Source organism: Herbaspirillum sp. WGmk3 (assembly GCF_023952535.1).
Taxonomy (GTDB): Bacteria; Pseudomonadota; Gammaproteobacteria; order Burkholderiales; family Burkholderiaceae_D; genus Herbaspirillum; species Herbaspirillum huttiense.
The window spans coordinates 1242132-1298186 of sequence record NZ_JAKYWT010000002.1; the positions used below are offsets into that span (position 1 = coordinate 1242132).

57 protein-coding genes and 1 pseudogene (2 of these 58 running past the window's edge) are annotated in these 56055 nt (G+C 62.4%); 26 read left to right on the plus strand and 32 right to left on the minus strand.

Annotated elements, in window-relative coordinates:
- Window positions 1–1017, minus strand: the 5' portion of a protein-coding gene (locus MKD49_RS11500; protein WP_371925465.1) for a PLP-dependent aminotransferase family protein. The gene continues 486 nt to the left of window position 1, outside the view; only the first 1017 of its 1503 coding nucleotides appear in the window; its start codon is at window positions 1015–1017; its stop codon lies beyond the left edge, outside the window.
- A 202-nt stretch (window positions 1018–1219) separates the two neighbouring features.
- Between MKD49_RS11500 and MKD49_RS11505 the strand changes: the two genes are divergently transcribed.
- From MKD49_RS11505 to MKD49_RS11515, 3 genes are all read left to right on the plus strand, one after another.
- Complete coding sequence (locus tag MKD49_RS11505) at window positions 1220–1573, plus strand: hypothetical protein (protein WP_252696324.1); 354 nt, start codon at window positions 1220–1222, stop codon at window positions 1571–1573.
- A 179-nt stretch (window positions 1574–1752) separates the two neighbouring features.
- Complete coding sequence (locus tag MKD49_RS11510; protein ID WP_252696325.1) at window positions 1753–3252, plus strand: sensor domain-containing diguanylate cyclase; 1500 nt, start codon at window positions 1753–1755, stop codon at window positions 3250–3252.
- A 4-nt stretch (window positions 3253–3256) separates the two neighbouring features.
- On the plus strand, window positions 3257–3967 hold the full coding sequence (locus tag MKD49_RS11515) for an alpha/beta fold hydrolase (RefSeq protein WP_252696326.1): 711 nt from the start codon (window positions 3257–3259) through the stop codon (window positions 3965–3967).
- A 26-nt stretch (window positions 3968–3993) separates the two neighbouring features.
- Here the strand turns inward: MKD49_RS11515 and MKD49_RS11520 are convergent, their stop codons facing one another.
- The 8 genes from MKD49_RS11520 to MKD49_RS11555 all read right to left on the minus strand — a co-directional run bounded on the left by MKD49_RS11520 (window position 3994) and on the right by MKD49_RS11555 (window position 11445).
- Window positions 3994–4485, minus strand: a complete 492-nt coding sequence (locus MKD49_RS11520) for a hypothetical protein (protein ID WP_252696327.1) — start codon at window positions 4483–4485, stop codon at window positions 3994–3996.
- Window positions 4486–4670: 185 nt separating this feature from the next.
- A complete protein-coding gene (gene pssA / locus MKD49_RS11525; RefSeq protein ID WP_121039133.1) occupies window positions 4671–5531 on the minus strand; it encodes a CDP-diacylglycerol--serine O-phosphatidyltransferase in 861 nt (286 codons plus the stop codon).
- A 118-nt stretch (window positions 5532–5649) separates the two neighbouring features.
- Window positions 5650–6294 (minus strand): phosphatidylserine decarboxylase, encoded by a 645-nt coding sequence (locus MKD49_RS11530; RefSeq protein ID WP_013233751.1) that lies wholly within the window; start codon window positions 6292–6294, stop codon window positions 5650–5652.
- Window positions 6295–6471: 177 nt separating this feature from the next.
- Window positions 6472–7002, minus strand: a complete 531-nt coding sequence (locus MKD49_RS11535) for a vesicle formation protein (RefSeq protein ID WP_121039130.1) — start codon at window positions 7000–7002, stop codon at window positions 6472–6474.
- 121 nt (window positions 7003–7123) lie between these two features.
- Entirely contained in the window at window positions 7124–7918 is a 795-nt protein-coding gene (locus MKD49_RS11540) for an SIMPL domain-containing protein (protein ID WP_252696328.1), read from the minus strand.
- Between the two features lie 221 nt (window positions 7919–8139).
- Window positions 8140–9156, minus strand: a complete 1017-nt coding sequence (gene ilvC, locus MKD49_RS11545) for a ketol-acid reductoisomerase (RefSeq protein WP_034334512.1) — start codon at window positions 9154–9156, stop codon at window positions 8140–8142.
- Window positions 9157–9233: 77 nt separating this feature from the next.
- Window positions 9234–9725 (minus strand): acetolactate synthase small subunit, encoded by a 492-nt coding sequence (gene ilvN / locus MKD49_RS11550; RefSeq protein ID WP_008327594.1) that lies wholly within the window; start codon window positions 9723–9725, stop codon window positions 9234–9236.
- Between the two features lies 1 nt (window position 9726).
- A complete protein-coding gene (locus tag MKD49_RS11555; protein ID WP_121039121.1) occupies window positions 9727–11445 on the minus strand; it encodes an acetolactate synthase 3 catalytic subunit in 1719 nt (572 codons plus the stop codon).
- Between the two features lie 544 nt (window positions 11446–11989).
- Here MKD49_RS11555 and MKD49_RS11560 point away from each other — a divergent pair.
- The 5 genes from MKD49_RS11560 (at window position 11990) to MKD49_RS11580 (ending at window position 15660) form a co-directional block, all read left to right on the plus strand.
- Window positions 11990–12568, plus strand: coding sequence for an RNA polymerase sigma factor (locus MKD49_RS11560; protein WP_039786760.1), 579 nt, complete (start codon window positions 11990–11992; stop codon window positions 12566–12568).
- Window positions 12565–12972, plus strand: coding sequence for a DUF3619 family protein (locus MKD49_RS11565; RefSeq protein ID WP_121039118.1), 408 nt, complete (start codon window positions 12565–12567; stop codon window positions 12970–12972). The genes MKD49_RS11560 and MKD49_RS11565 overlap by 4 nt, the downstream gene beginning before the upstream one ends.
- A 4-nt stretch (window positions 12973–12976) precedes the next feature.
- Complete coding sequence (locus MKD49_RS11570) at window positions 12977–13849, plus strand: DUF3106 domain-containing protein (protein WP_121039115.1); 873 nt, start codon at window positions 12977–12979, stop codon at window positions 13847–13849.
- A gap of 260 nt (window positions 13850–14109) precedes the next feature.
- Window positions 14110–14634: an RDD family protein gene (locus MKD49_RS11575; protein WP_252696329.1), complete on the plus strand. Its 525-nt coding sequence runs from the start codon at window positions 14110–14112 to the stop codon at window positions 14632–14634.
- A 96-nt stretch (window positions 14635–14730) separates the two neighbouring features.
- Window positions 14731–15660: a triacylglycerol lipase gene (locus tag MKD49_RS11580; RefSeq protein WP_034334485.1), complete on the plus strand. Its 930-nt coding sequence runs from the start codon at window positions 14731–14733 to the stop codon at window positions 15658–15660.
- 108 nt (window positions 15661–15768) lie between these two features.
- Here the strand turns inward: MKD49_RS11580 and MKD49_RS11585 are convergent, their stop codons facing one another.
- Window positions 15769–16116, minus strand: coding sequence for a hypothetical protein (locus MKD49_RS11585; protein ID WP_034334487.1), 348 nt, complete (start codon window positions 16114–16116; stop codon window positions 15769–15771).
- A 124-nt stretch (window positions 16117–16240) separates the two neighbouring features.
- Window positions 16241–17086, minus strand: a complete 846-nt coding sequence (locus MKD49_RS11590; RefSeq protein WP_252696330.1) for a ferritin-like domain-containing protein — start codon at window positions 17084–17086, stop codon at window positions 16241–16243.
- A gap of 163 nt (window positions 17087–17249) precedes the next feature.
- Between MKD49_RS11590 and MKD49_RS11595 the strand changes: the two genes are divergently transcribed.
- The 4 genes from MKD49_RS11595 (at window position 17250) to MKD49_RS11610 (ending at window position 19348) form a co-directional block, all read left to right on the plus strand.
- Window positions 17250–17774: a gamma carbonic anhydrase family protein gene (locus MKD49_RS11595; protein ID WP_252696331.1), complete on the plus strand. Its 525-nt coding sequence runs from the start codon at window positions 17250–17252 to the stop codon at window positions 17772–17774.
- A 20-nt stretch (window positions 17775–17794) separates the two neighbouring features.
- Window positions 17795–18724: an Hsp33 family molecular chaperone HslO gene (gene hslO, locus MKD49_RS11600; protein WP_121039106.1), complete on the plus strand. Its 930-nt coding sequence runs from the start codon at window positions 17795–17797 to the stop codon at window positions 18722–18724.
- Between the two features lie 105 nt (window positions 18725–18829).
- Entirely contained in the window at window positions 18830–19030 is a 201-nt protein-coding gene (locus MKD49_RS11605; RefSeq protein WP_252696332.1) for a hypothetical protein, read from the plus strand.
- 9 nt (window positions 19031–19039) lie between these two features.
- Window positions 19040–19348: a type II toxin-antitoxin system RelE/ParE family toxin gene (locus MKD49_RS11610; protein ID WP_252696333.1), complete on the plus strand. Its 309-nt coding sequence runs from the start codon at window positions 19040–19042 to the stop codon at window positions 19346–19348.
- 8 nt (window positions 19349–19356) lie between these two features.
- Here the strand turns inward: MKD49_RS11610 and MKD49_RS11615 are convergent, their stop codons facing one another.
- Complete coding sequence (locus MKD49_RS11615) at window positions 19357–20079, minus strand: pseudouridine synthase (protein WP_252696334.1); 723 nt, start codon at window positions 20077–20079, stop codon at window positions 19357–19359.
- A 1-nt stretch (window position 20080) separates the two neighbouring features.
- The gene (locus MKD49_RS11620) at window positions 20081–20908 is read right to left on the minus strand and encodes an RNA methyltransferase (protein ID WP_034350140.1); all 828 of its coding nucleotides are present in this window, start codon (window positions 20906–20908) and stop codon (window positions 20081–20083) included.
- 318 nt (window positions 20909–21226) lie between these two features.
- Between MKD49_RS11620 and MKD49_RS11625 the strand changes: the two genes are divergently transcribed.
- From MKD49_RS11625 to MKD49_RS11645, 5 genes are all read left to right on the plus strand, one after another.
- Window positions 21227–22024 (plus strand): inositol monophosphatase family protein, encoded by a 798-nt coding sequence (locus tag MKD49_RS11625; RefSeq protein WP_252696335.1) that lies wholly within the window; start codon window positions 21227–21229, stop codon window positions 22022–22024.
- A 95-nt stretch (window positions 22025–22119) separates the two neighbouring features.
- The gene (locus tag MKD49_RS11630; RefSeq protein ID WP_121039097.1) at window positions 22120–22644 is read left to right on the plus strand and encodes a VOC family protein; all 525 of its coding nucleotides are present in this window, start codon (window positions 22120–22122) and stop codon (window positions 22642–22644) included.
- A 30-nt stretch (window positions 22645–22674) separates the two neighbouring features.
- Window positions 22675–23430 (plus strand): alpha/beta fold hydrolase, encoded by a 756-nt coding sequence (locus MKD49_RS11635; protein ID WP_252696336.1) that lies wholly within the window; start codon window positions 22675–22677, stop codon window positions 23428–23430.
- 172 nt (window positions 23431–23602) lie between these two features.
- Window positions 23603–25138 (plus strand): DEAD/DEAH box helicase, encoded by a 1536-nt coding sequence (locus MKD49_RS11640; protein ID WP_252696337.1) that lies wholly within the window; start codon window positions 23603–23605, stop codon window positions 25136–25138.
- Between the two features lie 62 nt (window positions 25139–25200).
- Complete coding sequence (locus MKD49_RS11645) at window positions 25201–25686, plus strand: GNAT family N-acetyltransferase (protein WP_252696338.1); 486 nt, start codon at window positions 25201–25203, stop codon at window positions 25684–25686.
- A gap of 99 nt (window positions 25687–25785) precedes the next feature.
- Here MKD49_RS11645 and MKD49_RS11650 read toward each other — a convergent pair.
- Window positions 25786–25947: pseudogene (locus MKD49_RS11650) on the minus strand (arginase family protein); the annotation flags it as partial.
- A 287-nt stretch (window positions 25948–26234) separates the two neighbouring features.
- On the opposite strand from MKD49_RS11650, the gene MKD49_RS11655 reads away from it, so the two are divergent.
- Genes MKD49_RS11655 through MKD49_RS11670 form a run of 4 tightly spaced genes read left to right on the plus strand, consistent with a single transcriptional unit; the run spans window position 26235 to window position 33338 of the window.
- Entirely contained in the window at window positions 26235–29033 is a 2799-nt protein-coding gene (locus tag MKD49_RS11655) for a type VI secretion system Vgr family protein (protein WP_252696339.1), read from the plus strand.
- Between the two features lie 19 nt (window positions 29034–29052).
- Entirely contained in the window at window positions 29053–31377 is a 2325-nt protein-coding gene (locus tag MKD49_RS11660) for a DUF3274 domain-containing protein (RefSeq protein WP_252696340.1), read from the plus strand.
- Entirely contained in the window at window positions 31374–33047 is a 1674-nt protein-coding gene (locus MKD49_RS11665; protein WP_252696341.1) for a DUF2875 family protein, read from the plus strand. Before MKD49_RS11660 ends, MKD49_RS11665 begins: the two co-directional genes overlap by 4 nt.
- Window positions 33048–33071: 24 nt before the next feature.
- Window positions 33072–33338, plus strand: coding sequence for a PAAR domain-containing protein (locus MKD49_RS11670; RefSeq protein ID WP_034329955.1), 267 nt, complete (start codon window positions 33072–33074; stop codon window positions 33336–33338).
- 237 nt (window positions 33339–33575) lie between these two features.
- Here the strand turns inward: MKD49_RS11670 and MKD49_RS11675 are convergent, their stop codons facing one another.
- The 6 genes from MKD49_RS11675 to MKD49_RS11700 form a co-directional block, all read right to left on the minus strand.
- A complete protein-coding gene (locus MKD49_RS11675; RefSeq protein WP_034329957.1) occupies window positions 33576–34709 on the minus strand; it encodes an ABC transporter ATP-binding protein in 1134 nt (377 codons plus the stop codon).
- Window positions 34706–35356 carry an ABC transporter permease gene (locus MKD49_RS11680; RefSeq protein ID WP_252696342.1) on the minus strand — a complete coding sequence of 217 codons (651 nt, stop codon included), beginning with the start codon at window positions 35354–35356 and terminating at the stop codon, window positions 34706–34708. Before MKD49_RS11680 ends, MKD49_RS11675 begins: the two co-directional genes overlap by 4 nt.
- 10 nt (window positions 35357–35366) lie before the next feature.
- Complete coding sequence (locus tag MKD49_RS11685; protein WP_039786789.1) at window positions 35367–36281, minus strand: glycine betaine ABC transporter substrate-binding protein; 915 nt, start codon at window positions 36279–36281, stop codon at window positions 35367–35369.
- Window positions 36282–36353: 72 nt separating this feature from the next.
- Window positions 36354–37067: an ABC transporter permease gene (locus tag MKD49_RS11690; RefSeq protein ID WP_252696343.1), complete on the minus strand. Its 714-nt coding sequence runs from the start codon at window positions 37065–37067 to the stop codon at window positions 36354–36356.
- 604 nt (window positions 37068–37671) lie between these two features.
- Complete coding sequence (locus tag MKD49_RS11695) at window positions 37672–38388, minus strand: DUF4197 domain-containing protein (RefSeq protein ID WP_252696344.1); 717 nt, start codon at window positions 38386–38388, stop codon at window positions 37672–37674.
- A 58-nt stretch (window positions 38389–38446) separates the two neighbouring features.
- Window positions 38447–39781 (minus strand): MFS transporter, encoded by a 1335-nt coding sequence (locus tag MKD49_RS11700; protein ID WP_051156462.1) that lies wholly within the window; start codon window positions 39779–39781, stop codon window positions 38447–38449.
- A 346-nt stretch (window positions 39782–40127) separates the two neighbouring features.
- On the opposite strand from MKD49_RS11700, the gene MKD49_RS11705 reads away from it, so the two are divergent.
- Window positions 40128–40535, plus strand: a complete 408-nt coding sequence (locus tag MKD49_RS11705) for a TM2 domain-containing protein (RefSeq protein ID WP_134135054.1) — start codon at window positions 40128–40130, stop codon at window positions 40533–40535.
- A gap of 28 nt (window positions 40536–40563) precedes the next feature.
- Here MKD49_RS11705 and MKD49_RS11710 read toward each other — a convergent pair whose 3' ends face one another.
- The 9 genes from MKD49_RS11710 to MKD49_RS11750 form a co-directional block, all read right to left on the minus strand.
- The gene (locus MKD49_RS11710) at window positions 40564–40740 is read right to left on the minus strand and encodes a DUF1289 domain-containing protein (protein ID WP_088754304.1); all 177 of its coding nucleotides are present in this window, start codon (window positions 40738–40740) and stop codon (window positions 40564–40566) included.
- 282 nt (window positions 40741–41022) lie between these two features.
- Window positions 41023–42399: a hemolysin family protein gene (locus MKD49_RS11715; protein WP_134135052.1), complete on the minus strand. Its 1377-nt coding sequence runs from the start codon at window positions 42397–42399 to the stop codon at window positions 41023–41025.
- Window positions 42400–42548: 149 nt separating this feature from the next.
- Window positions 42549–44054 (minus strand): sulfite reductase flavoprotein subunit alpha, encoded by a 1506-nt coding sequence (locus tag MKD49_RS11720; protein ID WP_252696345.1) that lies wholly within the window; start codon window positions 44052–44054, stop codon window positions 42549–42551.
- A gap of 8 nt (window positions 44055–44062) precedes the next feature.
- Window positions 44063–45070: an FAD:protein FMN transferase gene (locus tag MKD49_RS11725; RefSeq protein ID WP_252696346.1), complete on the minus strand. Its 1008-nt coding sequence runs from the start codon at window positions 45068–45070 to the stop codon at window positions 44063–44065.
- A gap of 85 nt (window positions 45071–45155) precedes the next feature.
- On the minus strand, window positions 45156–45986 hold the full coding sequence (locus tag MKD49_RS11730; protein ID WP_134135048.1) for a DUF4198 domain-containing protein: 831 nt from the start codon (window positions 45984–45986) through the stop codon (window positions 45156–45158).
- A 53-nt stretch (window positions 45987–46039) separates the two neighbouring features.
- Window positions 46040–46585: a DUF2271 domain-containing protein gene (locus tag MKD49_RS11735; RefSeq protein WP_252696347.1), complete on the minus strand. Its 546-nt coding sequence runs from the start codon at window positions 46583–46585 to the stop codon at window positions 46040–46042.
- A 73-nt stretch (window positions 46586–46658) separates the two neighbouring features.
- Window positions 46659–47327 (minus strand): PepSY-associated TM helix domain-containing protein, encoded by a 669-nt coding sequence (locus MKD49_RS11740; protein WP_204725269.1) that lies wholly within the window; start codon window positions 47325–47327, stop codon window positions 46659–46661.
- 153 nt (window positions 47328–47480) lie between these two features.
- Window positions 47481–48425 (minus strand): alpha/beta hydrolase, encoded by a 945-nt coding sequence (locus tag MKD49_RS11745; RefSeq protein WP_252696348.1) that lies wholly within the window; start codon window positions 48423–48425, stop codon window positions 47481–47483.
- Window positions 48425–50524 carry a TonB-dependent receptor domain-containing protein gene (locus tag MKD49_RS11750; RefSeq protein WP_252696349.1) on the minus strand — a complete coding sequence of 700 codons (2100 nt, stop codon included), beginning with the start codon at window positions 50522–50524 and terminating at the stop codon, window positions 48425–48427. The genes MKD49_RS11745 and MKD49_RS11750 overlap by 1 nt, the downstream gene beginning before the upstream one ends.
- Between MKD49_RS11750 and MKD49_RS11755 the strand changes: the two genes are divergently transcribed.
- From MKD49_RS11755 to MKD49_RS11765, 3 genes are all read left to right on the plus strand, one after another.
- Window positions 50523–50660 (plus strand): hypothetical protein, encoded by a 138-nt coding sequence (locus MKD49_RS11755; RefSeq protein WP_166675051.1) that lies wholly within the window; start codon window positions 50523–50525, stop codon window positions 50658–50660. The genes MKD49_RS11750 and MKD49_RS11755 overlap by 2 nt on opposite strands.
- Before the next feature lie 129 nt (window positions 50661–50789).
- Window positions 50790–51533 (plus strand): response regulator, encoded by a 744-nt coding sequence (locus MKD49_RS11760; protein ID WP_121039046.1) that lies wholly within the window; start codon window positions 50790–50792, stop codon window positions 51531–51533.
- 17 nt (window positions 51534–51550) lie between these two features.
- Complete coding sequence (locus tag MKD49_RS11765; protein WP_252696350.1) at window positions 51551–52897, plus strand: ATP-binding protein; 1347 nt, start codon at window positions 51551–51553, stop codon at window positions 52895–52897.
- A 20-nt stretch (window positions 52898–52917) separates the two neighbouring features.
- On the opposite strand, the gene MKD49_RS11770 is transcribed toward MKD49_RS11765, so the two are convergent.
- Window positions 52918–53589, minus strand: coding sequence for a glutathione S-transferase family protein (locus MKD49_RS11770; RefSeq protein ID WP_121039040.1), 672 nt, complete (start codon window positions 53587–53589; stop codon window positions 52918–52920).
- 58 nt (window positions 53590–53647) lie between these two features.
- Between MKD49_RS11770 and MKD49_RS11775 the strand changes: the two genes are divergently transcribed.
- Entirely contained in the window at window positions 53648–55090 is a 1443-nt protein-coding gene (locus MKD49_RS11775; RefSeq protein ID WP_121039037.1) for a PLP-dependent aminotransferase family protein, read from the plus strand.
- Between the two features lie 53 nt (window positions 55091–55143).
- Here MKD49_RS11775 and MKD49_RS11780 read toward each other — a convergent pair whose 3' ends face one another.
- Entirely contained in the window at window positions 55144–55428 is a 285-nt protein-coding gene (locus MKD49_RS11780) for a helix-turn-helix domain-containing protein (protein WP_227022609.1), read from the minus strand.
- A gap of 11 nt (window positions 55429–55439) precedes the next feature.
- Window positions 55440–56055, minus strand: the end of a protein-coding gene (locus MKD49_RS11785) for an FdhF/YdeP family oxidoreductase (RefSeq protein WP_252696351.1). It continues 1712 nt past the right edge of the window; only the last 616 of its 2328 coding nucleotides appear in the window; the start codon falls outside the window, past its right edge; the stop codon is at window positions 55440–55442.

Genomic DNA, 56055 nt, shown 5'->3' on the forward strand with positions numbered 1-56055 from the left:
CGACGCGCAATAGATCACATTGCCGCTGCGGTCGCGGCTCTTGAGGCTGGAGGGCGGCACGTTGCCGTCGGCCAGCTCGGTATAGGCGTCGTCTTCGATCAGGGGCAGGCGCAATTCTTCACACAGGCGTACCAGCTTGTCCTTGTGCTCGTCGGGCATGATGCAGCCCAGCGGATTCTGCAGATTGGGCACCACCACCACGCCCTTGATGTTGCCGTAGGTGCGCACGGCCAGTTCCAGCGCTTCTACCGAGATGCCGGTGTGCGGGCTGGTCGGAATTTCCAGCGCCTTCATGCCGAGGTTTTCCAGTGCCTGCAGCAGGCCGAAGTAGGTCGGCGACTCCACCGCGATCGTGTCGCCCGGCCCCGCCACCGCGCGCAGGGCCAGGTTGAGCGCCTCGATGCAGCCGTGGGTGACGACCACTTCTTCATGATCGATGCGCATGCCGTGATGCAATGCGCGCCGCGCCACCGCCTGGCGGAAGGTGGCATTGCCGTTGTGCGGCATGGCGCTGGTGAGCAGTTCGGGGCGCTCGCGCAGGGCCCGCATGGCGGCCTGCTTCAGGGTTTCCACCGCATAGAGCTCGGGCGCACAGGTCATCCCGGAGAGGTCGATGCGGGGCGCGCCGCTCTGGCGCAGGGCGATGTACTTGGAGACCTTTTCGTGGATGCCCGCATATTGCTCGGGATCGATGGCCATCAGGCTCTTGGGCTCCTGCACCGGCCGGATCGCCGAGCGGCGCGGCTGGCGCACGAAGTAGCCGGAACGCGGACGCGCTTCCAGCCAGCCGCCCTCTTCCATATGGCGCAGCGTCTGCAAGGACGTCGACAAACTCACCTGGTGCTGGCGCATCAGGTCGCGCACCGAGGGCATGCGGTCGCCGGCCACCAGGGTGCCGGACTGGATGGCTCCTTGATAATGCTCGGCCAGACGACGGTACAGGGGCTGGCGTCCGTTGTCGGGGGCGGCGGCAAGGGCGGCCGATGCAGTGGCCGGCGGCGGTGCCGCGGGCTTCATGTCGGGTAGGTGCGGGCGGGTATCCATAACAGTCATCATCTTCGTGAGGACGAAACCAGAACAGATACAGAGTAGGCGAAAAGCAGGGGTAACAGAACAAAAAGCTGCAGCCTGTTACGCAGCAGAGTGAATTTTCCTGTGCCTGTTGTCGCCGCGCCGCCCTCCCTAGACTGCAGGCTGGCCCATCTACAAGGAGAACACCATGCCCGCACCGCTGACCGCCCGCACCACCACCCAGGTCCTGCCACTGGCCGCCGGCCAGCATCTGCAACTCTGGCTGCCGGCCGGCAGCCAGCTGCTGTGCCAGGCGCCGCAAGTGCGCGTGACCGAATCGGCGCAATGGCAGGCGGACCGTCTGGTGAGCCGCCAGACCCGGCTGAGCGACGGAGAAAGGATGGTGCTGGCGCACGAGGGCTGGATCGGTGTGCTGGCCACGCACGAGGGTGAACTGCTGTGCCTGCGTCCGATAGCGCAGGCATGGTATGCGCCCTTGGTGGTCTGGCTGCGCACGCTGCGGAGCGGGCGGACCGCGCCGGAATGGGGTCCTGGCCATTGAGCAATCAGGCCACGGGCCATCGGATGGATTGATGAAAATTAACTTTTAGTTAACAATTTCGCATCATTCGCGCTTTTCGAGCAATAAAATTGCGCAAAACGGGGTGAACGGGCGATGGAAGAGCTGCAGGAGTTTCCGTAAAAATATTACACTTCATCATCAGCAAAAGATGAAGTGTCATGCAGAACGAATCCTCCTTCGCCCGCTCCGTTCCGGCTTCCATCCCGGCCCTTTCCGAACAAGAGACCTTCGACCTCACGCCCGTTTCCTTATGGAAAGAGGACTACAGTGGCCTGAAGCGCCTGTTCGACCAGTGGCGCGCCGACGGCGTGACCGACCTGCGCAGCTATCTGACCGTGGACCCCAGCCGCGCCCAGGCCTGTGCCATGCAGATCCGCGTGGTCGACGTCAACCGGCGCACCCTGGAATGGTATGAAGCGCGCGACCTGGCGCACCTGGTGGCCAACCTGGACAAGATCTTCCGGGATGACATGCTCGACACCTTCATCGATGAGATGGTGCAGCTGTGGAATGGCGGCACTACCTTCTCCAGCTATACCGTCAACTACACCCTGGGCGGCAAGCGGCTGGACATCCAGCTCTCCGGGCGCATCATGCCCGGCAGCGAAGAGAGCTGGGATTACGTGCTGCTGGCCATCGAGAACGTCACCGAGCGCGAGACGGCCCGCAAGAAGCTCTCCCGCAGCGAAAACTACGCGCGCGGCCTCTTCGAATATTCACCCATTTCCTTGTGGGTGGAAGATTTCAGCGCGGTCAAGCGCCTCTTCGACGACCTGCACCGCATCGGCATCACCGATTTCCGCACCTTCACGGATGTGCATCCGGAATTCGTGGAGCGCTGCATGCAGGAAATCCGCGTCATCGATGTGAACCTGCAGACACTGTCCATGTTCGGTGCCCCGGACAAGGCCACCCTGCTCTCGCGTTTGTCCGACGTGTTCCGCGACGACATGCGTCCGCATTTCAACGAACAGTTGATCGAGCTGTGGAACGGCAACCTGCTGCACCACCGTGAGGTAGTGAACTACTCGCTGACCGGTGAAACCCTTCACGTCCATCTGCAGTTTTCTGTCTTCCCCGGACACGAAAACAACTGGGACCTGGTGCTGGTGGCGCTCACCGACATCACCGCCCGCAAAAAGGCCGAAGCCTATCTGGAATTCCTCGGCAAGCACGATGAACTGACCAAGCTGCACAACCGCGCCTACATGGTCGACGAACTCAACCGCCTGGAGCGCAAGGGTCCCTTCCCGGTCAGCGTGATCGTGGCTGACCTCAATGGCCTGAAGGAAGTCAACGACGAGCTGGGCCACGCCACCGGCGACGCCCTGCTGCGCCGCGTGGGGGAAGTGCTGGGCAAGGCGGTGGAACGCCCTTGCAGCGTGGCGCGGACCGGCGGTGACGAATTCGCCATCCTGCTGCCGGCCACCGACGAGCGTGGCTGCCAGTTGCTGATGGACCAGATCCAGAAACTGGTCGAAGTGAACAATCAGTACTATTCGGGCGTCTCGTTGAGCCTGTCGATGGGCGCGGCTACCGGCGTTCCCGGCGAGCGTCTGGAGCAGGTGGTGCAGCGGGCCGACAGCCTGATGTATGAAGCCAAACGCCATTATTACGCCAGCACGCCAGGCCTCGAACGCCGTCATCCGGACGACTGAAAACGTGTCCGCGCGCTATCCCTGCCCGCGTGAAGAACTGGCCCTGGCGGCGGGCGCGGAAACGCTGGCGGCCGATATTCTGCGCAGCGCGCCCGGCCAGCCCGTCCATACACTGGTGCTGCACGGGGCCGGGCAAGGGGATCGGCAGCGCCAATGGCCACTGCGGCAGGCCCTTGCCGCACGAGGCTGCGGCAGTGCCGCCATCGATTTTTCCGGCCATGGGCAAAGCAGTGCCCTGCTGCCCAATTCCCTGTCCAAACGTCTGGACGAAGCACAAGCCGCGCTGGACCGCCTCACCGTCTCGCCGCGCACCGTCGTGGGCGTGAGCATGAGCGGCGAAATCGCCCTGCGCCTGGCCTGCCGGGCGCAGAACCAGATCACCCATGTCGTCACGCTGGTCGGTGCGCTCTATGATGGTGCCGCCTTCATGTTGCCTTTCGGGCCGGCCTTCAGCGCGGCCTTGCGGCGCCCGCACAGCTGGCGGGATGCCGAAGTGCTGCAGATGATCCGTGCTTATCGCGGACGGCTCACCCTGATCCGCGCCAGCGAGGATGCCGTCATCCCGGCCGAGATCGCCGAGCTGATCCGCCAGCACGCCAGCTCTGCCAGCGACTGCCGCATCGTCGACCTGCCGGGCGTGGATCATCGCGTCAGCGAACGCAGCGCGCAGGATGCCGCGCTATGCGCACAGCTGGCCGCACTCATCACCGACTGAACTGCCAGGAATAAAGGGACGCCGCCTCAGGCCATGGTCGAGATCAGGCCGCCGACCACGTTCTGGTTGACGATGTCCTCGACGATGGAACCAGTCAGATCAGGCTGGGATTTGAGCAGCAGGGAGAGCTGCGAACTGAGCCCCTCGCCGGCGAACACGCCTGAGCCATCATAGATGCCCGAAGTGGCCCCCGGCGTGACGATGCTGCCCAGCACCCCCTGGTAATAGCTCTGGGTGGCCTGGTTCTGGGTGAGATCGGTGGAGGTGCCGGCCGACGAACCGGCATTGACGATGGAATCAAACAGCCCCGCCGCATTGTAGGTGAGGCCGGAATTGGCGGAGGACCCGCCGCCCAGAGTCACAATCACCGAGGCCTCCGACGACAGCTCGACCGCCTGCGCTACGGCCGCAGGATTGCTGGCTGCAGTCACCGGATTGGAAGTGCCGCTGCTGCCCAGGCCGTAGGGATCCAGGCTGCCGAGCGTGGTCAAGGTGGAGGTGGAGGATGTGATCGCCATGTTCATACCATCAACGCGCGATATGCAGCAACGCGCTTACCATGGGATTCTAGGAAACTCTGCCCCGCTCGGCAAGGCAGACGTGACGGCGCTGACCGGCCGATGCCCGGCGCAATGCAAAACACCCGGCCGGGGCCGGGTGTTTCTTGCCCTGCGGGAAGATGCTCCGTCAGGCTTAACGGGCATCAGTGCGGCAGATCGCCATGCTCATCCTTGGTCTGCACGATACTGACCGGCTTGCCCTTGATGCGGCGCCAGATGTAGACGCCATAGCCGGACAGGCCATACAGCACGAACAGCCCGAACAGCACCTTGGACGGATCGCTGGAAATGAGCACCAGCGCCACCACCACCAGCAGTGCCGCAATGAAGGGCACCGGCTTGCGGAAGTTGACATCCTTGAAGCTGTAGAACGGCACATTGGTGACCATGGTGATGCCGGCGTAGAGGGTGATGACCCAGCCATACCAGCTCAGGTCAGTACCGGCAAAACGCAGGTCATCCATCAGCCAGACGAAGCCGGCCACCAAGGCCGCTGCCGCCGGGCTGGGCAGGCCCTGGAAGTAGCGCTTGTCGACCACGGCGATGTTGGTATTGAAGCGGGCCAGGCGCAATGCACCGCCCGCGCAATACACGAAGGCTGCCAGCCAGCCCAGCTTGCCCATGCCGCGCAGCGACCATTCATAGACCACCAGCGCCGGCGCGGCACCGAAGGAAACCATGTCGGAGAGGCTGTCGTACTGGGCGCCGAATTCGCTTTGCGTATTGGTCATGCGGGCCACGCGGCCATCCAGGCTGTCGAGCACCATGGCCACGAAGATGGCGATGGAGGCGTAGTCGAACTTCAGGTTCATGGCCATCACGATGGCGTAGAAACCGCAGAAGAGCGCGGCCGTGGTGAAGGCATTGGGCAACAGGTAGATGCCGCGCGAGCGCCGCCGTGCCACTACCTGCCCGGCCTCGTCCAGTTGCGCAGCCTTGGGGCGGCGCAGCGATTTCGGGAAGGGAATGCCGGCTTTGGCCTTGCGTCGTCGTAATGTGGGCATCGATGTCTATCAGTGAGGAGGACGGAAATCGCAGCACGCAGTCTGCGCCGGGGCCTCATCCGTGACGCCGCTGCAAGCACAGGCTGGCGCGCGGCACGGTGAGGCCTTCAGGGTGTGATCAGAGTTCGGCCAGAATGGTTTCGGTGGCCGAGACCTTTTCACCGACGGTGACCTTGGGAGTGGCCGTCAGCGGCAGGTAGACGTCCACACGCGAACCGAAGCGGATGAAACCATAGCGCTGGCCACGGGCCAGGGTATCACCGGCCTTCACATAGCACAGGATGCGGCGCGCGATCAGGCCGGCCACCTGCACGCAGGTCACGCTGTGACCACTGGTAGTGGTGATGGCCAGGGCATTGCGCTCGTTTTCCAGCGAGGCCTTGTCGAGGTCGGCATTGACGAACTTGCCGGGGAAGTACTGCACCTTCTCGATCTTGCCATCCACCGGGGCACGGTTGGAGTGGACGTTGAAGACGTTCATGAAAACGCTGATCTTCAGGGCTTCGCGGTCGGTGTAGGGATCATGGGCGCGGGCCACGACGACGATACGGCCATCGGCCGGGGACAGCACGGCATTGGCGGCTTGCGGGATCACGCGCGGCGGATCGCGGAAGAACTGCAGGACGAACAGCGCGATGATCCACAGCGGGAAGGACCAGGCGCCGCAGAAATAGGTTGCCAGCGCTGCCACGACCACGGCGATGGTCAGGAAGGGCCAGCCTTCACGGGCGATGATGGGATGGGGATAGTGGTTATTGTTCAATGTTGCTCCAATGATCGCGCGGTACTCGCGGAAAGTTCAAAAGTAAAAGCGTGCCTATTCTAGTCCAGCGCCCGTTAAATGCAATGAAATGCGCCGCCATCCGGCCGGTGGCGGTGCATCTCGGGGCATCCAGGACAATTTTTCGAGAACCGGGCCCGGGCATTGCCCGGCACCGGCTCAGCGCGGCTGCGGGCGGGAGAAACTCAGCTTGAGTTCATTGCGCGCCAGCCCGCGCGGACCGGTCAGTTGCATCTGTCCGATCAGGATCGTCACTTCGGCATCGGCATAGTCCAGGCCGGTGACTTCGGTGATCTGGCGCAGGTCGCCCTGGCGGCGTTCCTGCGGCTCGTCGGCGATGATGCCTGGCGGCTCCTTGGCCAGCGGTGCACAAGCTTTCACATCGTTGACCAGGCGCTGGTAGGCACGTCCCATGTCCGCTGGCGTCGAATAGCGCCAGATGCAGGTATAGACCGAGGAATTGTCGGCAATGGCGCAGCTCTCGGCACCATCGAGCATGAAGTTGGAGAGATAGACAGGGCCGCGCTTGTCGCCCTTCATGACGGCATCGGGGCCGTCTTTCTTCCAGCCGTCGAAGTGCGATTGCGACTGCTGGTGGATGGCACGCAGGTCGGCACAGATGTCGGCATGCGCCGTGCTGGCCACCAGTGCGGTGAAGAGTGGCAGCAGCAGCTTGGTGATGGTCCGCATGATGAGATGATCTTCTTGAAACGGAAAGGGAGGCCGATTATAGCCTCCCTTCCCTGCCGACCCGAGCGGGTTGACGATTCTTGATATGAACTGTCCGGCGCGAACAGTCCGGTATGTTCGCTTACTTGAAGCGCACCTTGCCCACCAGGCGCATGCTCACGGTGGATTCACCAGGCTCGAAGCTGGGCTCGGCCACCGTCGTGCTTTCCTGGACCATGTCGGCACGCATGGCCTTGGCCATCATCGGGGCGGGAGGCGGCGCGGCATAGTTGCCCGAGCCTTCGAAGTCCACGGTTTCAATCACGGCATCCGACGGGGCGCGATGCATGGCATTGGCGATGAAGCCGATGCGCTCTTCCAGGTTGCGGTAGGTGGCGTTGACCAGCGTGGCATCCAGCTTCTTGGCGGCCGCCGGGCTCAGGCCGAATTGCAGGCCGTTCAGGCTCATCAGGGCCTGGGCCGAAGAGACGGTTTTGGGCAGCGCGGCCAGGTTCTCGGTGGTCATCTCCAGATACTGGCCGACGCGCCATCCCACGACTTGCCGTGCCTTGGCTGGCTGGCGGGGCTGTTGCGACGTGACTTGCGGCGGTTCGGCATAGACCGCATAGGTGTAATAGCCGTAGCTCTTCAACGCCGCTTGCGGGTCCTGGCGCTTGAGCAGGTCAATGCCCTGCTTCATCTTCTGGTTCACGCGGGAGGCGGCAGCGGCCTTGTCCTTGTCCTGTTCTTCGACTTGCAGGGTGACGCGTGCCTGGTCATTCGGCACGCTGATCTCGCCATTGGCCGGCACCACGACCATGGTGCCGGTGGTCGGGACCGGGGCCGTCGCGCTCATGGCGGTCTGCGCCTGAGATTGTGCAGCGATACAGGCGGTGGCCAGGACGGCACCCAGCATCAGTTTGCGGGAAGGTGTCATAAGGGATCCTCTTTATTCTTGGTCGGTGACGGGGTGATGATAGCTTCATATCGAAAGCATCAACCCTGCATTTCGACGACCGCCGTCACGGAATGGTTCTTGGCCAAGTGCAACAAGGCGTAACACAATGACAATTCCATCACCCTTCCCTGGCCCACGGACCAAAAAAAACGCCACGGCGAACCGTGGCGTTTTTCTCGATTGCAGCTTGTAGCGGCAGATCAGTTCTTGGTCTGGTCGACCAGCTTGTTGGCCTTGATCCAGGGCATCATGGCGCGCAGCTTCTCGCCCACGATTTCGATCTGGTGTTCGGCGTTGATACGACGACGCGACATCAGGGTCGGAGCACCGGCCTTGTTCTCCAGGATGAAGCTCTTGGCGTATTCGCCGGTCTGGATGTCTTCCAGGACCTTCTTCATGGCAGCCTTGCTCTCGGCGTTGATCACGCGCGGGCCGGTCACGTACTCGCCGTATTCGGCGTTGTTGGAGATCGAGTAGTTCATGTTGGCGATGCCGCCTTCATAGATCAGGTCGACGATCAGCTTGAGTTCGTGCAGGCACTCGAAGTAGGCCATTTCCGGCGCGTAGCCAGCTTCCACCAGGGTTTCGAAACCGGCCTTGATCAGTTCCACGGTACCGCCGCACAGCACGGCTTGTTCGCCGAACAGGTCGGTTTCGGTTTCTTCGCGGAAGTTGGTTTCGATGATGCCGGCACGGCCGCCGCCGTTGGCGGTGGCGTACGACAGGGCCAGATCACGGGCCGAGCCGGACTTGTCCTGGTGCACGGCGATCAGGTGCGGCACGCCGCCACCCTGGCTGTAGGTCGAACGCACGGTGTGGCCGGGGGCCTTGGGGGCGATCATGATGATGTCCAGGTCAGCGCGCGGCACGACTTGGCCATAGTGGATGTTGAAGCCGTGCGCGAAGGCCACGGTCGCGCCTTGCTTGGCGAAGGGAGCGACGTTTTCTGCATAGACCTGGCCGATGTTTTCGTCCGGCAGCAGGATCATGATGACGTCGGCATCCTTGACCGCGTCGTTGACTTCGGCGACCTTCAGGCCAGCCTGCTCAGCCTTGTTCCACGAAGCGCCACCCTTGCGCAGGCCGACGGTCACCTTGACGCCGGAATCCTTCAGGTTCAGGGCGTGGGCGTGGCCTTGCGAACCGTAACCGATGATGGTCACGTTCTTGTTCTTGATCAGGGACAGGTCTGCGTCTTTGTCGTAGAAAACTTTCATGATTTTTTCCTATGTTCCGAGTAACTCGAATTTGAATGTATGTATGTGTGTGTGATGCGTACTGCTGGCGCGGTCGATCAGATCTTCAGGATCCGTTCGCCGCGGCCGATGCCGGAGCCGCCGGTACGGACCGTTTCCAGGATCGCGGTGCGATCCAGGGCGTCGATGAAGGCGTCCAGCTTGCTCTTGGCGCCGGTCAGCTCGATCGTGTAGGTCTTCTCGGTGACGTCGATGATGCGGCCGCGGAAGATATCCGCAGTGCGCTTCATCTCTTCCCGTTCCTTGCCCACTGCGCGCACCTTGATCAGCATCAGTTCGCGCTCGATGTGCGCGCCTTCGGTCAGATCGACGACCTTCACCACCTCGATCAGGCGGTTCAGGTGTTTGGTGATCTGTTCGATCACATCATCCGAACCCGAGGTCACGATGGTCATGCGCGACAGGGTCGAATCTTCGGTGGGTGCAACGGTGAGCGTTTCGATGTTGTAGCCGCGTGCGGAGAACAGGCCCACGACACGGGACAATGCGCCGGCTTCGTTTTCCAGCAGCACAGAAATGATATGGCGCATGTTAGAGATCCTCCGAACCCAGCAACATTTCAGTCAAACCCTTGCCCGCCTTGACCATCGGCCAGACGTTCTCGGTTTGATCCGTGATGAAGTTCATGAAGACCAGCCTGTCCTTCATGGCGAAGGCTTCGCGCAGCGCGCCGTCGACATCGCCCGGTTTCTCGATTTTCATGCCGACGTGGCCATAGGACTCCGCCAGCTTGTTGAAGTCCGGCAGCGAATCCATGTAGGACTCGGAATAGCGCGAACCATAGTCGATCTGCTGCCACTGGCGCACCATGCCCAGGAAGCGGTTGTTCAGGAGAATGATCTTGGGCGTCAGGTGATACTGCTTGCAGGTCGCCAACTCCTGGATGCACATCTGGATCGAGGCTTCGCCGGTAATGCAGGCGACCGTCGCATCGGGGTTGGCCATCTGCACGCCCATGGCGTACGGCAGGCCCACGCCCATGGTACCCAGGCCACCGGAATTGATCCAGCGGCGCGGCTTGTCGAAACCGTAGTACTGCGCGGCCCACATCTGGTGCTGGCCGACGTCGGAGGTGATGAAGGCATCGCCCTTGGTCACTTCCCACACCTTCTGCACCACGGATTGCGGCTTGATGAATTCGTCGGAGGTAGCGAACTTCAGGCAGTCACGCTTGCGCCATTCGTTGATCTGCTTCCACCAGGCATCCAGCGCCGCGCCGTTCTGACGGGTCTCGGCCGCATCCAGCTGCGAGAGCAGTTCCTGCAGCACGTCCTTGACGTTGCCAACGATAGGGATGTCGACCTTGACACGCTTGGAAATCGACGAGGGGTCGATATCGATATGAATGATCTTGCGGGCATTCGAGGCGAAGTGCTTCGGGTTGCCGATCACGCGGTCATCGAAGCGCGCGCCGATGGCGATCAACACGTCGCAGTGCTGCATGGCCATGTTGGCTTCGTAGGTACCGTGCATGCCGGGCATGCCGACGAACTTGTCGCTGGACGAACGATACGCGCCCAGGCCCATGAGCGTGTTGGTACAGGGATAGCCCAGGCGATCGACCAGCTTGTTCAGCTCGGGCGAGGCATTGGCCAGGATGATGCCGCCGCCGGTATAGATCATCGGACGCTCGGCCGACAGCAGCAGCTGCAGCGCCTTGCGGATCTGGCCAGAGTGGCCCTTGTCGACCGGCTTGTAGGAACGCATTTCCACCGCCTTCGGATACTCGTAGGCGCAGGTATGCATGGTGATGTCCTTCGGGATATCGACCAGAACCGGGCCGGGACGGCCGGTGGTGGCGATAAAGAAGGCTTTCTTGACGGTCTCCGCCAGGTCCTTCACATCCTTCACGAGGAAGTTGTGCTTGACGCAGGGGCGGGTGATACCGACGGTGTCGCACTCCTGGAACGCGTCCTGGCCGATGGCGGTCGACGGCACCTGGCCGGAGATCACCACCATGGGAATCGAGTCCATGTAGGCCGTGGCCAGGCCGGTGACCGCATTGGTCACGCCGGGGCCGGAGGTCACGATGGCCACGCCGACCTTCTGCGAGCTGCGCGAATACGCATCAGCGGCATGCACGGCGGCCTGTTCGTGACGAACCAGGATGTGCTGGAATTTGTCTTGCTTGAAGATTGCGTCGTAGATATAGAGGACGGCGCCACCAGGATAGCCGAAGACGTGTTCAACACCCTCTTCAGCGAGGCAACGGACGAGTATGTCCGCGCCGGTGAGTTGCTCAGCACTCATGCTGCTTCCTTTCAAGGTCCATTGGAAATTGATCGGATGTTCTCTCCTGACGGAATCGCATTCGTCGTCTTGCCGGCAGCATCCCTTTATTGTGCGGTCACGCCGTTTCTGCGCTCCAACCGTAGTGGAGTTTGAAACGCCGCTCAACGCGACTCGTTCAGCCTTGGTACAAATCGACTTCTACAGATTCCTCGCGCTTGTGGCACGGGTTAGAACAAACAAGCTTTAAACCTATAAAGCGTTTCCTCGAACCGGCACGACCTTATGTGAAGCACCGGCAAGGAACAAAAACGCCCCAGATGTGGGAGGCGGGAAACAGGACAGTAATGCGTTGCATCATTTTGGTCAAGCGAATTCCTGTGAAATCGTTGCCAATACTCGCGTTCGCTGGGGCCGCCGAGGATAAACTTCAGGACAAAGAGGACCATTTTTGCTAGCATTCGGTCTGCTTTTTGACGATTTCTTGCATTTTTCGCATCTACGCCGGCCAGGATGCAGGTTTTTAACTGATCTGACCGGTGACCCATCCGGCACACCGTATTGCATGGCAACTGACAAAGAACTCTCCGATTTTCTTGAAAGTGTCGAACGCCGCGCCTTCAAACAGGCGGTGTATGCCGTGCGCAAAGATGAAGCCGCGTTGGACATCGTTCAGGATGCAATGATCAAGCTGGCCGAGAAATACGGCGACAAGCCTGTCGATGAACTGCCGATGCTGTTCCAGCGCATCCTGCAGAACACCATTCATGATTTCTTCCGCCGCGAAAAGGTGCGCAATACCTGGGTGAGCCTGTTCTCCAGCTTCGGGGGCAATGGCGGCGACGGCGAGGGCGGCGACGATTTCGACCTGCTGGAAAGCCTGGAATCGGAAGACGGCTCCCAGGCTGCCGAATCCAGCGCAGACAAGGTCGAGCGCGAGCAGACGCTGAACCTGATCGACGCCGAAATACAAAAGCTGCCAACGCGTCAACGGGAAGCATTCCTGATGCGTTACTGGCAGGACATGGACGTGGCGGAAACAGCCGCCGCCATGGGTTGCTCCGAAGGTAGCGTCAAAACCCATTGCTCCCGCGCAACGCACGCGCTGGCTCAAGCTCTCAGAGCCAAAGGAATCTCATTATGAACAACAAGGAAATGCAATTCGCCTACAAGGTGAAGCTGGCGCTTGACGCCAATCTTGACAACCTGTCCGACGACACCTTGCAAAGCCTGTCGGCCGCGCGTCGCGTGGCCTTGGCGCGCAAGAAACAGGCCCCGATCCACAAGCGCGTGGAACAGCAGGCGCTGGCCGGCGCCTTCGGTGGCGCCATGATGTCGCCCGAGAAACCGTCGTGGTGGAGCCGCCTGGGCGTGGCGGCACCGCTGCTGGTGGGCATCATCCTGTTCGCCGGCATCTATCAGCATGAAAACGCCAAGCGCGTGAGCTACCTGGCCGACATCGACGCGGCCGTGCTGTCCGACGAGCTGCCACTGTCGGCGTATCTGGATCATGGTTTCAACGCTTTCCTGGCTGAAAAGGGACAATAAGACGATGCACAAGACCACCGGCACTCCTTTGAAGGCTTCCGTCCGCCTCTCGCGCATAGCGCTGGCGCTGGCGGTGCTGGCCGGTGGATTGAGCTGCGCCTGGACCGTGGCGCAGAACGCGCCCTCCACTGCAGCGGCACCGTCGGCCACGCCCGCCACACCTGCACCAGCCGCCAGCCCTGCCGCAACGGCACCAGTGGCCGGCACACCCGGAACAGCTGCAGCACCTGCCGCACCGGCCGCCACCCATGCCAGCAAATCCGCCGGCAGGTCCATAGCACGCAAGCCCGAGAACAAGCTGGCCTGGGCCAATCTCTCGCCCGCCCAGCATCAGGCGCTGGAACCGCTGACCGGCGAATGGCCGCGCATGAGCGAACTGCAGAAAGAAAAATGGCTGGAAATCGGCAAGCGCTACGCCAAGATGAAGCCGGAAGAACAGCAGCGCCTGCATGAACGCATGCGCGACTGGGTCAAGCTGACCCCGGCCGAACGCAGTGCCGCCCGCACCAATTACGCCCGCGCCAAGAAGCTGGATGCGGAAGAAAAGCACGAGCAATGGACCAAGTACCAGCAACTTTCTGAAGAGCAGAAAAAGAAACTGGCCGAGTCCAAGTTGCCCAAGCGCGTGGCCAAGCTGCCGACCTCGCCGTCGGCCGCCGCACCGACCATCCAACTGCCCACCGAGGCGCTGGATCGCTCTCTGCCCGTGACACCTGCTCAGGTCCCGGCTCCGGCGGTAGCTCCCGCGCCGTCTCAGGTGCCTGGTTCGCAAGCCACGCCAGTGCCTGCGATTGCACCGACTGCGGCGCTGCCCACGACCGTGGCCGTCAGCGCTGCGGTGACTCCTGTGGCAAGCACCGCCAGCGACGGCAAGTAAGCCTACCTCTTCCGCTCCGCCTCCTCCGCCAGATTGATTGAAACCGCCCCCTTGGGGCGGTTCGCGTTTCCACCCTCGTCAAGACCGTGCGTGAAGCCGCAAAGGCATACCTCCCCTGCCACGCAGGCTTGCCCCTTGCTCTGCCTCAAGCCTTCACATAGGCAAGCGCGCCTGATTGCATTACCATCTGCCGGCCACAGCGTGCACGGTGTGCGCTGCTTCTTCACTCCACCCTAGCCAGAACGGAACAAACAGGAACCATGCCGGAATTCACCACGCCCTCCCTGCGCCGCCGCATGAGCAGCATGCTGTACGAATCCATGCTGCTGTTTGGCGTACTGTTCATGTCGGGCTGGCTGTTTTCCACGCTGCTGCAGCAGCGTCATGCCCTGTATCTGCGCCATGCGCTGGAAGGCTGGCTGTTCCTGGTTCTGGCGATCTATTTCGTCTGGTTCTGGACCCATGGTGGCCAGACCCTGGCGATGAAGACCTGGCGTTTCCGCGTGGTCGACCGCGACGGCCAGCCCTTGCGGCTGGGACGCGCGCTGTTGCGCTTCGTGCTGGCCTGGCTGTGGATCCTGCCAGGACTGGCCCTGGCCTCGCTGGCAAGGGGCCAGGCCTGGTTGCTGGTGCTGATCCCCGCCGCCAACCTGCTGTTATGGGCCATGACGTCGCGCCTGGATGCGCAAGGACAATTCCTGCACGACCGCCTGGCCGGCACCCGCCTGGTCGACATCACGGCTCAGCCGAAGGCCACCGGCAGCACGGCCGAGGCCAAGTCATGAAGCGGACATGAGCACCTCGCCGCGCTCTGTTATGCTCTCGGGCGAACGCATGCAGCCGCATGCTCCTGGACCTGATCGCCTCCGACCGACGCCCGCATGATTTCACGCATCTCCAGAACCCTGCTCCTCATCCAGTTCGGCATTGCGATCCTGTTCTACTTCCTGCTGCGGCATTTCGACTGGCCCATCCTGGCCGCAGCTGCCGGCGGCGTGCTGATCGTCTTGCTGCTACGCGCCCAGATCACTGCCAACAGCTTCTTCCTGACCTGGCCCTATCGCGGCCGCACCTCCAACCCGGTGACCATCACCTGGCTGCAGATCGCCACCCTGTTCCTGCGCGAATTCCGCGCCACCATGCTGTGTTCCTCGTGGGGCATGCCCTTCCTGCGCTTCGACCAGTTCAGCTATCCCGACACCACCTCGCTGCCGGTGCTGCTCATCCACGGCTACGGCTGCAACAGCGGCTACTGGCGCTGGCTGAGCCTGGAGCTGCGCGAAGCTCACATCACCCACTATGCGCTGGACATGGAACCGGTGTTCGGCAGCATCGATGAATACGCCCCGCTGGTGCATGCCGCCGTCCAGCGCGTGCTGGCCGAGACCGGACAAAAGAAGATCGTCATCGTCGCCCACAGCATGGGTGGCCTGGCCGCGCGCGCCTACCTGCGCGACCACGGCTGCGACAGCGTGGCCCGCGTGATCACCCTGGGCTCGCCGCACCATGGCACGGCCATTGCCAACTTCGGCATTGGCATCAACTGCGGTGAAATGAACTGGCTGGGCCGTTATGAAGAAGGACGCAGCAGCGAATGGCTGCAGAAGCTCGCGGCCACCGAAGAAGCCGATGCACTGGGCCACATCGTGTCGATCTATTCCCACCACGACAACATCGTGTCGCCGCAGACCTCAGCGCATCTGGAGGGTGCCTGGAACATCCCGGTCATCGGCATTGGCCACGTGGCGCTGGCACTGGAACCGTCCATTCACAAGATGGTGATCGAACTGATCCACAACGCCCGCGACTGACGCAGGCGCTCGCGGACACCGCAAAGCAAAATGCCGTCCCGGCACGAAGCGCGGGACGGCATCTCGGTGACAACGAGGACGCGCCCAGCGGCTGCCCCCTCAACGGACTTACTTCTTGGAAGCGTCCTGGATCTTCTGCCCGGCCTCTTCCACCTTTTCACCGGTCTTCTGCGCCAGATCCTTGGCACCTTCCTTGGTCTTTTCGTAGGCTTCCTTGGCGTCGGCCTTGGCCTTGTCCAGCGCGCCATCGAGCTTGGAGCCCGATTCAGCGGCCTGATCCTTGGTCTGGCCGGTCACTTCATCGAGCTTCTTGCCGGCATCCTGCACGGCACCGTCGATCTTCTTGCCCAGCGCTTCGGCCGGACCCGGTTCTTCCTTCTTCTGGCAGGCTGCCAGCAGGGTAATGGCGGCCACGCTCACAGCAACACCGGCCAGCAGTTTGGACATCTTGTTCATGTTCTCATCCTTTCCGTTCATATTTGACGATCCCGATCTGTCGGGATTCGAGGTGAAGATAGCACAGCAGCATGTGTCGGCCTGCCGCTGCCAAATTTGCTTACATTTCTTGCAAATACGTCGATCATCGCGAAACATCGCTGAACATCAGCATTTCCTCTTCTGAAAAACCCGCCGCGCGCCGCGCTTCCAGGTTAAAGGGGCCGCGCAAAGGCGGTGCGCGATGGCGCTGGCACAATTCGGCGAAAGTCGTCACCGGGTCCAGCTGGCGCTGCTCGCACAGCCAGTTGAACCAGCGATTGCCGATCAGCACATGGCCGACTTCGTCACGCATGATGATGTCCAGGATCCCGGCGGCCGCCAGGTCGCCCGCCTGCGCCAGCTTGGCGCGTACCGGCGGGGCGGCATCCAGCCCGCGCGCTTCCAGCGTGCGCGGGACCAGGGCGATGCGGGCCAGGACGTCATCCTTGGTGGACTCGGCCATGTCCCACAGGGCATTGTGGGCGGTGAAGTCCCCGTAGGCATGACCCAAGGTCTTCAGATGATCGGCCAGCAAGCTGAAGTGATAGGCTTCCTCATCGGCCACCTGCAGCCAGTCATCATAGAACTCGCGGGGCATGCCGGCGAAGCGCCAGACCGCATCCAGCGCCAGGTTGATGGCATTGAACTCGATATGCGCAAGCGCATGGATCAGCGCCGCCCTGCCCTCGGGCGTGCCCATGGAACGGTGCTTCACCTGCAGCGGAGAAACCAGCTCGGGCCGCGCCGGGCGGCCAGGAATGCCGCTGCCGCATTCGGCGGCGGCCAGGTCATCGGTTTCCAGCGCTAACTGACCGGCCTGCCAGGCGGCACGCAAGGCCCGCACGGAACTGCACTTGACGGCGGGATGCATTTCCTTCAGGCAAGACAACGCGGCGCTACGCACGTGGGTGAATGAAAAGACTTCATCTGGGGACGAGACGTGATCCAAGGAACTGACTTTCAGGGAAGGTAAAATACGCGGTTGAGGACGCTGGCTTTGCCACCATATGAAGATAAATGTCCAATCTTGCAATACAGGGACAAGGCAAGGACAAGGCAAACAAGCCCGGCACCATCCACCGACCAGCAGGTAACTAGGAGACAATTTTATTATGGCGATCTACCAATTGGCGCAGGACATTCCCGAGATCCACGAGACCGCCTTCGTGGCCGAGTCGTCCATGGTGGTGGGCAAGGTCAGGATGGAAGCCCATTCCAGTGTCTGGTTCAACGTCGCCATTCGTGGCGACAATGAACTCATCACCATTGGTGAGAACAGCAATGTGCAGGAAGGTGCGGTATTGCATACCGATCATGGCTATCCGATGGTGATCGGCAAGAACGTCACCGTGGGACACCAGGCCATGCTGCACGGCTGCACCATCGGCGAGGGCGCGCTGATCGGTATCCAGGCGGTGGTGCTCAATGGTGCCAGGATCGGCAAGAACTGCCTGGTCGGCGCGGGTGCCCTGGTGACCGAAGGCAAGGAGTTTCCCGACAACTCCCTGATCATCGGTGCGCCCGCCAAGGCGGTTCGCCAGTTGAGTGAAGAAGATATCGCGCGCATGCGGGCTGGCACCGACAGCTACGTGCAGCGCGCGCAACAGTTCAAGACCCAGCTCAAGCGCATTGCCTGAGCGGTCAAGCAAAGGAAACGATGAAAGACACGCTGCAAAAATTCCTGGTCGACAACGCGCCCGTTCGCGGCGAGCTGGTCGAGATTTCGGACACCTGGCGCCAGGTGCAAGCCCGCCGTGACTACCCGGTCGCGGTGCGCACGCTGCTGGGCGAGATGCTGGCGGCGTCCGCCCTGCTGTCGGCCAACCTGAAGTTCAACGGCATGATCGTCATGCAGATCCATGGCGATGGCCCGGTCAAGCTGCTGGTGGTCGAGTGCGACTCCGAGCTGCAACTGCGCGCTACCGCCAAGCTGGCCGATGATGCCGAGATCGCTGACGATGCAACGCTGACCGATCTGGTCAATGCCAATGGCAACGGCCGCTTCGTCATCACCCTCGACCCCAAGGACAAGCTGCCCGGCCAGCAAGCCTACCAGGGCGTGGTCCCGCTGGATGGCGAGAGCGTAGCCACCGTCATCGAGAATTACATGCTGCGCTCCGAACAGCTCGATACCAAGCTGTGGCTGGCAGCCGATGAAAAGGTCTCGCGCGGCCTGCTGCTGCAGAAGCTGCCGTCCATCGGCGGCAATGCGGCCCCAACCGTCAAGCCAGAAGGCGAGCTGGAAGACTGGAACCACATGGTCATGCTGGGCGACACCCTCAAGCGCGAAGAACTGCTTTCCACCGATATCGCCACGCTGATGCATCGGCTGTTCTGGGAACAGACCATCCGCGTCTTCGATCCGGTGCATCCGCAATTCCACTGCTCCTGCTCGCGCGAGAAGGTTGGCAACATGCTCAAGATGCTGGGCCAGGAAGAAGTGGCCGAAGCCTTGTCACAGATGGAAAAACTGGCCATCGACTGCGATTTCTGCGGCCAGCATTACGAGTTCGACGCGGTGGACTGCGCGCAGCTGTTCGTGGCCGATGTGGGTGGCGCGAGCGAGGCGAGCGACGCGCGGCATTGAATTGATGCGAGGGGATGGGCAGAAGAAATTCGGTAAAAACGGAAAGATCACCGTCACGGCAATCCTGGGCGAAAATTCGGCAATACCCAAGCCTATAATCGCCAGATGACTTCCACTCCCCGCCCCCTCGCCGACAAGTATCCCCAGGCCCGTGAAGCCGGCCCGTCTGCCCTCGGCCCGCAGACTCAAGAAGAGTACAGCCTTCTGGCACTGATCGAGGAAGGCCTGCAGGCGGGCCTTTCCATCGACATCGCCATCGACGACCTCGCCAGTCAACTGCGCGAGCGGATTCGCACCAAAGCTTGATGGTTGCGCATGCGCATCCGCCTGTCTCCGGTCGCCCAGCGCGACATCCTCTTCGTCTCCGATTATTACGCTGACTTCTCGCCGCACCTGGCAGAACGTTTCAACGAAGAGCTCACCCACACCCTGCACAACCTGACCCGGCAACCCGGCATGGGCTCACGACGCTATGCCCACCTGCTGCCGGATCGTTCGCTGCGGATGTGGCAGCTGGATCACTTCCCTTATCTTCTGTTTTATCGCGTGCAGGATGAAGTTTTCAGTCTTCTGCGGGTGCTGCACGAGCGGCGCACCATGTCAGCAGAAGCGCTGCGCCACTGAACTGTCGTTCACTCCGCATCCGGCACCAACAGCGCCATCTGCTCCGCATCCAGATAAGTCCACTCCCCTTCTTCCAGTTCCAGCGCCTCCAGCTGCAAGCCGCCGATGGCAGTGCGCCGCAAGGCACTGCAATGATTGCCGGCGGCGGCGAGCATGCGCTTGACCTGGTGATACTTGCCCTGCTCCAGCACGATTTCCAGCAGGTTCCCACCCAGTTGGCGGCAACGGGTCGCGGCCAGCGGTGCCGGCTCATCATGCAGTTGCACACCGGCCTTCAGTTGCGCGATCAAGGCCTCGGTCACCGGCTCGGCGGTGGTGGCGGCATACACCTTGGGCACGTGGCGCTTGGGCGAGGACTGCGCGTGAATGAAAGCACCATCATCCGACATCAACAGCAAGCCGGTCGTATCGTGATCCAGCCGGCCCACCGGCTGCACGTCGCGCCAGGTGAACTGTTCGGGCAGCAGCGTCAACACCCCCGGATGATGGCTGGGCTTGCGCGAGCATTCGATGTTCTGCGGCTTGTTGATGGCGATGTAGACGTGCTCGCGGTATTCCCACTCTTCCTCGAAGATGGTCAGCACCAGCCCGTTCGTATCGGGCGTGGCGCGGTAATCGTCCACCACCTCGCCGTTGATGACGACTTCACCATCCTCAATCAACTCGCGGCAATATTTGCGCGAACCAAAACCCTGCGATTGCAGGATGCGGTCCAGGGTCAGCTTGGCCATGTCAGCCTTCTCCTTGTTCGTTTTGTTCTTGCCGGCCGGCCTTGGCCTGCTTCGGTTCCAGGATCTGGCGGGCGATGCCGCGCAGGATGTTGACCTCTTCGGTCTCCAGCTGGGCGCGCGAAAACATGCGTTTCAAACGCGGCATCAGCTTCTTGGGATTGTCGGGATTGAGGAAATCGATGGCCACCAGCGCCTGCTCCAGATGCGCGAACATGCCCTCGATCTCGGCCACGCTGGCGCTCTGCCCATGGAAACCCACCTCGCCCGGCGCGCGTGCATCGCCGCTGGTCTGCATGGGGCCACCCTGCACTTCCAGCTCGGTCATGCGGCATTCATAAGCCAGCACCTGCACCGCCTGCGACAGGTTCAGCGAGGAATAGTCCGGATTGGCAGGGATATTGAGCAAGGCATTGCACTTCTGCACCACCTCATTGGGCAGGCCAAAACGTTCATTGCCGAACAAGAGGGCGGCATTCAAGCCGGTATCACGCGACAGCTGCCCCGCCAGCTCGCGCGGCGAGACCACCGGCGGCGAGAATTCGCGCAAACGGGCACTGACGGCAGCGGCGAAGTTGCATCCCTGCAACGCTTCTTCCACGCTGCCGACGATGCGTGCATTTTGCAACACATCCAGCGCACCACTGGCGAAGGCAATGGCTTCATCTTCCTTCACCGCGTCCGGAAAGCGCGGATTGACCAGCACCAGCTCCGAAAAGCCCATGGTCTTGATGGCCCGTGCGGCCGAGCCAATGTTGCCGGGACTGCTGGTATTGACCAGCACGAAACGCAAACGGCTGAAAAGAGATTGTCCTGACACTTGCTTGTTCATTTAAAATAGCGGGATTCGCGCCCCAGGATCAGATGTTGGCAAAACGCCAATATTGCAGCAAGGCTGTCAACCCAGGTCGACTTTGTTCGCCGACTTGACCGACGCCACTGCCCCTGGACTGCCTGGCAAACCCGCAAGCATAACAGCCACGGGCGGCGCAACGCTCATTAATTTCATCGTCGCACTGGTTTGACTGCCGGGTTTCGCCTGGCCAGCTGTTCCGCATGCTTGTCGCGGAAGGCTGGCTGGTCGGCCATGGCGACGATGAGCAACGCAGCCATCGTCTTCGGTGGCCGCAATTTTAACGGAACCATCGGAATGATCATCCCACCCATGCTCAATACGGCGATCAAGGCAGCCCGCCGCGCCGCTACCATCATCAACCGCGCGTCCTTCGACGTGTCGCTGCTGAAAGTGTCGAAGAAGTCGCACAACGACTTCGTCACCGAGGTGGACAAGGCAGCCGAGGATGCGATCATCGACGTGCTCAAGAACGCCTACCCCGACCACGCCATCCTGGCCGAGGAATCGGGTGCGTCCGACAACCTGCACGATGAAAACGAAAACGTCTGGATCATCGATCCCCTGGACGGCACCACCAACTTCATCCACGGTTTCCCGCAATACTGCGTCTCGATCGCCCTGCAGCAGCGCGGCATCATCACCCAGGCGGTGGTCTATGACCCGACCCGCAACGACCTCTTCACCGCCTTCAAGGGCGCAGGTGCGTACCTGAACGAAAAGCGCATCCGCGTGGGCAAGCGCGACAAGATCGCCGATGCACTGATCGGTACCGGCTTCCCCTTCCGCGACCTCGATGGCCTGAACGAATACGTCAAGATGTTCAAGGTCATGACCGAGCACAGCGCCGGCCTGCGCCGTCCGGGTGCCGCCGCCCTGGACCTGGCCTACGTCGCCGCCGGCCGCCTGGACGGCTTCTTCGAGAAGGGCCTGAAGCCCTGGGACATCGCCGCCGGCTCCCTGCTGGTGACCGAAGCGGGCGGTATCGTGGGCACCTTCAAGGGCGACTCCGACTACCTCTACAAGGGAGACGTCATCGCCGGCAGCCCGAAGATCTTCGCGCAGCAAGTGAACCTGCTGTCTGAATTCGCCTGATTCAGCCGGATCGTTTCTCCTGCATTAAACCGTCTCCTCATTGCGTCCGGCATTGCTGCTATAGTGCGGCTACCGGCGCAGACCGAGGAGACGACATGAACCTTCCTTCCCAGCAAGCCAGCGACGACCAGGCCACTTGCGCGTTGCCACCCGGCTACCACAGCGTCACCCCCTACCTGATCGTCAAGACATCCGCCGAGGCCATCGCCTTCTACCGGCGCGCGTTCGACGCGGCCGAGATCATGCGGCTCGACGGTCCGCACGGCAAGGTCTGGCATGCCGAGATCCAGATCGGCAATGCCCGCGTGATGCTGGCCGACGAACATCCCGAACTCGGTTTCCTCAGCCCCCAGACCCTGGGCGGTGCAGGCGTGAGCCTGCTGGTCTACGTGGCCGATGTCGATGCCGTCTTCACCCAGGCGCTGGCCGCAGGTGCAGTACAGCTGCGCCCCGTTCAGAACCAGTTCTACGGTGATCGCTCCGGCACGCTGCGCGATCCTTTTGGCCATGTATGGTCGATCGCCACGCATATCGAAGACCTCAGCAATGAAGAAATCTGCGCGCGCTCGCGCGAGATGCTGGCGCGCCGCTGCAAGAAGCTGGCCGACGAGAAGAACTGATCCAACCTGACCAACCCTGCACGCATACACATGGCCTTTGCCCTCAGCGACCACCGCAAGATCCACTACCAGATCGAGGGCAACGGCCCGCCCCTGCTCCTGCACCACGGTTTCACCAGCAGCCTGGAAGCCTGGCGCTTCTTCGGCTTCACGGAGGTGCTGCGCGAGCATTTCCAGGTCATCCTCTTCGACGCACTGGGCCACGGCCAAAGCGACAAGCCGCACGATCCCGCCGCCTATACCCAGGTACAGCGCTGCCGCGATGCGCTGTCGGTGCTCGATGCAGTGGGCGTGGAGCGCGCCCATTTCTTCGGTTATTCGCTGGGCGGCTGGGTCGGCTACGGCCTGGTGCGCCATGCGCCGCAGCGCCTGCGCAGCCTCATCCTGGGCGCAGCCCATCCCTATGAAGATCGCAGCTGGGACGGCTTCCACGGCATCGACGGACGCGATCCGGAAGCCTTCATCGCCACCTTCGAAGGCCTGCTCGACGAGCAGATCTCGCCGCAGGTGAAGATGCTCATCCGCGCCAACGACCTGGTGGCACTGGCCGCTGCCGCCCAGCAGCCGCGCCCCTCGCAGGAAGACCTGCTGACCCGCATGGACCTGCCCTGCCTGCTCTTCTGTGGCGATGCAGATGCGCGCCATGTTGCCGTCCAGCGCACGGCGTCGCTGTTGCCGCAGGGTGAATTCGTCAGCCTGCCGGGGGTAACGCACTTCGGCGGGCTGATGCAAAGTGCGCTGGTTTTGCCGCACGTGCTGCGCTTTTTGGCGCAGCAACAAGGATGAGCTGAGCCTCACGCTTCCTCAAAATAAATCCCTTGGTGCGCGGGCTGCGCTGTTATACTGCGGCCTGCGCGGCGTATAGCCAGTCAAGTCCGCGCCCTCCTCAAGTTCCAACCCGTTTGCCTGCGACTGGCGCCCTCACGGGGCCACAGGCCAAACCCAATTTCAGAGTCTCATGTCATTTTCCGCGCTCGGCTTGTCCGACGAAATCGTTCGTGCCGTTTCCGAACAAGGCTATACCTCCCCTACCCCGATTCAGGCTCAAGCCGTTCCCGCCGTACTTTCCGGTGGTGACCTTCTGGCCGGCGCCCAGACCGGCACCGGCAAGACCGCCGGCTTCACCCTGCCGCTGCTGCAACGCCTGTCGGCCATGCCGCGCCAGAAAATCAACGGCCACCTGCCCATCCGCGCGCTGATCCTGGCGCCCACCCGCGAACTGGCCGCCCAGGTCGAAGAAAGCGTGCGCCAGTACGGCAAGTATTTGCCGCTGACCTCCGCCTGCATCTTCGGCGGCGTCGGCATCAATCCGCAGATCACCCTGTTGAAGCGCGGCGTCGACATCCTGGTGGCCACCCCTGGCCGCCTGCTGGACCACATGCAGCAAGGCACCGTGAACCTGCAGCACATCCAGATCCTGGTGCTGGACGAAGCCGACCGCATGCTGGACATGGGCTTCATCCGCGACATCCGCAAGGTGCTGGCCGCCCTGCCGCCCAAGCGCCAGAACCTGCTGTTCTCGGCCACCTTCGCCGACGAAATCAAGAAGCTGGCCGACAGCCTGCTGAACAACCCGGCCCTGATCGAAGTGGCACGCCGCAATTCCACCGTGGAAGTGATCGCCCAGAAGATCCACCCGGTCGACCGCGACAAGAAGCACCCGATGCTGGCGCACCTGATCAAGACCCACCAGTGGAAGCAGGTGCTGGTCTTCACCCGCACCAAGCACGGCGCCAACAAGCTGGTCGAACAGCTGGCCCGCGACGGCATCACCGCCATGGCGATCCACGGCAACAAGAGCCAGTCGGCCCGCACCAAGGCCCTGGCCGAATTCAAGGACGGCAAGCTGACCGCCCTGATCGCCACCGACATCGCTGCCCGTGGCATCGACATCGACCAACTGCCGCACGTGGTCAACTATGACCTGCCCAACGTGCCGGAAGACTACGTCCACCGCATCGGCCGTACTGGCCGCGCTGGCGCCACCGGTGAAGCCGTGTCGCTGGTCTGCGTGGATGAACGCGACCTGCTGCACGACATCGAGCGCTTCATCAAGCGCGAAATCCCGGTGGAAGTGATCGCCGGTTTCGAACCGGACCCGACCGCCAAGCCGCAGCCGATCCAGCTGCGCAGCGGCCAGGGCCGTCACCAGAACGGTGGCGGACGCGGTGGCCAGCGCAGTGCCCCGCGCAAACCCGCCGGCAACGGCAATGCGGCGGCACCGAAGCCGGCTGGCGGCAACGCCGGCCATGGCCAGGCAGCCAAGCCGCGCGCGGCAGCCAATGGCAATGGCAACGGTAACGGCAATGCCGCCCGTGGCCAGGGTGGACGTGGCAATGGTGGCAACGCCGGCAACGGCGGCAACAATGCCAACCGCGCACCCAAGCCGGCCAATGCCAACGGCCAGCCGCGCAGTGCCGGTCAGCCGCAACGCCAGGGTGGTCCGCGTCCGTCGGCCCTGACCCATGGCGGCCAGCGCGCAGCCGGCAAGTAAGCAGGCTTCAAGCCGCTTTCCGGGCAGCATCGTTCGTCGTCCATCACAAGAAAAGGAAAGACATGAGTGTGACCGTCATCAAGGCCGACCTCGGCAACGCTGCCCACGCGGCAGCGCTGTTCGAGACCCTCAATGCCTACGCTTCCGACGCCATGGGCGGCGGCAAGCAGCTCTCCGGCTACGTGCGCGAGAACCTGGCCGCCGAGCTGAAGAAACGTCCCACTGCCCATGTCTTCCTGGCCTTCGATGGTGAAACGCCAGCAGGCCTGGCGACCTGCATCGAAGGTTTCTCGACCTTCGCCTGCAAGCCGCTGCTGAACCTGCATGACCTGGCCGTGATGCCTGCCTATCGCGGTCAGGGCGTGGCCAAGCTGCTGCTGGCGGCGGTCGAGGACCAAGCCCGCCAGCTGGGCTGCTGCAAGCTCACGCTGGAAGTCCTGGAAGGCAATGCCGTGGCGCGTTCGCTGTATCGCGCCTGTGGCTTCGAGGGTTACGAACTCAAAGCCGAAACTGGCAAGGCCATGTTCATGCACAAGCCGCTGGTCTGAACACTGCCCGCCTGATTGCCTCAAAAAAATGCCCGCATCAACCGATGCGGGCATTTTGCTTTTTGGCCTGAAACTTCACATCCCATCCACCCTGCTGACTCAGGCGCGGTATTTCACGCCCGGCAGGATGCACAACATTTCATAGGCCAGATTAGCGGCCACCAGTGCGGTGGTCGCGGCCTGGTCATAGGGCGGCGACACCTCGACCACGTCGGCCGGGACGATGTCGAGCCCCTTGCAGCCACGGATGATCTCCAGCCCAAGCCCATGGATATCGCCGGGCAGACAAGCCTGCACCACCCGCTCGGGATCCAGCAAACTTTGTTCGCACGCACGCCGAAAAGACATTCTGTGCACGACCCAAGTAAAAATTTCAGTCAGCACACATCCGAAGTGAAACCTTCTTCAGATTCCCATGGTCTGATAAGCGACCTTTGATGAGCTTTGTGCAACATCGTTCGTCCCTCGCGTCAAAAAATTAAAACTATTGCAATTGGGAGCGCCACCATGGCGACATCATTCATTCCCGCGTCGACCGGAGCCGCGCCATGAATCTGGCCGACGCATTGCAGGCATTTGCCTCCTCCTCCCTGAACCAGAGCAACCGGGCCATCCGGCTGCACTGGGGCAAGGCGCAAAGCACGCTGGAACAGGTGCTGGTCGTACAGCGGATCGACATCCGGGAAGGCCTCTACACGGGCATCGAAGGACACCTGACCTGCCTGTCCACCCGCTCCGACCTCCCCCTTAAAACCTTCCTCGGCCTGCCGGTGGCGGTGCGGCTGGTCACGGATCGCGGTGCCCTGCACGAGATCTGCGGCCTCATCACCGATGCCCGGGCCGGGCAATCCGACGGTTCGCTGGCGACCTATCAGCTGACGATCCGCGATGCCTTGTCCGTCCTGGAGAGGCGGGTCAACACCCGCATCTTCCGCAGCAAGAGCGTGCCGGACATCATCGACACCCTGCTCAAGGAATGGCAAACCCGAAGCCCGGCGCTGGCCCGCGCGTTTGATTTCGACCTGGCCGCCATGGATCGCAGCCGCTATCCCCAGCGCGAGATGACGCTGCAGTTCAACGAATCCGATGCCGACTTCATTCGCCGCCTGTGCCGCCGCGAAGGCATTGCCTGGTTCACGGCCGCCGGCAAGCGCGCTCAGGAGGCGGCCTCATCCGGCGATGCCGGATTGCCGATCCACACGTTGGTCTTCTGCGACGATCCGATGAAACTGCCCCAGGCCAGCGCCGGCATCGTGCGTTATCACCGCGAGGCCGCAACGGAAGAGCGCGACGGCATCACGCTGTGGTCGGCCTCGCAACACATCGTCTCCGGCAGCGTCCAGCGCGCCAGTGCCGACTACAAGCACGGCGCGATGGATCAGTCCTCGCAGGTCAGCATCCTCGACCAGGGAGAGGCCGGCAATGACCTGGCCCAGCTGCTGTCTGACAGCTTCATCGACGTGCCCCATGCGGCCGACTCCAGCGACGACTACCAGCGTCTGGCCACCGCCCGGATGCTGTCGCACGAACTGCGCGCGGCCAGCGTCGAGGGCAGCAGCGGCGTGCGTGACCTGGCCGTGGGCCGCTGGTTCGAGCTGACGGGCCACCCGGACGTCAGTCAACTGCCGCCAGAACAACGCCAGTTCATGGTCACGCGCCTGCATCATCGCGGCCAGAACAACCTGCCCAAGGCGCTCAACGAACGGGCGCAGCTCCTCTTCGACAGCAGCCGCTGGAGCAGCGGCCTGCCCGATCTCATCACGCAGTCGGCCACCTCCGCCACGGAAGAGACCCGTTATCAAAACAGCTTCAGCTGCGTGCGGCGCGGCGTTGCCCTCACGCCGACCTATGATCCGCGCATCGACCTGCCGCGCGTTCATCCGATGACAGCACGGGTGGTCGGTCCGAAAAACGAAGAGGTGCATTGCGACGAACTCGGCCGCATCAAGGTCCAGTTGCTGGGCCTCAATCCTGAGGATCACGCGCACGCCCAGGGCGCGGGCACCAGCGGCACCGATGCCGACAGTGCCTATGTGCGCGTGAGCAGCAGCTGGGCCGGCAATGGCTATGGCCACGACACTTTGCCGCGTGTGGGCATGGAGGTTGCGCTGGATTTCCTCAACGGCGATCCGGACAAGATGTTCGTCACCGGCGTGCTGCACAACGGACCGAACAAGCCGGCCACCTTCAGCCATGCGGGCGGCTTGCCGGGCAATCGGTTTTTGTCGGGGATGAAGACCAAGGAGATCCAGGCCAACCGCTACAACCAGTTGCGCTTTGACGATACGCCCGGCCAGATCAGCAGCCAGCTGGCCAGCGAACATGCGGCCAGCGAACTGAACCTGGGCTACCTGACCCAGCCGCGCACGGACGGCAACGGCCAGGCGCGCGGCGAAGGGGCCGAGCTGCGCACCGACGCCGCCGCCTCTCTGCGTGCCGCGCAGGGCATCCTGCTGACCACCTATGCGCGCAACAAGGCGGCGGGGCAGATGCTGGATCGCGACGAACTCAACGAACTGCTCGGCCAATGCACCGAACTCTTCAAGTCCTTGGGTGACTATGCCGGCCAGCACGGCGGCCAGGCGGCCGACAGTGGCGGCCAGAGTGCGCTGGCGGGAGCCTTCCGGAACTGGGATGCGGGCAGCACCAGTGGCGGACAGGACAGCGCCGCCTCTGCCCCTTCTGCCGCGCACGCCATCATGGCCTTCGGCGCGGCGACGGGTTCGGTGGCGGTGACGCCCAAGACGCAGCTGAACTATGCCGGCGAGAACATCGACCAGATCGCGCAACAGCATCTGCAACTGATGAGCGGCCAGCGCTTCAACGCCACGGCGGGCCAGGGGATGCAGCTGTTTTCTCGTGGCACCGGCATCCAGGCAATTGCGGGCGAAGGGCCGGTGCTGCTGCAGGCGCAGAACGCCGCGCTGACTGCCAATGCGCAGAAAGGCGTGAAGATCAGCACCAACGAAAACGAAGTCCTGATCACCGCGCCGACCATCCGCCTGGTGGCGGAAGATGGCAGCTACATCAAGATCGGTGGCGGCGTGACCATGGGGACCCAGGGCGACATCAAGCTGCTGTCGGCGTCCCATCAGTGGGGCGGTCCGTCGACGCAGCAGGCGGCCAAGACCAGTTTCAGCAATGCGCCGACGGATCAGCGGTTCCGTTTGCATTATCCGGGTGAGTCCGCCGAGACCGCGCCTGCTGCGGCCAATCAGTCGTACCGCATTACGCTGGACGATGGCCGGGTGATCGAGGGCAAGAGCGATGCGAACGGGCTGACTGAATTGGTCAAGGATGATGCCATGCGCATACTCAAGATCGATATTTTGAAACCTGCGTTATAAAAAGGAACAAGGAATCATCATGGGCGATAGCAACGATGCCAACCATGTCGCTGCCAGCGGTGCAGCGGTCTCCCACGCCAACCGGTGCAGTGACCGGCCGATAGAAGTGCCGGCCGACCTGCCGGGGATTGTTATCTTCATTCATGGGGTCAATGATCCGGGGGCGGTGTATTCCTTTGTTGAGGAAGGGCTTTGTCAGGGGCTTAATGAGAGATTGGATCGGCGGGATTTGAAGGCGGGGAGTTATGGAGAAAGCTATAAAAATCTCAAACAAAAAAAAGATCCAAATGTGGTCGAAGCAAAGATCTTGTCAGATCCAGACACGTACCTGTACGAACGCAAGGAAATTACTGGGAATACCAAAAGCATCTTCATCCCCTTCTACTGGGGCTACCGCGCGCACAACGATGAAATCGCGCGCTTCGACTCAAAAGGAAAGAGCAATACCGATGAAGTAAAGGGCGGCGTTGACGACGGCCGCGGCTTTCAGACGATCCGTGGTCAATATCAGGACCTCCATGGGAACCGACTTGACCAACATTTTGGTAAAGCTGGTGGCTTCTTTGCAAATGCCACGAACAATATTCCCGATATGTATGGAAAAGGTTTCCGCCCTGACTGGGTCACCAACCGCGTGACCAAGAACAGCCTGGGTGGACCTTCGCTTTATGCCGCTGCCGCACCGGACCGACGCTACTTCATTCTGGCCGCGACGCGCCTCGCGCACCTGATCAGTACGATACGTTCCGTCGAGCCCTCTGCTCTTGCGGATGCACATGGGATGAAACCAGCAAATGAGACGATCACTGTCATGGGTCACAGCCAAGGCACGATCCTGACCCTGCTGGCCCAGGCCATTTTGAAAGAGAATGGCAAGCGCTGTGTGGATTGCATCATCATGGTCGATAGCCCCTATAGCCTGTACGAGACCAGCGATTGCAACCAAACCGGTCACGCCAAGCTGCAGACCTTGATCAACATCGTCAACGCGGTTACTGCCGACGCTTACGATATTAACGATCTGGCGGATCTGATGATCGATCACTGCAATAGTCGTGGGCGCGCCGGTGCAAAGTGGAGCCAGAACAAAGGCCAGCGACTGGACAAGAGCGGGAAGCAGTGGATCACCTTTGACGAGCGCGACAACCGGGGCAAGGTCTACCTCTACTTCTGCCCGGAAGATACGGTAGTGGGCCTGAGAAGTGTGCGAGGCATTGGGACTTTCGGCGTCCCTGATGAAGTCCCAGCAGATGGCCAAGCTGCAAAAACATCTGACTCGATGGAAGCCATGAAGCGCTTGGAGAAGCTGCGATTCTTCCAGAGAATGTGGACTCGCATGGAACGCCCTGATCCCGTCACCGGGAAATGGAAGAAAGTTCTTGTCGGCAACGCTGTTGGACGTTTCCCGGTGCGGGATCAATTCGAGCGGTTGACGCCCGGCCCCGATGGGGGAGCGGCCAATTTCGCCATCAGTGCAGCGCTGCAAAAAGATTTCAAACGAGAAGACATTCGCTATATCAACGGCGAAGTATTGAAACCACCGTGCGAACCTGACCTATACGGCGGGGAGGTGAAGGGCATGACTGGAGGCCCCAGACCGGGGCATTCCGACCAAGCAGGAAAGATCGTTCCGGACGACGTCTCCAAAAATGTCATGCTGGGAAACCAATACGCCAGCTTCAATTGGGTGACGTTTGAACGAACAGTGAATCCCTTTTACGATCTGGAGAAAACAAAGGCGACTTTCAATGCCGGCAAACCACTGGACGAGCAATCACAGAACTGGCGCATCAGGCCAGGTCTTCCGCTTCCGCTTCCCGGAGCAGGCGCAGCGTTCTACATCGTGGAGCACGAAGAGACCCCCGCGCACGCGCGACAACGTATGGCAACTGACAAAGAGGCCTACGAAGATAACAACTATCACTCTGGAATTTTGCACGCCACCGAAAATCACCGCTGGGTCACTGCTATGGACGTCGCGATCAGACAGGCTGTAACGCTGGATGATCCGGTTTGGCGTGATCTTTTCATACGGATTGCGGATTGGAAGATGGATACAAGGGCTTTCATCAAAATTACGCAGAACAAAGCCTTCACCGACCGGCTGTCGCAGCAAGACAGAGATTTTATTAAAGCATGTGCTGATTACTATCAGACAGGCACGTTTCCTGGAGAGCAATTTGTTTCGATGACTATGCCATCGACGGACTTAGTCAGAAGTGAATTAACCGCCAAGGCGTCTCAAGCCGTTAAGGATAAAGAAGCTCAAGAGCGAATGATGGAGATGCGCTTTTATCAAGATCAAGTCAGCAAGAATTTTTACCAGCTGGGTAACATACGATGAAACCCCGTATCTGGCCCTATGTGGCGATATTTCTGGTCGGAGCAGCTTTGTGGACCGGATACATCATGAACGAGGATTACCGTTATTGGCAGTCAACAGGACAGGAGGCAGTAGATATGGGAAGCGGTATTCGAAACGGCGTATTAGCCGCGCTCACAATTGCGGTTTTGGCTTATGCGGGAAGTTGGTTTTGGATGCATCGATCTTCGAGTGCGGCGGAAGGGACGCCTGCGCAGCAGCGGGCGGCAGCGACACGTCCGCAATCGCCCACTTCAGGTGAACAAGGGATACTCGAACAAACGGGGAAAAAGTTCGTGCTCGAGGTACGCGGCATGGGTGTCGTCGTTGGACAAGATACAGATGAGGAAATATGGCGAATGCTTGAAAAGAAGGCAGACAACCACCAGAGCTATCGGTCTCAAAATCCAGAAGATTACACAAATAGTGCCGATGAACGCTTATCGATGTTTGGCACGGTAACGAGTGTCTCGTTTGGTCGAGGCGCGCGCCATGCAGTGGATCAGTGGCCTCTTCCCGTGATTATCTGGTACCCCCCAAAATCAAAGCAAACATCTCGCCCTGCCGGAGACCTCGCTGGTCTACGTCAGCAAGCAGGCCTAGGTGTAACGCTACTGTTATGGCAGGAGGATGCCAACACCTATGACGGTGCAGCCATGATTGAAAAGCTGTTCGCCTTCTTCGATACTCACCCCGACGTGCCAACAGCGCTCATGTTTAGTACGGACGGCTCAATGATGCGCTCCCTGATGCAAACACCGGGCAACGTAGATACCCCAGCAGTAGGCCATGTCATTCCCGCCATGCCAGACAGTGTCGCCGCCTTCCTTGTGACCCGGTCTGATAGGGTCGATAAATTGATCAGGCCATTCGCCGTGCAGCAGCGATCAAACATCAACAAGAACGACACCGAATACGACATCGTCAAATTGTGGAATTTCTTTTGGAAGAAAAATGATGACCGCAGCCCGGATAGTTTCAACACCCTCTACGACAAGCAGGAAAAAGCGGCAGGAGTAGGTACACCATCTCCGGGCGTCATGATGTCCTCAACCTGGTGGCAAGCCCAACTCCCTGAGCTTTGGAAAACCATCAGCAACCAAGGCCCGGGCGATTTCAAGCCAACACCTTATATACCGGTGCGATGGACTGATTGGCAGCTGAAGCAATACGACAGCGCCCCCCTGCTCGGCTATCTGCATCGCCCAGTCGACGTAAAACTCACCGACGACAAAGGCCAACCGCTGAAAACCGCCCTGCAAGCAGCCGCCCTGAAAGCCGGCTGGGAAGCCGCCATTGCCGGACTGCCTGAATCCACAGAACCCAAACGCGTCTTCTACGACACCACCGGCAACAAGCAATGGGTCATCCCGCTGAACCAGGCACTGATGCAAATGGGTACCTCCGCTCCGCATCCAGACGAGGTCAAGGAAGGCTACGACATCGGCGCACGCATCGGCAACACCGGCACCAGTTCACCCATGGTGCAGATCGGTCTCGGCCTGATCGCCAGCTATCACCAGGGCGGTGCCAGTGCGACGGTAAACCGCCGCCCGAACGGCATGGCCAGCATCATCATGGTCAGCCCGCCGGATGAAGCCACCAAAGCTACGTGGGCCAAGACGCACAGTGGCCGGAGCCCCTTTGAATGACCTCACCCCACAAGGACCACTGACATGCGCGGCATCATTCGTCTCGGCGATTCCACCAGCCACGGCGGCAAGGTCGTCACCGGACAAGACAAATCCATCGTCATGGGACGCGCCGTCGCCTGCGTCGGCGATCACTGCAGCTGCCCGATCTCCGGCCATCACGATTGCGTCATCGTGGAAGGCGATCCCAACGTGCTGATCGACGGCAAGGCCGTCGCCTTCGAGGGCCACAAGACCTCCTGCGGGGCCTCGCTGATCTCCAGCATGGAGTCGTCAGGACGAACCGCGTAAATCATTTCGCATCGGCCCGCATCCCGCAGGCCAGACTGCATTGTCGGAGTCGCACATCTTGAGCGAGAATGAGCGCCGGCAAGCCTTCCTCGACGATCTGCAGCAGGCACAATAAAAAAGGGCAATGCCTGCGCATTGCCCTTCTGCTTTACTACTGTCCTGCTGTCCTGCTGCCTTGATGTCCTGCTTTGCGTTTTTGCCGTTTGCTTCACATCGGCAATCGCATCAATCGGGCCATCAAGCCGCCATCGCCATCCCGCGCGACTTGCCGGAGCTCAGGTAGCTGGCGATGGAATCCTGCGTCACTTCGCCCACGTAGCTGCCATCGTTGGCAATGACCGGCATCCAGCTGGTGCTGTGCTTGTACATCTTGGAGAGCACCACGCGCAGGTTCTCGTCCGGATCGGCATTCATGGTGAAGGGACGCACCATGTCCTCGGCCACGCCGGTGTTGCCGCGCACATCACGGCGGGTCAGATAACCCAAGGCGCGGTTGTCGGCATCGATGATGGTGAGATAGCGCGAATCCTGGTCATCCATCAGCGCCAGCGCCTGGTCGCACGATACGTCCGGGTGGGCGGTGGCCGGGGTGGTCGCGGCCTCGCCGGCACGCACCAGCAGCAGGCGCTTCAGGGTGTGATCCTGACCCACGAAGGCGCTCACGAAATCATCCTTGGGACGGGCCAGCAAGGTGTCCGGATTGTCGAACTGCACCAGCTTGCCGGCGCGGAACACGGCCACCTTGTCGCCCAGCTTGATGGCTTCGTCGATGTCGTGGCTGACCATGATGACGGTCTTGTTCAGCTGGCGCTGCATCTGGAAGAACTCGTTCTGGATCGATTCGCGATTGATCGGATCGACCGCGCCAAACGGTTCATCCATCAGCAGCACCGGCGCATCGGCCGCCAGTGCGCGGATGACGCCGATACGCTGCTGCTGGCCACCGGACAATTCACGCGGATAGCGCTTGAGGAATTTCTTCGGGTCCAGTGCCACCATGGCCATCAGTTCGGTGGCACGCTCCTGGCAGCGCTTCTTGTCCCAGCCCAGGAGGCGCGGGACGATGGTGATGTTTTCTTCGATGGTCATGTTGGGGAACAGACCGATCTGCTGGATCACGTAGCCGATATGGCGGCGCAGTTCCACTTCATCGATGCCGGAGGTGTCCTGGCCGTTGAGCAGTACGCGGCCGGAGGTCGGGTTGATCAGGCGATTGATCATCTTGAGGGTGGTGGTCTTGCCACATCCCGAGGGGCCGAGGAAGACGCAGATCTCCCCTTCCGCCACCTTCAGGCTGACGGCGTCCACCGCCTTGACCTGCGTGCCATCCTTTTGAGTGTAGGTCTTGCTCAGTTGGTCCAGTTCGATCATTTTTGTACTCCTTTCGGTGTCAGGATTTTCTGCAGACGTTGCAGCAGGGTGTCCGCAATGATGGCCAGCACGCTGATCATCACCGCGCCCACCACGAGTTTTTGCATGTTGCTCTGGCTGATCGCATGCAGGATCAGCACGCCCAGCCCACCAGCACCAATCACGGCCGCAATGGCCATGACGCCGATGTTCATCACGACGGCGGTACGCACGCCGCCCAGGATGACAGGCACGGCCAGCGGCAGGTCCACCATGCGCAGGCGCTGCCAGAAGGTCATGCCGATGCCGATGCCGGCTTCCTTGATGCCGGCTTCAATGTTCTCCAGCGCCAGATAAGTGTTGCGCATGATCGGCAGCAGCGAATACAGGAACACGGCGGTGATGGCGGGCAAGGGGCCGATGCCGGCACCGAATTGCGAGAACACCGGAATCATCAGGCCGAACAGTGCGATGGAAGGCAGCGTCAGCACGATGGTCGCCAGCCCCATCAACGGACCGGCCAGCCAGCGCACCCGCACGATCAGGATGCCCAGCGGTACGCCGATGGCAATGGCCAGGCTCACCGCAATGCCCACCAGTTCAAGGTGCTGCAGGGTCAGGTCGATGATGTTGCGCCAGTCCGATTGCAGGTATTGGAAGATGTTCATGGTCCCCTCCTCAGATCAGGCCGGCTTGCTTCAGGAAATCGGCCGCCACCTTGGCCACCGGTTCCTGGTCGATGTCGACGCGCTTGTTCAGCTCGGTCATGGTCGCCGTGTCGATCTTGGCGGCCAGGGCGTTCAGTTGCTCGGCCAGCTTGGGATTCTTGTCCAGGATCTCCTGGCGCACCACCGGGGTGGCCTTGTAGGCGGCAAAGTAGCCCTTGTCATCCTCCAGCAGCTGCAGGTCGAAACCCTTGATGCGGCCATCCGAGGCGTAGGTCAGGCCGACGAACAATTGTTCGTTCTTCAGGGCCGTGTAGACCAGACCCGGGTCCATCTGCTTGACTTCGCTGCGATCCAGCTTGAAGCCATACAGCGCCTGCATCGGGCCCAGGCCGTCGGGACGGGAAGCGAATTCATAGTCCACGCCCAGAAGGTGCTGCTTGTTGCCTTCCTTGTCGTCTTCGTTGATGCGGTTGGCGAGGTCCTGCAGCGAGTGGATGTGGTACTTCTCGGCCACGTCACGCGGCATGGCGAAGGCGTAGGTGTTGTTCAGCTCCGACTGGTTGAGCCAGGTCAGGCCGCGCGGGGCGTCCAGTTCCTTGACCTTCTGGTAGATCTGGTCGGGATCGAGCTTGTCCTCGATGTGGTTGTAGACGATCAGGGCGGTGCCGGTGTAATCCCAGACGATGTCGATCTGGCCGCTCTCCAGCGCCGAGCGCATCAGGGTCGTGCCGAGGCCGTTCTTCAGGTCGGTGTCGTAACCCTTGGCGCGCAGGTATTGCGCGGTCATGTCCGAGAGCAGCAGCTGCTCGGTGAAGTTCTTGCCGCCGATGACCAGGTTCTGGGCCTGAGCGCGGGCCGTGCCGAACATGGCCAGGCCAAGCGCCAGGGCGCACAGGGCATATTTTGCGATGGTCTTCTTTGTCATGCTTTCCTCTCTACCGCTGTGCCGGAAACTGCTGACGTGCGGTCGTTCTTGTGATGGGAATGAGCTGCCGGATCAGGTGCGCAGCCCGCGACGCGCCAGGTAGAAACCCGACAGCGAGGTCACCAGGGCATCCAGCACCAGCGCCAGCAAGGCGGTGGCGGCAGCGCCCAGCAGCAGCTGGCCGTGATTGTTCAGATAGATGCCGGGGAAGATCAGGCCGCCGAGGCTCTCGCCGCCGATCAGCATCGACAGCGGTGCGGTACCGACGTTGATCGCCAGCGAAGTACGCACGCCACCGACGATGATCGGCAGCGCATTGGGCAACTCCACGCGGAACAGGATCTGGTGCGGCTTCATGCCGATGCCGCGAGCGGCTTCCTTCATGGCGGCCGGCACGTTCTTCAACCCCTCGTAGGTGTTGCGCACGATGGGCAGCAACGAAGCCAGCCACAAGGCCAGGATGGTCGGGCCATTGCCGATGCCGAAGGCAGCCAATGCCAGCGCCAGCACGGCGATGGAGGGGATGGTGTTGCCGATGTTGAAGATCTGGATGAACTTCTCTGCACTGCGTTGCGCGCCCGGGCGGGACAGCGCGATACCGGCCGGAATGCCGGTGGCCAGGGCCAGCACCATCGAACTGAAGACCAGTTCCAGATGCTTGCCGGTGTAGTAGACCAGGTCACCGCGATACTTCCGGATGACGTCCGGACCGATCCACCAGACCAGGCCTGCAATAACCAGCGCAAAACCGAACGCGCCGGCGAAGACGTGACGAACACGTGTCATGTTACCCCCTGTTGGTATAGCCGACACGACATGACGCCGCGACGACGGGTTTCTGGGATCAAGTTGTATAGGGTTCGCTTGCCCGTTGGGCGTATCGTTTGGATGCGAACCGAAAGCTGCAAGGGCAGCGATGAAACCGAAGCGATGAAGCCAGCCTCGGCATAGTGCACACCGGACAGGGATGGGAACGGTTCACCGTGGAGAACGGGAGGGCGTTCGCGCTGCCAGCCGGAAATTCGGACAACCCGCACACTGCGGATCGGACACTGCTAAGAGTCGTTGTTGAACAAGTGATTTCGGGAGCAAGATGCCGCGAAAGAACGATAGTTTAAAGCAATCGCTTAATGCTGTCCAGCAATGTAGCAATGTGAATCGATAACTTACAGATCTGAAGCACTTTTAAAAGTTCCCAACGGCGGTCAATATGCCGTTAAAAGTGGTCATCCTGAAAACCGCCAGCGCGGCGCTATCCCTTGCCCCATGCGGCTCCCGCCGAGCTTGACTGATGAGCAACATGGGGCAAAAAAATGCCGGACCTCTTTGCGAGGCCGGCGAAAAATTTTTCAGAAGCGCGGCAGGAGGTCGCCGCGTCGGTGCTGCGCTGTCAGCGCATGGCGCCGAACACCTTGCCCAGAATGGCGCTGCCGGTCCCGACCGGATCCTTGCGGATGGCTTTTTCTTCCTCGCCGATCATCAGGAACAAGCCATCCAGGGCACGCTGGGTAACGTAGCCTTCCACGGTGCTCTGCTCGGCGCTCACCAGCCCGGATTTGGCGACCTGGCCCATGACGGCGTTGTAGCGCCCTGAGAGGCCGTTCTTGTCGGTGATCTGCTTGACGATGGGCAGGAACTTCACGGCCAGCTCGCCCGAGGTTTTCTGGCGGAAGAAATCGGTCACGGAGGTATCGCCACCGGCCAGGATGTTCTTGGCATCGCTCACCGACATCGACTTGACGGCATTGACCAGCAGCGGCTTGGCCATCGGCACGGCGGCCTCGGCGGCGTGGTTCATGTCGGCCACCAGGCCATCGACCTGGCCGCCCATGCCGGTCATGCGCAGCAGCGGCATGGCCTGCTCCAGGGCACCGGGCAGCTGGATCTTGACCTTGTCGTTGCCGAGGAAGCCGTTGGGCCGGCCCAGGTTGGCCACGGCGGTATTGGCGCCCTTCTCCAGCGCGGCTTTCAGGCCGGCGGTGGCGTCCTGGTTGCTCAGGTCGGACAGCGAAAAGGCCAGGGCACCGCAGCTGGCCAGCAAGAGACTGGCCGCCAGCGTGCGGCGCAGTGCGGAAACGGGGGAAACGGGAATACGGGAAAAGGACATGCGCGACTCCAGAGTTCAGGATGCCGGGATGATAGCAGCCCGGCATGACGGCACCAGCTCACTTGCCGCGCGAGAGCTCCAGCCCGGCGTTGTGCGGCAGCTTGCCGCTGATCGGCACCGAGGCCACCGAGAACAGGCCGATGACCAGGAAGGCCGGCCAGAAATCGGCCTCGACGATGCTCGCATGCCCTTGCAGATGATTCGACAATTGCAGCACGATGCCCGCCACCGTCACGCCCAGGCCCAGCGACAGCTGCTGGATCACGCTGGCCAGGCTGGTGACGCGGCCGGCGTCGCGGCTGTCGATGTCGGCATAGGCGATCGAATTGAGGCAGGTGAACTGCAGCGCCGGGAACACCCCGCCCATCAGCACGATGGTGACGATGAGCAGATAAGGCGTATGCATGCTGAAGATGCCGTAAGCCGCCAGCGCGATGCCGGCGAACACGGCATTGACCATCAGCACGGTGCGGAAGCCATAGCGGCGCAGCACCCGGCTGGCCAGCAGACGGATGAAGAGCGAACCGAAGGCCGAGGCACAGGTGATGCTGCCGGCCTGGAAGGCGGTCATGCCCAGCCCTTCCTGCAAGGCCAGCGGCAACAGGAACGGCACCGCCCCCAAGCCGATGCGGAACAGCGAGCCGCCCACCACGCTGGCATGCAGCGTGGGGATGCGCAGCAGGCGGAAATCCAGCAGCGGATACGGGATCTGGGTGGAATGACGGTAATACATCACCAGCGCAATGGCGCCGATGGAACACATGGCCACCGGCGTAGCGCCGTCGACCAGCTGGCTGCCGAACAGCGACAGGCCCAGCATGATCATGGCCGCGCCCACCGAGGTGAGTACAAAACCCTTCACATCCAGCGGGGCCGGATTGTCTTCCTTGAAGTTCTGGATGAAGCGCTTGGCCAGATACAGGCCCAGGAAACAGAACGGGATATTGATCAGGAACACCCAGCGCCAATGGAAGTAGGTCGTGAGAAAGCCGCCCAGCAGCGGCCCGACCACCGGTCCCAGGAGCGCCGGCAAGGTGAGATAGCTGACCGCCTTGACCAGTTCGGACTTGTCGACCGAACGCGCGATGATGACCCGCCCCACCGGCACCATCATGGCCCCGCCGATGCCCTGCAGGAAGCGCGCCGCCACGAAGGTCACCAGCGAGCCGGAGACGGCGCACAGGATGGAGCCGGTCATGAAGACGATCATGGCCCAGCTGAACACCTTGCGCGCGCCCAGCTTGTCGGCCATCCAGCCGGAGATCGGGATGAACACGCCCAGCGCCGCGACATAGGCGGTCATGGCCAGTTTCAGGGTGATCGGGTCTTGATGGAGATCGCGCGCGAGCGCGGGGAGCGAGGTGGCCAGCACGGTGGCGTCCATGTTTTCCATGAACAGCGCACAGCCGACAATGAGCGGAATGAGCAGCGAGGGTCGCACGGTAGGCAACGGGGCAACAGAGCGGGTGACAGTGGCGGAATTCCAGGGAGGCTCTTCGTTGCACGGCCTCCTGAAGAGTCATAGTTTAACCCAGCTGGCCTTTTCTTGCGGGCAAGCCGTCGGATCGCCGCAACGATGTGAAGACTTTGGCAGACAGTCGGCCGCCATCGGACACACCGCTTCACTCTGCGCAAAGGGCACTTTCAGGATGAGCCCATGTCACAATGCAGCACGGCGGATCGTGCGAAACAATCTTCATATCACGCTATAACCTGCCCCACCCTCATTTGGAGCCTGGATGAACAACAACATCAACAACACCCACAGCAAAACCCTGGGCTATCTGCTCTGGATCTTCGGATTTCTCGGCGCGCACCGCTTCTACTACGGCAAACCCGTCACCGGCACGATCTGGTTCTTCACGCTGGGCCTGTTTGGCATTGGCTGGATCGTCGACCTGTTCCTGATCCCCTCGATGGATCGCGAAGCCGACCGCCGTTTCGTGGCCGGCGAGGTCAACTATTCGGTGGCCTGGCTGCTGCTGACGTTCCTGGGCATCTTCGGCGCGCACCGCCTGTACATCGGCAAGTGGATCAGCGGTATCGTCTATTTCTTCACCGGCGGCTTCTTCCTGCTGGGCGTGCTGTACGACTTCTGGACGCTCAACGCCCAGATCTCCGAACGCAACCACGGCGCACGCGCCTGAACCCTGCCGGCGGCCCTTCCCGGCCGCCCTACTTCTTTTTCAATGCCTTCATGCGCTTGGCGGCCAGCTCCACGGTGTGGAGCTGCTCCTTGCGCTTCATCGATTTCCAGTCCTTGATTTCATCCCGGGTGCGGCCGCAGCCGGTACAGACTTCGTGCTTGAGCTTGCACAGCGAGACACAGGGGCTCTTGACGTCTTTTGCCACTTGCGGATTCCACTTCATTCATATTCAGACAGTCCTGACTGTACTGCAATGCCGGAAAGCCTGCTGACGCCCTGCCCCATGAAAAAGGCCCGCATCCTTGCGAATGCGGGCCAGCCCACGACTACCTCTGCTACGGTTACTACAGTGCTACAGGTACTACAGCCGCCTGCTTTCCCCGAGTACCAGTCTTTCAAGCAAGCGACTGGACGGGAGTATCCCGGTTTACGGCGTTCATGGGCATAGGAAAAGTCTGAAAAAACGAGATCAAGTTGTGCCGGACTGCTATTCCGTTTTGCCGGACTGACTTGTCTTATCGGATTTGTCCGATTTGTCCGTTTTATCTGCCTTGTCCGATTTTTCTCCCTTGTCCTGCTTGAAGCGGGTCACCAGCAACTGGTTGATGCGATTGCCTTCGATATCCACCACCTCGAACTTGAAATCGGAGAAGAGCACGAAATCGGTCTTCTTCGGAATCTTGCGCAGCATGTACATGATGAAGCCCGACAAGGTCTCATAGCCGACCGGGTTGGGATACTCGTCGATGTCCAGTTCGTTCATGACATCGTTCAAGGGCGTCAGGCCATCCATGAGCCAGGAGTTCTCGTCACGGCGCACGATCTGCTGCTCTTCCTCGGTGATGGCCAGCAGATTGCCCATGAGCACGCCGGTCACGTCGGTGATGCTGATGATGCCGACCACCAATGCATATTCGTTCACCACGATGGCCAGGTCTTCATCCATGGCCTTCATGCGTTCCAGCACTTCCCACAGATTCAGTGAGTCCGGGATGGACAGCGGCGTATGCACCAGACCCTTGTCGGCCAGCGAGAACTGTTCACCCTTGAGCAGGCGCTTGAGCACATCCTTGCTGTCGATGTAGCCCAGCACCGCATCGATATGCCCATCGCAGACCAGGAAGCGCGAATGCGGGTGATCGATGATCTTCTGGCGGATCATGTCTTCGCTGTCGGTCAGCAGGAAGTAGACGATGCTGTCGCGCGGCGTCATGGCCGAGGGCACGTAGCGGCTTTCCAGCTCGAACACGTTCTCGATCAGGTGATGCTCCTGCGTCAGCAGCACACCAGCCTGCGCGCCCGCATCGACCATGGCGTGAATCTCGCTGGGCGTGATGACGTCCTGGCGCACCTGCGGCAAACCAAACAGCGTGAAGATCCACTTCGACAGACTGTTGAAGAACCACACCAGCGGCCTGAAGAGCGTTTCCAGCAGCAGCATGGGCTGCACCAGCGCCACCGCGGCGCGCTCGGGCGCGGCCATGGCCAGGCGCTTGGGCATGAGGTCGGCAAAGAGGATGAAGAAGGCCGTCACCACCAGGAAGGACATGGCAAAGCTGATGTTCTCCAGCAGCGGGCCGACGTAGAAGGTGCTGACGATCTCGCGCATGTGCGGCGTGAGCGCCGGCTCGCCGACCACACCACCGAGGATGGCCACGGCGTTCAGGCCGATCTGCACCACCGTGAAGAAATTGCCCGGCTGGGCTTGCAGCGAGAGGACCCGGTCGGCGTTGTGCACGCCCTCCTTGGACATCATCTCAAGACGGATCTTGCGCGAGGCGGCAATGGAGATCTCGGCGCAGGAAAGAAAGGCGCTGACCACGACCAGGAGCAGGATCAGCAGCAGACTGGTGAATATGCTCATGTTGTTCATGTTGTTCTTATCTCATTGATTTGACGTGACATTCTCTCGCGCAACGGGGAGAAAAAGCAAATTCACGCCAATCAAGGACAGAGTGAAGCCTCCTGCCGGCCGGGCAGCAGGGTCCTCCAACACAAACTTCGCTCACTGCTTCAATACACGTCGCGCCGGTAACGCCCCTGTTCCGCCAGCGCCTGCAGGGCGTCCTCACCCAGAATCTCCTGCAGGGCCAGTGCCACGCCCCCTGCCATGCCCTGCAGGCTGCCGCAGACGTAGAGGCTGGCCCCCTCCTCCACCCATTGCCGCAGGACATCGGCGGCTGCGCGCAGCTTGTCCTGCACATAGACGCGTTCGGCCTGATCGCGCGAGAAGGCCAGGTCCAGCCGTTGCAGCCAGCCCTGGGCCTGCCACTCCTGCAGCTCCTGCTGATGGAAGAAATCGTGCTGACGCGAGCGCTCGCCGAACAGCAGCCAGTTGCGCCGCTGACCCGCCGCCACGCGCTCGCGCAGATGCGCCCGCAGGCCGGCCAGCCCGGTGCCGTTGCCGATCAGGATCAGCGGGCGATCATCGCCGGGGCCATGGAAACTGCGGTTGCTGCGCACGCGCAGGGCGATCTCCTGCCCCGGCTGCGCATGCAGCCCCAGCCAGCCGGAACCCAGCCCGGCGCGCCCATCGGGCAGGCGCATCAGGCGCACCATCAGTTCGAGAGCGCCATCGGCGGGCAGTGAAGCAATCGAATAAGCGCGATGCGGCAGCGCTGGCAAAGCGGCCAGCAATTCCTCATCGGGCAAGCTGCGCAATGCGGCGAGCTGGTCAGCCTCATGCGGCAGCAGGCGCGTGGCCAGCGCTGCGCGCAGGGAATCGTCCTGGCGGCCAATCGCTTGCAGGAAGGCATCAACAGCAGCTCCGCTGTTGTGCGGGCCGATCTCGGCGATATCCCCAGCCTGCCATTGCGGGGATGGCAAATCCAGCGGCGTGAGGCTCAGGTGAAACACCGGTTCCCCCGCGCTGCCCGGATTGAGCACGTGCCGCCCAGCCAGACGCCAGCGGCCATAGGCCGGTGCGCTCCAGTCGGCTTCATCGCTATGGCCACTCAGGACACCCAGTTGATGCTGCCAATGCCGCAACGCGCCCTCATCCCCGTTGTCCACCTCGATGGCATCGAACAGCGGCTGCGCATGGCGGCGGCACAGCCAGGCGTGCAGCGCGTGGCCGAAGGCGCAGTATTGCTGATAGCTGCGGTCGCCCAGGGCCAGCACCCCGAAACGCAGGTCCGGCAATGCGGCACTGTCGCTGCTGCCCAGTTGGCGGGCCAGTGCGGATGCGTCATCGGGGGCATCGCCTTCACCGGTGGTGCTGGCCACGAACAGGGCCAGGCGCGTGGCCTGCAAGTCGGCATCGGTCAACTGTCCGGCAGGCAGCACGCGCACCACCAGGCCACCTGAGCGCAAACTTTGCGCGGTCTGCCAGGCCAGTTGCTCGGCTGTACCGGTCTGGCTGGCAAAGACGACCAGTACGGTTTGCGGGCCAGTGGCCTGTACAGTGCCCCACTGGGCCAGCTGCAACTGCTGCGCGCGGCGATGCCGGAGCAAGGTCATCACGCAGAACACCAAGTAAGTCAGCGCCACCAGCGCGGCCATCAGGTATCGGGTCTGCATGGCGTCGCTCACTGCAGCATGGCGGCCAGGGCCGGGGTGAGGCTCTCACGGAAGCCATCGGCTTCGCGGGTGATGAAAAGAGCGGCAATCCCGCGTTCGCGGGCAAAGGACAGTCCGGCTTCCTCGCCCAGTACAGTCAACACGGTCGCCAGGGCATCGGCCACCATGCATTGCCGGTGCAGTACCGTGACAGACGCCAGTGCACTGCGCACAGGTGTACCGGTACGGGGATCGATGGTGTGGGCGTAGCGCAGGCCGTCGTGATCGACATAGCGGCGATAATCGCCCGAGGTGGCGATGGCCAGGCCGTGCAAGGCCACCACCATGCCGGCGCTGTCATCCGCAGGCGGGCGTTCCAGCGCCACCCACCAGGGCTGGCCATCGGCCTTGACGCCCTCCCCCACCAGTTCGCCGCCGACCTCCGCCAGCCAGCTCACGCAACCGCAATCGCGCAATGCCTGCGCGACCAGATCCACCGCATATCCCTTGGCGATCCCGGAAAAATCCAGATGCACGCCGCCCGCCTGCTGTACCTTGCGCTGCGCACGGTCGAACACGAGACGCTGCCAGCCGCAACGCTGGCGGGTCGATTCAAGCAAAGTCGGGTCTGGCAGGCGCAATGCGTCCCGCTGCACGCTGCCCGCACCGAAGCCCCACAAGTCCACCAGCGGACCGACCGTGGGATCGAAGGCACCGGCGCTGTCCACGGCCATGGTGAGCGCGGCATCCAGCACGGTGAAAAAGTCCTCCGGCAAGACATGCCAGCTACCCGCAGGCGCGCGGTTGAAACGGCTGATGAGGGAATCGGCTTCCCAGGTACTCATCTCGTCGATGACCCGCTGCAGCCGGGCCGCGATGGCCGTTGCGATCGTCTCCTGCGTGATGCTGCGCGGGGCCAGCGCCTGCACGCTCCAGGTGGTGCCCATGGTCTGCCCGGACAGGCGCTGGAGCGCCACATCAGGCGGCAGGAGGGACGGGGCTTGCAGGTCGACGGGGATCAGGACGCGGTGGGACATCATCATCATCTTCAGCAATGAAAACGGCACCTGCAATGCAGGTGCCATCGGGGTCAATCAAATGCAATCGAACGCAATCAAGCGATCAGGGCAGCACTTCGATGGTGGCGATGTAGGTGGCACGACGTTGCGTGGCCTGCGGCAGCGAGGTCTTCTGGTCGGAGACGCTGGCTTCCATCCAGTACATGCCCGGGCCGGTCCACTTCACACTGAACTTGCCGTCGGCATCGGTCTTGAGCTTGCTGTCCAGCAGCTTGTCGCGATAGCGGATGCCGCCGGGTACCAGTTCCACTTCCACATCCGACGCCGGCTTGCCATCGAGCAGCAGCTGGAAAGTCGCGGTGTCGCCCGCCACCAGGTCGGTGGGATGGGTCACCGGTTGCAGCTCCAGGCCCACGCCGGTCGGGGCCAGCGCGCCCTTGCTCGGCTTGCCGGCGGTGACGAAGGTTTCCACGCGGCTGTTCATCTGGGTCACCTTCAGATCGGTGGCATTGGCCGGGATTTCCTTGGCCAGGGTCTCGGCGGTGCCGCGCCAGCGCTTCTGCTGTCCATCCACCTTGTAGCTGGCGAAGACGCCATTGTTGACCACGGCAATCTTGTAGGTGCCGGGCTGGCTCAGTTGCACATCGAAAGTGCTGCGGTACTTGCCGGTGGCGGCGTTGACCGCTTGCACCGGCTTGCCTTCGGGGCCGGTCACGACCAGGCCGTCCAGGCGCAACGGGAAGTGTTCGAAGTAGAACAGGTCATTGGAAACGGCGGCGTCCACCGTGACCCAGGCTTCATTGCCCGACAGGACGGTGGCCGAGGGCAGCAGCCACTGGCGGTGTGCGTGGGCCGACAGCGGCAGGCTGATGGCCAGGGCCAGGGCGGCGATCTTCATGGAGCGGCCGGCGAAATGCTTGAGGGAAAACGACATGGCAGGTTCCTTGTTCTGGTTGATCTTGTTGGGGAGTCAGAGATGGCAAGCCATCAGGGCTTCAGTTCCAGGGCCACGGCACCCAGCTCGCTGCTGCCTTGGGCCTTGGCGCTCTGGGCGGCCTTGGGCGGCCACTGGAACGGCACCTTGACCAGCTCGCGGCCGCCGACTTCACGCGCGGCTTCCACCATCAGCACATACTCGCCGGGAGCGAGATTGGCGAGCGGTCCCTTGCCGGAGCCGAAATTGAGTTTCTGTTCACCCGGTGCACGGGTCGCACCGCTGACGCCATCGATGGGCATCTGCTGCTCACGCCCGCTGCGACGCCACCATTGGCGCATGTCCTTCAACCACTTCTCGCCTTCCTTGTCCTTTTTCTTCACGTCGTACCACACCGCCAGGTTGGCGGCCACGCTCTGGTCGGCGCGTTCGATCCAGGCGGCAAGATAGGGCCGGTGATATTCGGCCACGTTCAGGGTCGGGATTTCAATTTTGACGTTCATCTCCGCTGCGCCGGCCGGGGCGGCAGCGGCAAACAGCGCCGCCATGGCCAGGGCCAGGGCAGTCGGTTTCAACAGGGCGGACTTGCTACGCTTCATGGGACCTCGCTAAGAAAACAGGATGACTGGCTGCAAGCCGCAAGGGCCTGTCTGGCTAAGGGAAACGACGAATTCAGTGAATGAAGACCAGCGCCAGCAGCAAGGGCGCTACCAGCCCCAGCGCCACCAGCGGCCAGGTAGCCGGGCGCTTGCCGGCATGCATCTGCAGCAGGAACAGGCCGGTGATGCAGAACACCAGGCAAGCCACCGCAAACACATCGATGAACCAGCTCCAGGCCGCGCCCGTATTGCGGCCCTTGTGCAGGTCATTGAAATAGGAAATCCAGCCACGGTCGGTCTTCTCATACTCGACCTGGCCATCCTCCAGCGCCACGCGCAGCCAGGCATCCCCGCCCGGCCGCGGCAGCGCCACGTAGACTTCATCGGCCGACCATTCGGCGCTCTGCTGGTCCACCGTCACCGCCAGTTCACGGCCGACCCAGTCGCGCACGGCGGGCGGCAGCGCGGCCTTGCTGCTGCCTTTGGCATCGGCCGCTTCGGCCTGCTGGCGCAGCGGGGCCAGCAGGGATTCGGGCAGCGTGGCCTTGCGATGGGTGACCTGCGGCTTGGCCTCGATCTGCGCCGCGTGATTGAGCGTGAGACCGGTGGCGGCGAACACCAGCATGGCCACCAGGCAGATGCCGGAACTGATCCAGTGCCATTGGTGCAGATGCTTGAGCCAGAAGGCGCGGCGTTTCTGGTCGGCAACGACAGGCAGGGAATGGGCGGCAGCGGGCTTCATGAGACGGCAGCGGAATCGGGAAGGAGGAGCAGGACGAGGACCCTCGGATCTCGCACCAAATAATAATAATTCTCAATTATATCTGGACTCATCCATGCCTCGCTAGCCGCCCGGCGCACTTTTACTTTGCGATACATGAGGATACAAACTCCATCAGGGAGCCAGCCCCGCCGCGATACGCAGCGCCGGTGCCAGCGAGGCCGGCAGCATGGGGCCGTGGGCCAGTCCCGGAAAACTTTGCCACTGCACCGCCAGGCCGTGCCGGTCGCGCAGACGGCCGGCCAGTTCCGGCAAGGCCTGCGGCGGGATGGCTGCGCGCGCGGCCAGCATGGCGCGGGTACGTGCATCGTCCGCCTCTGCGGGCATGCGCTCGCGCCGTTCTGCCTCCCCCGCCATCAGCCACAGCCGGGCACCGGGCGCTCCCGGAAAACCCCGCTCTTCCTGCAGGATCACCCCGCCCTGCCACCACAGCGAGGGACTGGCCGCGATATAGCGGCCGAACAGGCCGGGCCGGGTGAACAAGGTGTGCAGCACGAACAGGCCGCCATAGGAGTGGCCCCACAGGCTCAGTTGCGTGGCGTCCAGTGCCACCTGCTGGCGCACCTGGGGCAGGATGCGATCCTGCAGCAGATCCAGGAATACCGTCGCGCCACCGCCCCGTCGTCCGCGCGAGGTTTCCTCATCGACCTGACCGGCAGGGATGGGCGGCGTGTAGTCATACGCGCGGGCAGCCACGTCGAAGCGCAGCGCCGTGTCGTAGCCCACGGCCACGATGACCGGTGGCGAGCCCTCCTGCAAGGCCTGCAACTGCGGCTCGTCGATGGCCGCCAGCGCCGCATTGCCATCGAGCAGCACGATGGCCGGATAGCCCTGCCGCGGTGGCGGACGCAGCGGCACGCCCAAGGTGATGCGGTAGCTGCGCTGACCATCCACGGAATGCAGCGTGAAGCGACTGAAGCGATACCAGGCCGAGCCCGTGTCAGCGATGGTGGGGCCCAGCGGACGCGACAGATCTGGCTGGGCCGTCGCCCGGATGGGCAGGCAGGCGAGCATCGCCGCCCCCAGGATACGCCGGCGGCCCGGCAGCAGCGGCGCCATCAGAAGCGCTGGGTCAGGCTGACCCACAGGCGGCGGCCGTCGCCGACGGTGTTGAAGCTCTGCTCGTCCAGGCGCTTGTCGGTCAGGTTGTAGATGGCCGCGCTCACCGAGGTGCGCTGGTTGATCGCATGCGTCACGCCCAGATCGGCCAGCGTATAGGCCTGGTACTCCTTCACGCCCGAGGACGAGATGGTGGTCCCGGCCGTGCCCACGCGCGCGGCGGCGTTGACTTCCTTGCCGTGGTAGTTCAGCGCGGTCCACACCGTCCAGGCATCGGCCGGGGTCCAGTCCGCGCGCAGGTTGAACATGTGGCGCGGCGTGCGGGCCAGCGCATAGCCATCGTAGCTGCCGCCCTTCTGGCGCGAATCGGTGAAGGTGTAATTCGTCTTGAAAGCCAGGCTGCGCGTGGCCTGCCAGCGACCGCTCAGCTCCAGGCCCTTGATGGTGGCGCGATCCACGTTGTAGCTGGTCCAGAGACGGTAATTGTTGTTGGCCGACCAGCGGGCGATGGAGCCATCGGCGTTGTAGACCAGGGCATTGCTGACCTTGTCCTTGAAGTCGGTGTAGAACAGCGTGGCACCGCCGGAGAGGCCGGCATGGTTGTCCCACAGGGCGCCCAGCTCCCAGCTGGTGCTGGTTTCCGGTTTGAGGTTGGGGTCGCCGATGATGACGCCGCAGGTGCCGGTGGGACCGACGGTGCAGCCGGCACCACCGGTCGTGTAGGCGTAGCCCGGCGCGATGGTACGAATGTCCGGTGCCTTGAAGCCGCGCGAGACCCCGCCCTTGATGGTGAGCTGCTCGCTGCCATGCCACACCGCGTAGAGGCGCGGGCTCCAGTGGTTGCCGTAGACCTGGTGGTTGTCCAGGCGCAAGCCGCCGGTCAGGGCCAGGCGCTCGGTAAGTTTCCACTCATCCTCCACGAACAGCGCCTTCTGGGCAATGCGGAATTCCTGCACGCGGGTACTGCTCACGCCGGGATTGACGTCGGTGAGCGTGGCCTCGTTCCACTGCCCGCCCAGCACCATCCAGTGCGCACCCAGCGGCACGGACAGCTTGCCGTCCAGCACCAGGTTCTCGATCTTTGGCGCGCGCGCGGCCATGGTGTAGCGATCGCTGCCCACCGGACTCTCGGTATAAGTTTTGCGTTGCGCCTTCTCGTAGGCGATCGAGACATCCGACGTAGCCCAGCCGTAGCGGCCCGTATGCGACAGTGCCATGTGGTCGCGCGGGTTTTCGGTATAGCTGTCGGCGGTGGTACGGGTCGCGGCCAGCGTGTGATCGCTGGAGGCATCGCGGCGCACCTGGGATGTGCCGATCTCGGCCAGGATGTCGTGATTCTTGTTGGGCGTGAGCGCCAGGCGCGCGGTGAAATCAGTATCGAGCGCCTTGGTATTGCCGTTGAGAATGCGGTCTTCCTGGCGCTTGTAGACCTTGCCCCACAGTTGCAGGCCCAGGACATCGCTGGCGATCGGACCGTTGACGTAGAACTGGCCCTGATAGGCGTCGCCCGAGTCGCCGTGCTGCTGCAGCGTGGTGTCTACGCTCAGCGAGCCGCCCCATTGCCGCGCCACTTTCTTGGTGATGATGTTGATGACGCCCCCCATGGCATCGGAGCCATACAGTGAAGACATCGGTCCGCGTACTACCTCGATGCGCTCGATGGCCTCCAGCGGCGGAATGTAGGACTGCTCGAAGCCGGAATTGCCATTGGTCCGCGCATCGCGCGTGCTCTGACGCTTGCCGTCCACCAGGATAAGCGTATAGGCACCAGGCAGGCCACGAATGAAGATGTCCTTCTCGCTGGCCGTACCGGTGATGGTGACGCCCTCGACATCACGCAGGGCATCGGTGAGATCGCGGAAAGGACGCTTCTTCAGTTCCTCCTGGCTGATGACGGTGATGCTGGCCGGTGCGTCCACCACCTCCTGTTCGAAGCCGGTGGCGGTGACCACCACTTCCTTCAGGCCAGCCCCGGCATCCTGCGCCACGGCCAGGCCGCAACCGGAGACGTACAAGACCAGCGCCGCCGCTACCGCCTGCGTCATGCGCGTAACGGACAGCGCGCCAGGCGCAGGAAGGTGATGGTGCGGATGATGCATGATGAATTCCCCTGTGGTGATGACGAGCCAGGGTCCGGGCGCAAGTCCGCCCCTGCAGGCGGCGACGGCAGCCCGCATCGACGCGGATGCATGGGAAGGCGAACGGGACCGGCACGGCCCGGACAATGGCGATTGATTTGCGAATGAGAATTATATTCATTTAAAATTGGCAAAAGTTTGTCAAATTGTGGCAAGCCGCACGGTGCGTGCGACCCATCCGGGCGCATTGCGCGCACCGCCGTCATCGAGGGGAAGGAACAAGAACATGCACGCGCAACGTCACGTCCTGGTGGTGGACGATCATGCGGACATCAGCGAGCCGCTGGCGGCCTACCTGCGCCGGCAGGACATGCAGGTCAGCCTGGCCGCCAATGCGGCGGAGGCACGGGCGTTGCTGCAGGCGCAGGCATTCGACCTGGTGGTGCTGGATGTGATGATGCCGGGCGAGGACGGTCTTTCGCTGTGCCAGAGCATCAGCCAGCAGCATGGCACGCCGGTGATCCTGCTCACTGCGCTGGCGGCCAGCAGCGACCGCATCCGTGGCCTGGAGACCGGTGCCGACGATTACGTGGTGAAACCCTTCGATCCCCATGAGTTGCTGGCCCGCATCCGCAGCGTATTGCGCCGGGTGGCACGACAGTTGCCGGTCCCGGCCAAAGCGGCCAGTACCGGCACGGTGCAGCGCTATGTCTTCGACACCTGGACACTTGATGTGCAACGGCGCGAACTGCGCGACCGCGACGGCACCCTCGTGACCCTGTCCAGCGTGGAATATCGCCTGCTGCGGGCGCTGGTGGAGCATCCCAACACGGTCCTGTCGCGCGACCGCCTGCTGGACCTGACCGCCGGCAGCGACGCACTGGCCTTTGACCGCAGCATCGACAGCCAGGTCAGCCGTCTGCGCAAGAAACTCGAACCCGATCCGCGCAAGCCCGGCCTGCTCAAGACGGTCTGGGGCAACGGCTACCTGCTGGCCGCGCACGTGAGTGCCGACCCGGCCACGCCATGAGGGCCTGGCCGCGCAGCATGACCGCACAATTGCTGGCCTTGCTGCTGCTGGGTCTGGTGGCGGCACACCTGATCGGACTGCTGCTGGTGCAACCGAATGGCACGCGCATCCACGTCATCTCGCGCGACCAGATGGCCGAGCACGCCGCCGTGGCCTGGCGCCTGGCGCAGCTGCCGGCGGCGCAAGCGCAGGAGGCACTGGCACGTGCCAGCGACGGCGACACGCGCTACCGGCTCGATCCGGATCCGCAGATCGATGCCGCCCATGAAGAGGGCGGCGACCAGGATCTGCTGCGCCAGCGACTGCAGGCGCAACTGGGCCTGCCGCCCGAGGCGCTGCGCATCAGCCTGCGCGAAGCCGACGATGGCCCGGCCCTGCTGCGCATCGCGCTGCGTACGCCAGCGGGCCTGTGGGTCAACACGCAGCAGCAGCCCTTGATCACGCAGGGCTGGGTCCGGCCACTGCGGTTTTCAGTCCCCGTGAGCACCCTGCCGGTGTTGCTGATCGTGGCCTTGTTCCTGCGCCGCATCCTGCGTCCGGTCAAGGCGCTGGCCCAGGCGGCAGAACGGGTGAGCCGCGGCGAGGAAGTGGCGCCACTGCCGCTGACCGGCCCGCAGGAAGCGCGCGAGGTCACTGCGGCCTTCAACCTGATGCAGCAACGCCTGCGCCGCTTCGTCGAGGACCGCACCCGCATGCTGGCGGCCATCAGCCATGACCTGCGCACCCCGATCACCTCATTGCGCCTGCGCGCGGAACTGGTCGATGACGCGGCCCTGCGCACGGCGATGATCCGTACTTTGGACGAGATGCGGGTGATGGTGGAAGAGACCGTGCGCTTCGCACGCGATGATGCGCATGCCGAAGCCACGTGGGAAATCGACCTGGCGGAATTGCTGCAGGAACTTGCTCAGGAGCACGCCAGCCAAGGCCGCGATGTACAGATCACCGTGCAGAAAAATGCGCAGCAAAAAGTACAGAACAAGGTAGCGCATGACCCCTTGGCGCAGCAGGACGCTCCCCTGCGCTATCGCTGCCGGCCCGTACATCTCAAGCGCGCGCTGTCGAACCTGGTGGACAACGCCGTGCGCCACGGCCAGCGGGCGAGATTGTCATTGATCGTGGAGCACGATGGCAGCCTGTCCATCCTCGTCGACGATGACGGTCCCGGCATTGCGGAGGAACACTTGCAGGAAGTCTTCAAACCCTTCGTGCGCCTCGACCCGGCACGCTCCGGCGGCAACTTCGGCCTGGGTCTGGCGATCGCCCGTTCCTGCATCGAGGCCCATGGTGGCCGGCTGGAACTGCGCAACCGCCACCAGCCGGGCGACCAGGGCCTGCAAGCCTGCATCAGCCTGCCGGCCTGAACCGGAGCAATGCGCAGGCCTCAGCGCAGCAGTTCGTAAGGCCCGCCCTTCTCCAACGCACGCTGATAGGCCGGGCGCGCATGGATGGCTTCGAGGAACTTGAGCAGATTGGGATGGCGGCCATCGAGCCCGCCACGTGCCCGCATGCCCTCCACCGGGAAGCTCATCTGGATATCGGCCCCGGTGATGCTCTTGCCGGCGAACCAGCCATCCTTGCCCAGTTCGGCTTCCATGTAGCGCATCTGCCGCTCGATCTGCGGTGCCACCAGACGGCTGCGCATGCCCTCGGACAGCATCCGCGCAATCGGACGGATCAGCGCCGGCACGGCCTTGGGCATCTTGCTGAAGATCAGCCCCAGCAGCAGCCAGGGCATGGCCGAGCCCTCGGCAAAGTGCAGCCAGTAGCGGTAGCGCAGGCGCTCGGGCGTGCCGGGTGCGGGCAACAGGCCGCTGTCGGCACCGTAACGCTCCAGCAGGTATTCGACGATGTTGCCCGATTCGGCCACCGTCAGATCGCCATCGGTGATGACCGGCGACTTGCCCAGCGGATGCACTTTCAGCAGCTCGGGCGGGGCGAGCATGGTCTTGGGGTCGCGCTGGTAAAACTTGATCTCGTAGTCCAGGCCCAGCTCTTCCAGCAGCCACAGCACGCGCTGCGAGCGGGAGTTGTTCAGGTGATGCACGGTGATCATGGCGCGGTCCTTGTAAAATGCGAAGCGACAACTCTAACACCATCAAGAAACCCGCCCCATGGCCGTCACGCCTCTTTACAAACAATTTGCCGACCAGCTCGCGGCCTCCATCCGCGACGGCGTGCTGCGCCCGGGCGAGCGCATCGCCTCGGTGCGCATCGCCAGCCAGCAGCACAAGGTCAGCGTCACGACCGTGGTGCGCGCCTACGAACTGCTGGAAAGCCGCGGCATCATCGAGAGCCAGCCGCAGTCCGGCTACTTCGTGCGCGAACAGGCCGAGAGCATTCCCCGCCCCGTCATCAAGCCGCCTTCTCAGGCCGATCATCCGGCCTGGCAGGAATCCACCGAGGTCGACGTCAGCCGCCTGGTGCTGGCCACCCTGAAGACCATCCAGCAGGACGGCACCGTGCCGCTGGGTTCACCCTATCCCAACCCGGCACTGTTTCCTTCGCACCGGCTGGCGCAATACGCCGGCCGTATCGCGCGCCACGCCAGCCAGTCCAGCGTGTTCGACGACCTGCCCCCGGGCCATCCGGACCTGCTGCGCCAGATCGCGCGCCGCTATCTGGAAAACGGCCTCAAGGTCGATCCCGAAGAAATCGTCGTCACCGTCGGTGCCACCGAGGCCATCAATCTCTGTCTGCAGGCTGTGGCCCGTCCCGGCGACACCATTGCGGTGGAGACCCCGACCTTCTACGCCATGCTGCACGCCATCGAGCGCCTGGGCATGCGGGCCCTGGAAATCCCGACCGATCCGCAGCGCGGCCTCGATGTCGGGGTCCTGGAAGAGCGGATGAAGACGCAGCCGGTGGCGGCCTGCATGGTGATGCCCAACTTCCAGAATCCGCTGGGTTTCCAGATGCCGGACAGCGAAAAGGAAAGACTGGTGCGCCTGGCCGAACAGCACCAGATGCCGCTGATCGAAAACGCCGTCTACAGCGAGCTGTATTACGGCAATGCCCATCCTTCATCGCTGAAGAACTATGACCGCGAGGGACTGGTGCTGCATTGTTCTTCGTTTTCCAAGAGCCTGACCTCGGCCTACCGCATCGGCTGGGCGATGCCGGGGCGCTATCGGGCGCAGGTGGAAAAACTCAAGTTCCTCAACACGCTGGCCACGCCGACCGCGCCCCAACGCGCCATCGCGGAATACCTCACGCAGGGCGGCTACGAACGCCACCTGCGGCGCGTGCGCCGCGTCTTCGCGCAGCAGCGCGACATGATGCGGCACTTCGTGCTGCGCTTTTTCCCGGCGGGTACGCAGGTGTCCGAGCCGCAAGGCGGTTATGTGCTGTGGGTGGAATTGCCGCAGGGGGTGGATGCGATGGAACTGTATCGCCGCAGCCTGGCGCTGGGGATCACGGTGGCACCGGGGCGCATCTTTGCGGCGACCAACCGGTACAGTCATTTCATTCGGCTGAACTACAGCTATGCCTGGTCCAAGGAGACCGAGCAGGCATTGAAACTGGTGGGGAAACTGGTGGAGGAACTGGCGGGGTGAATTTTGCGGCGCGCCTGAGCGGTGCGCCGCAAATCGCATTTCGCATTTCGCATTTACTGAGGCGACACCAGCAAGCTCACGCTGCCCGTCCCATCCTCATTCATCTCGACCTTCACCACCCCGGCCTCTTCCAGCGCCGACAGGAAGCGCCGCAAGGTACTCATGCGCAATTGCGTGCGCTTGGACAAGCGCGCCAGCGACAGCGCCCCGCCCTCCTTCTCTTCAGCATCCGCCTGCAGGGTTTCCACGATCAGCAGCACTTCAGGCGGCACGCCCATCTGCTGCGCGCGGGCCTGCAGATCGGCGTCCTCCTGGGCGGGCATCTCGACGACGCTCATGCCGGCCTCCATCACGCTGCCGAGCGCTGCACCGCCGAACGCGACAACAGCACCGGAATGGATTTGGAAGTGGGCGTGCGCGCCTTGTCGGCAAAGCTTTCCAGCGGCACCAGCGGATTGGTCTCCGGATAGTAACTGCCGATACAACCGCGCGGAATGTCATATTCCACCAGCAGGAAACCATCGGCACGGCGCTCCAAGCCGTCATCCCAGACGCTGGTGATGTCGACCCATTCACCATCCTTCAAACCCAGCATCTGCAGGTCCGCCGGGTTGATGAAGACCACGCGGCGCTGGCCGAACACGCCGCGATAACGGTCGTCCATGCCATAGATGGTGGTGTTGTACTGGTCGTGCGAACGGGTGGTCATCAAGGTCAGCAGCTTCTCGCCATGGATCGCGCGGGCACGATGGATGGGCGTGTCCTTGGGAATGTCATGGACGATGAAGTTGGCCTTGCCGCTGCCGGTCTTCCAGACGCGATCGCGCGAGGCCACGCCCAGGTGGAAGCCGCCCGGATTGGCGATGCGCTCGTTGTAGCCCTTGAAGGCGTCATACACCTTCTCGATGGCGTCGCGGATGCGCGAATAATCTTCGGCGTACCACAGCCAGTCGATCTTCGGACCA

Excerpts from the sequence above, each read along its gene's own strand:
- MKD49_RS11505 (WP_252696324.1), top strand. The coding sequence starts at position 1,220 with ATGCCCGCACCGCTGACCGCCCGCACCACCACCCAGGTCCTGCCACTG.
- MKD49_RS11510 (WP_252696325.1), top strand. The coding sequence starts at position 1,753 with ATGCAGAACGAATCCTCCTTCGCCCGCTCCGTTCCGGCTTCCATCCCG.
- MKD49_RS11520 (WP_252696327.1), bottom strand. The coding sequence starts at position 4,485 with ATGGCGATCACATCCTCCACCTCCACCTTGACCACGCTCGGCAGCCTG.
- pssA (WP_121039133.1), bottom strand. The coding sequence starts at position 5,531 with ATGCCCACATTACGACGACGCAAGGCCAAAGCCGGCATTCCCTTCCCG.
- MKD49_RS11535 (WP_121039130.1), bottom strand. The coding sequence starts at position 7,002 with ATGCGGACCATCACCAAGCTGCTGCTGCCACTCTTCACCGCACTGGTG.
- MKD49_RS11540 (WP_252696328.1), bottom strand. The coding sequence starts at position 7,918 with ATGACACCTTCCCGCAAACTGATGCTGGGTGCCGTCCTGGCCACCGCC.
- ilvC (WP_034334512.1), bottom strand. The coding sequence starts at position 9,156 with ATGAAAGTTTTCTACGACAAAGACGCAGACCTGTCCCTGATCAAGAAC.
- ilvN (WP_008327594.1), bottom strand. The coding sequence starts at position 9,725 with ATGCGCCATATCATTTCTGTGCTGCTGGAAAACGAAGCCGGCGCATTG.
- MKD49_RS11555 (WP_121039121.1), bottom strand. The coding sequence starts at position 11,445 with ATGAGTGCTGAGCAACTCACCGGCGCGGACATACTCGTCCGTTGCCTC.
- MKD49_RS11560 (WP_039786760.1), top strand. The coding sequence starts at position 11,990 with ATGGCAACTGACAAAGAACTCTCCGATTTTCTTGAAAGTGTCGAACGC.
- MKD49_RS11565 (WP_121039118.1), top strand. The coding sequence starts at position 12,565 with ATGAACAACAAGGAAATGCAATTCGCCTACAAGGTGAAGCTGGCGCTT.
- MKD49_RS11570 (WP_121039115.1), top strand. The coding sequence starts at position 12,977 with ATGCACAAGACCACCGGCACTCCTTTGAAGGCTTCCGTCCGCCTCTCG.
- MKD49_RS11575 (WP_252696329.1), top strand. The coding sequence starts at position 14,110 with ATGCCGGAATTCACCACGCCCTCCCTGCGCCGCCGCATGAGCAGCATG.
- MKD49_RS11580 (WP_034334485.1), top strand. The coding sequence starts at position 14,731 with ATGATTTCACGCATCTCCAGAACCCTGCTCCTCATCCAGTTCGGCATT.
- MKD49_RS11585 (WP_034334487.1), bottom strand. The coding sequence starts at position 16,116 with ATGAACAAGATGTCCAAACTGCTGGCCGGTGTTGCTGTGAGCGTGGCC.
- MKD49_RS11595 (WP_252696331.1), top strand. The coding sequence starts at position 17,250 with ATGGCGATCTACCAATTGGCGCAGGACATTCCCGAGATCCACGAGACC.
- hslO (WP_121039106.1), top strand. The coding sequence starts at position 17,795 with ATGAAAGACACGCTGCAAAAATTCCTGGTCGACAACGCGCCCGTTCGC.
- MKD49_RS11605 (WP_252696332.1), top strand. The coding sequence starts at position 18,830 with ATGACTTCCACTCCCCGCCCCCTCGCCGACAAGTATCCCCAGGCCCGT.
- MKD49_RS11610 (WP_252696333.1), top strand. The coding sequence starts at position 19,040 with ATGCGCATCCGCCTGTCTCCGGTCGCCCAGCGCGACATCCTCTTCGTC.
- MKD49_RS11615 (WP_252696334.1), bottom strand. The coding sequence starts at position 20,079 with ATGGCCAAGCTGACCCTGGACCGCATCCTGCAATCGCAGGGTTTTGGT.
- MKD49_RS11620 (WP_034350140.1), bottom strand. The coding sequence starts at position 20,908 with ATGAACAAGCAAGTGTCAGGACAATCTCTTTTCAGCCGTTTGCGTTTC.
- MKD49_RS11625 (WP_252696335.1), top strand. The coding sequence starts at position 21,227 with ATGATCATCCCACCCATGCTCAATACGGCGATCAAGGCAGCCCGCCGC.
- MKD49_RS11630 (WP_121039097.1), top strand. The coding sequence starts at position 22,120 with ATGAACCTTCCTTCCCAGCAAGCCAGCGACGACCAGGCCACTTGCGCG.
- MKD49_RS11635 (WP_252696336.1), top strand. The coding sequence starts at position 22,675 with ATGGCCTTTGCCCTCAGCGACCACCGCAAGATCCACTACCAGATCGAG.
- MKD49_RS11640 (WP_252696337.1), top strand. The coding sequence starts at position 23,603 with ATGTCATTTTCCGCGCTCGGCTTGTCCGACGAAATCGTTCGTGCCGTT.
- MKD49_RS11645 (WP_252696338.1), top strand. The coding sequence starts at position 25,201 with ATGAGTGTGACCGTCATCAAGGCCGACCTCGGCAACGCTGCCCACGCG.
- MKD49_RS11655 (WP_252696339.1), top strand. The coding sequence starts at position 26,235 with ATGAATCTGGCCGACGCATTGCAGGCATTTGCCTCCTCCTCCCTGAAC.
- MKD49_RS11660 (WP_252696340.1), top strand. The coding sequence starts at position 29,053 with ATGGGCGATAGCAACGATGCCAACCATGTCGCTGCCAGCGGTGCAGCG.
- MKD49_RS11665 (WP_252696341.1), top strand. The coding sequence starts at position 31,374 with ATGAAACCCCGTATCTGGCCCTATGTGGCGATATTTCTGGTCGGAGCA.
- MKD49_RS11670 (WP_034329955.1), top strand. The coding sequence starts at position 33,072 with ATGCGCGGCATCATTCGTCTCGGCGATTCCACCAGCCACGGCGGCAAG.
- MKD49_RS11675 (WP_034329957.1), bottom strand. The coding sequence starts at position 34,709 with ATGATCGAACTGGACCAACTGAGCAAGACCTACACTCAAAAGGATGGC.
- MKD49_RS11680 (WP_252696342.1), bottom strand. The coding sequence starts at position 35,356 with ATGAACATCTTCCAATACCTGCAATCGGACTGGCGCAACATCATCGAC.
- MKD49_RS11685 (WP_039786789.1), bottom strand. The coding sequence starts at position 36,281 with ATGACAAAGAAGACCATCGCAAAATATGCCCTGTGCGCCCTGGCGCTT.
- MKD49_RS11690 (WP_252696343.1), bottom strand. The coding sequence starts at position 37,067 with ATGACACGTGTTCGTCACGTCTTCGCCGGCGCGTTCGGTTTTGCGCTG.
- MKD49_RS11695 (WP_252696344.1), bottom strand. The coding sequence starts at position 38,388 with ATGTCCTTTTCCCGTATTCCCGTTTCCCCCGTTTCCGCACTGCGCCGC.
- MKD49_RS11700 (WP_051156462.1), bottom strand. The coding sequence starts at position 39,781 with ATGGAAAACATGGACGCCACCGTGCTGGCCACCTCGCTCCCCGCGCTC.
- MKD49_RS11705 (WP_134135054.1), top strand. The coding sequence starts at position 40,128 with ATGAACAACAACATCAACAACACCCACAGCAAAACCCTGGGCTATCTG.
- MKD49_RS11715 (WP_134135052.1), bottom strand. The coding sequence starts at position 42,399 with ATGAGCATATTCACCAGTCTGCTGCTGATCCTGCTCCTGGTCGTGGTC.
- MKD49_RS11720 (WP_252696345.1), bottom strand. The coding sequence starts at position 44,054 with ATGCAGACCCGATACCTGATGGCCGCGCTGGTGGCGCTGACTTACTTG.
- MKD49_RS11725 (WP_252696346.1), bottom strand. The coding sequence starts at position 45,070 with ATGTCCCACCGCGTCCTGATCCCCGTCGACCTGCAAGCCCCGTCCCTC.
- MKD49_RS11730 (WP_134135048.1), bottom strand. The coding sequence starts at position 45,986 with ATGTCGTTTTCCCTCAAGCATTTCGCCGGCCGCTCCATGAAGATCGCC.
- MKD49_RS11735 (WP_252696347.1), bottom strand. The coding sequence starts at position 46,585 with ATGAAGCGTAGCAAGTCCGCCCTGTTGAAACCGACTGCCCTGGCCCTG.
- MKD49_RS11740 (WP_204725269.1), bottom strand. The coding sequence starts at position 47,327 with ATGAAGCCCGCTGCCGCCCATTCCCTGCCTGTCGTTGCCGACCAGAAA.
- MKD49_RS11745 (WP_252696348.1), bottom strand. The coding sequence starts at position 48,425 with ATGGCGCCGCTGCTGCCGGGCCGCCGGCGTATCCTGGGGGCGGCGATG.
- MKD49_RS11755 (WP_166675051.1), top strand. The coding sequence starts at position 50,523 with ATGATGAATTCCCCTGTGGTGATGACGAGCCAGGGTCCGGGCGCAAGT.
- MKD49_RS11750 (WP_252696349.1), bottom strand. The coding sequence starts at position 50,524 with ATGCATCATCCGCACCATCACCTTCCTGCGCCTGGCGCGCTGTCCGTT.
- MKD49_RS11760 (WP_121039046.1), top strand. The coding sequence starts at position 50,790 with ATGCACGCGCAACGTCACGTCCTGGTGGTGGACGATCATGCGGACATC.
- MKD49_RS11765 (WP_252696350.1), top strand. The coding sequence starts at position 51,551 with ATGACCGCACAATTGCTGGCCTTGCTGCTGCTGGGTCTGGTGGCGGCA.
- MKD49_RS11770 (WP_121039040.1), bottom strand. The coding sequence starts at position 53,589 with ATGATCACCGTGCATCACCTGAACAACTCCCGCTCGCAGCGCGTGCTG.
- MKD49_RS11775 (WP_121039037.1), top strand. The coding sequence starts at position 53,648 with ATGGCCGTCACGCCTCTTTACAAACAATTTGCCGACCAGCTCGCGGCC.
- MKD49_RS11780 (WP_227022609.1), bottom strand. The coding sequence starts at position 55,428 with ATGAGCGTCGTCGAGATGCCCGCCCAGGAGGACGCCGATCTGCAGGCC.